Source organism: Mesorhizobium sp. WSM3873 (genome assembly GCF_001672445.1).
Classification (GTDB): Bacteria; Pseudomonadota; Alphaproteobacteria; order Rhizobiales; family Rhizobiaceae; genus Mesorhizobium.
This window is the reverse complement of record NZ_LYTM01000023.1, coordinates 284,137-338,949: the sequence shown is the minus strand read 5'-3', so window position 1 is coordinate 338,949 and position 54,813 is coordinate 284,137. Positions and strand designations below refer to the sequence as shown.

The 54,813-nt window shown below is 64.0% G+C and carries 55 protein-coding genes and 1 riboswitch (1 of these 56 only partly in view); of the genes, 35 read left to right on the top strand and 20 right to left on the bottom strand.

Annotated elements, in window-relative coordinates; genetic code table 11:
* Positions 1–30 precede the first annotated feature (30 nt).
* The 3 genes from A9K71_RS17280 to A9K71_RS17270 all read right to left on the bottom strand — a co-directional run bounded on the left by A9K71_RS17280 (position 31) and on the right by A9K71_RS17270 (position 4,809).
* A complete protein-coding gene (locus A9K71_RS17280) occupies positions 31–1,038 on the bottom strand; it encodes an ABC transporter permease (RefSeq protein WP_066998120.1) in 1,008 nt (335 codons plus the stop codon).
* 112 nt (positions 1,039–1,150) lie between these two features.
* Positions 1,151–3,235: an ABC transporter substrate-binding protein gene (locus tag A9K71_RS17275; RefSeq protein ID WP_066998117.1), complete on the bottom strand. Its 2,085-nt coding sequence runs from the start codon at positions 3,233–3,235 to the stop codon at positions 1,151–1,153.
* A 107-nt stretch (positions 3,236–3,342) separates the two neighbouring features.
* Positions 3,343–4,809: an alpha-glucosidase/alpha-galactosidase gene (locus tag A9K71_RS17270; protein ID WP_066998114.1), complete on the bottom strand. Its 1,467-nt coding sequence runs from the start codon at positions 4,807–4,809 to the stop codon at positions 3,343–3,345.
* A 250-nt stretch (positions 4,810–5,059) separates the two neighbouring features.
* Here A9K71_RS17270 and A9K71_RS17265 point away from each other — a divergent pair, with 250 nt between their 5' ends.
* On the top strand, positions 5,060–5,902 hold the full coding sequence (locus A9K71_RS17265; RefSeq protein ID WP_082980568.1) for an AraC family transcriptional regulator: 843 nt from the start codon (positions 5,060–5,062) through the stop codon (positions 5,900–5,902).
* 12 nt (positions 5,903–5,914) lie between these two features.
* On the opposite strand, the gene A9K71_RS17260 is transcribed toward A9K71_RS17265, so the two are convergent.
* Positions 5,915–7,075 carry a glycoside hydrolase family 25 protein gene (locus A9K71_RS17260; RefSeq protein WP_066998101.1) on the bottom strand — a complete coding sequence of 387 codons (1,161 nt, stop codon included), beginning with the start codon at positions 7,073–7,075 and terminating at the stop codon, positions 5,915–5,917.
* A 250-nt stretch (positions 7,076–7,325) separates the two neighbouring features.
* On the opposite strand from A9K71_RS17260, the gene A9K71_RS17255 reads away from it, so the two are divergent.
* On the top strand, positions 7,326–9,092 hold the full coding sequence (locus tag A9K71_RS17255) for an acyl-CoA dehydrogenase family protein (protein ID WP_066998098.1): 1,767 nt from the start codon (positions 7,326–7,328) through the stop codon (positions 9,090–9,092).
* Positions 9,093–9,119: 27 nt separating this feature from the next.
* Positions 9,120–9,872 carry a crotonase/enoyl-CoA hydratase family protein gene (locus A9K71_RS17250; protein ID WP_066998095.1) on the top strand — a complete coding sequence of 251 codons (753 nt, stop codon included), beginning with the start codon at positions 9,120–9,122 and terminating at the stop codon, positions 9,870–9,872.
* A 22-nt stretch (positions 9,873–9,894) separates the two neighbouring features.
* Here the strand turns inward: A9K71_RS17250 and pdxH are convergent, their stop codons facing one another.
* Positions 9,895–10,512: a pyridoxamine 5'-phosphate oxidase gene (pdxH, locus tag A9K71_RS17245; protein ID WP_066998092.1), complete on the bottom strand. Its 618-nt coding sequence runs from the start codon at positions 10,510–10,512 to the stop codon at positions 9,895–9,897.
* A 40-nt stretch (positions 10,513–10,552) separates the two neighbouring features.
* Between pdxH and A9K71_RS17240 the strand changes: the two genes are divergently transcribed.
* From A9K71_RS17240 to A9K71_RS17220, 5 genes are all read left to right on the top strand, one after another.
* The gene (locus A9K71_RS17240; protein ID WP_066998089.1) at positions 10,553–11,017 is read left to right on the top strand and encodes an RT0821/Lpp0805 family surface protein; all 465 of its coding nucleotides are present in this window, start codon (positions 10,553–10,555) and stop codon (positions 11,015–11,017) included.
* Between the two features lie 99 nt (positions 11,018–11,116).
* On the top strand, positions 11,117–12,043 hold the full coding sequence (locus A9K71_RS17235; protein WP_066998086.1) for a DnaJ C-terminal domain-containing protein: 927 nt from the start codon (positions 11,117–11,119) through the stop codon (positions 12,041–12,043).
* Positions 12,044–12,150: 107 nt separating this feature from the next.
* On the top strand, positions 12,151–12,969 hold the full coding sequence (gene fabI, locus A9K71_RS17230) for an enoyl-ACP reductase FabI (protein ID WP_059186698.1): 819 nt from the start codon (positions 12,151–12,153) through the stop codon (positions 12,967–12,969).
* 52 nt (positions 12,970–13,021) lie between these two features.
* Entirely contained in the window at positions 13,022–13,609 is a 588-nt protein-coding gene (locus tag A9K71_RS17225) for a histidine phosphatase family protein (RefSeq protein WP_066998082.1), read from the top strand.
* Positions 13,610–13,825: 216 nt separating this feature from the next.
* A complete protein-coding gene (locus tag A9K71_RS17220) occupies positions 13,826–14,398 on the top strand; it encodes a hypothetical protein (RefSeq protein WP_156752698.1) in 573 nt (190 codons plus the stop codon).
* A gap of 18 nt (positions 14,399–14,416) precedes the next feature.
* Here A9K71_RS17220 and A9K71_RS17215 read toward each other — a convergent pair whose 3' ends face one another.
* Complete coding sequence (locus A9K71_RS17215; protein WP_066998075.1) at positions 14,417–14,674, bottom strand: DUF1344 domain-containing protein; 258 nt, start codon at positions 14,672–14,674, stop codon at positions 14,417–14,419.
* A 212-nt stretch (positions 14,675–14,886) separates the two neighbouring features.
* Between A9K71_RS17215 and aroC the strand changes: the two genes are divergently transcribed.
* The 3 genes from aroC to A9K71_RS17200 all read left to right on the top strand — a co-directional run bounded on the left by aroC (position 14,887) and on the right by A9K71_RS17200 (position 17,758).
* Complete coding sequence (aroC, locus tag A9K71_RS17210; RefSeq protein ID WP_066998072.1) at positions 14,887–15,987, top strand: chorismate synthase; 1,101 nt, start codon at positions 14,887–14,889, stop codon at positions 15,985–15,987.
* A 101-nt stretch (positions 15,988–16,088) separates the two neighbouring features.
* Positions 16,089–17,189 carry a 3,4-dihydroxy-2-butanone-4-phosphate synthase gene (gene ribB, locus A9K71_RS17205; RefSeq protein WP_066998069.1) on the top strand — a complete coding sequence of 367 codons (1,101 nt, stop codon included), beginning with the start codon at positions 16,089–16,091 and terminating at the stop codon, positions 17,187–17,189.
* Positions 17,190–17,221: 32 nt separating this feature from the next.
* On the top strand, positions 17,222–17,758 hold the full coding sequence (locus A9K71_RS17200; protein WP_066998066.1) for a GNAT family N-acetyltransferase: 537 nt from the start codon (positions 17,222–17,224) through the stop codon (positions 17,756–17,758).
* Between the two features lie 25 nt (positions 17,759–17,783).
* On the opposite strand, the gene A9K71_RS17195 is transcribed toward A9K71_RS17200, so the two are convergent.
* Positions 17,784–19,007 carry an MFS transporter gene (locus A9K71_RS17195; RefSeq protein ID WP_066998063.1) on the bottom strand — a complete coding sequence of 408 codons (1,224 nt, stop codon included), beginning with the start codon at positions 19,005–19,007 and terminating at the stop codon, positions 17,784–17,786.
* A 121-nt stretch (positions 19,008–19,128) separates the two neighbouring features.
* Between A9K71_RS17195 and A9K71_RS17190 the strand changes: the two genes are divergently transcribed.
* Positions 19,129–19,719 (top strand): TetR/AcrR family transcriptional regulator, encoded by a 591-nt coding sequence (locus tag A9K71_RS17190; RefSeq protein ID WP_066998060.1) that lies wholly within the window; start codon positions 19,129–19,131, stop codon positions 19,717–19,719.
* 144 nt (positions 19,720–19,863) lie between these two features.
* Positions 19,864–20,844: a hypothetical protein gene (locus A9K71_RS17185; protein ID WP_066998059.1), complete on the top strand. Its 981-nt coding sequence runs from the start codon at positions 19,864–19,866 to the stop codon at positions 20,842–20,844.
* Between the two features lie 30 nt (positions 20,845–20,874).
* Here A9K71_RS17185 and bluB read toward each other — a convergent pair whose 3' ends face one another.
* Positions 20,875–21,612 carry a 5,6-dimethylbenzimidazole synthase gene (gene bluB / locus A9K71_RS17180; RefSeq protein WP_066998056.1) on the bottom strand — a complete coding sequence of 246 codons (738 nt, stop codon included), beginning with the start codon at positions 21,610–21,612 and terminating at the stop codon, positions 20,875–20,877.
* Positions 21,613–21,654: 42 nt separating this feature from the next.
* Positions 21,655–21,833: riboswitch (cobalamin riboswitch) on the bottom strand.
* A 114-nt stretch (positions 21,834–21,947) separates the two neighbouring features.
* Between bluB and A9K71_RS17175 the strand changes: the two genes are divergently transcribed.
* From A9K71_RS17175 to A9K71_RS17150, 6 genes are all read left to right on the top strand, one after another.
* A complete protein-coding gene (locus tag A9K71_RS17175; protein WP_066998053.1) occupies positions 21,948–22,874 on the top strand; it encodes a histone deacetylase family protein in 927 nt (308 codons plus the stop codon).
* A gap of 3 nt (positions 22,875–22,877) precedes the next feature.
* A complete protein-coding gene (locus A9K71_RS17170) occupies positions 22,878–23,129 on the top strand; it encodes an exodeoxyribonuclease VII small subunit (protein WP_066998207.1) in 252 nt (83 codons plus the stop codon).
* A 194-nt stretch (positions 23,130–23,323) separates the two neighbouring features.
* Positions 23,324–23,590: a DUF2277 domain-containing protein gene (locus A9K71_RS17165; RefSeq protein ID WP_066998050.1), complete on the top strand. Its 267-nt coding sequence runs from the start codon at positions 23,324–23,326 to the stop codon at positions 23,588–23,590.
* An 8-nt stretch (positions 23,591–23,598) separates the two neighbouring features.
* Positions 23,599–24,519, top strand: coding sequence for a pirin family protein (locus tag A9K71_RS17160; RefSeq protein WP_066998047.1), 921 nt, complete (start codon positions 23,599–23,601; stop codon positions 24,517–24,519).
* Between the two features lie 132 nt (positions 24,520–24,651).
* Positions 24,652–26,565 carry a 1-deoxy-D-xylulose-5-phosphate synthase gene (gene dxs / locus A9K71_RS17155; protein ID WP_066998205.1) on the top strand — a complete coding sequence of 638 codons (1,914 nt, stop codon included), beginning with the start codon at positions 24,652–24,654 and terminating at the stop codon, positions 26,563–26,565.
* A gap of 150 nt (positions 26,566–26,715) precedes the next feature.
* On the top strand, positions 26,716–27,000 hold the full coding sequence (locus A9K71_RS17150) for a hypothetical protein (RefSeq protein ID WP_066998044.1): 285 nt from the start codon (positions 26,716–26,718) through the stop codon (positions 26,998–27,000).
* Here A9K71_RS17150 and A9K71_RS17145 read toward each other — a convergent pair.
* Positions 26,997–27,398 (bottom strand): GFA family protein, encoded by a 402-nt coding sequence (locus A9K71_RS17145; RefSeq protein WP_066998041.1) that lies wholly within the window; start codon positions 27,396–27,398, stop codon positions 26,997–26,999. The genes A9K71_RS17150 and A9K71_RS17145 overlap by 4 nt on opposite strands.
* Positions 27,399–27,512: 114 nt before the next feature.
* Here A9K71_RS17145 and A9K71_RS17140 point away from each other — a divergent pair, with 114 nt between their 5' ends.
* From A9K71_RS17140 to A9K71_RS17130, 3 genes are all read left to right on the top strand, one after another.
* The gene (locus tag A9K71_RS17140) at positions 27,513–28,286 is read left to right on the top strand and encodes a TlyA family RNA methyltransferase (protein WP_066998038.1); all 774 of its coding nucleotides are present in this window, start codon (positions 27,513–27,515) and stop codon (positions 28,284–28,286) included.
* Positions 28,283–29,524: a class I SAM-dependent RNA methyltransferase gene (locus A9K71_RS17135; protein WP_066998036.1), complete on the top strand. Its 1,242-nt coding sequence runs from the start codon at positions 28,283–28,285 to the stop codon at positions 29,522–29,524. The genes A9K71_RS17140 and A9K71_RS17135 overlap by 4 nt, the downstream gene beginning before the upstream one ends.
* A gap of 171 nt (positions 29,525–29,695) precedes the next feature.
* Positions 29,696–32,374, top strand: coding sequence for a caspase domain-containing protein (locus A9K71_RS17130; RefSeq protein ID WP_066998034.1), 2,679 nt, complete (start codon positions 29,696–29,698; stop codon positions 32,372–32,374).
* A gap of 126 nt (positions 32,375–32,500) precedes the next feature.
* Here the strand turns inward: A9K71_RS17130 and A9K71_RS17125 are convergent, their stop codons facing one another.
* The 4 genes from A9K71_RS17125 to A9K71_RS17110 form a co-directional block, all read right to left on the bottom strand.
* Positions 32,501–33,094, bottom strand: a complete 594-nt coding sequence (locus A9K71_RS17125; protein ID WP_245299657.1) for a transglutaminase-like cysteine peptidase — start codon at positions 33,092–33,094, stop codon at positions 32,501–32,503.
* Positions 33,095–33,350: 256 nt separating this feature from the next.
* Positions 33,351–33,611: an AbrB/MazE/SpoVT family DNA-binding domain-containing protein gene (locus A9K71_RS17120; RefSeq protein ID WP_066998031.1), complete on the bottom strand. Its 261-nt coding sequence runs from the start codon at positions 33,609–33,611 to the stop codon at positions 33,351–33,353.
* Positions 33,612–33,690: 79 nt separating this feature from the next.
* Positions 33,691–35,103, bottom strand: coding sequence for a metalloprotease TldD (gene tldD / locus A9K71_RS17115; protein ID WP_066998029.1), 1,413 nt, complete (start codon positions 35,101–35,103; stop codon positions 33,691–33,693).
* Between the two features lie 131 nt (positions 35,104–35,234).
* Positions 35,235–35,768: an invasion associated locus B family protein gene (locus A9K71_RS17110; RefSeq protein ID WP_066998026.1), complete on the bottom strand. Its 534-nt coding sequence runs from the start codon at positions 35,766–35,768 to the stop codon at positions 35,235–35,237.
* A gap of 339 nt (positions 35,769–36,107) precedes the next feature.
* Between A9K71_RS17110 and coxB the strand changes: the two genes are divergently transcribed.
* The 11 genes from coxB (at position 36,108) to rnhA (ending at position 45,175) form a co-directional block, all read left to right on the top strand.
* A complete protein-coding gene (gene coxB, locus A9K71_RS17105; protein ID WP_245299655.1) occupies positions 36,108–36,980 on the top strand; it encodes a cytochrome c oxidase subunit II in 873 nt (290 codons plus the stop codon).
* A gap of 38 nt (positions 36,981–37,018) precedes the next feature.
* Positions 37,019–38,668 carry a cytochrome c oxidase subunit I gene (ctaD, locus tag A9K71_RS17100; RefSeq protein WP_066998019.1) on the top strand — a complete coding sequence of 550 codons (1,650 nt, stop codon included), beginning with the start codon at positions 37,019–37,021 and terminating at the stop codon, positions 38,666–38,668.
* Positions 38,669–38,737: 69 nt separating this feature from the next.
* Positions 38,738–39,682 carry a heme o synthase gene (locus A9K71_RS17095; protein ID WP_066998016.1) on the top strand — a complete coding sequence of 315 codons (945 nt, stop codon included), beginning with the start codon at positions 38,738–38,740 and terminating at the stop codon, positions 39,680–39,682.
* Complete coding sequence (locus tag A9K71_RS17090) at positions 39,679–39,861, top strand: hypothetical protein (RefSeq protein WP_066998013.1); 183 nt, start codon at positions 39,679–39,681, stop codon at positions 39,859–39,861. Before A9K71_RS17095 ends, A9K71_RS17090 begins: the two co-directional genes overlap by 4 nt.
* Positions 39,862–39,868: 7 nt before the next feature.
* Positions 39,869–40,495, top strand: coding sequence for a cytochrome c oxidase assembly protein (locus A9K71_RS17085; protein ID WP_066998010.1), 627 nt, complete (start codon positions 39,869–39,871; stop codon positions 40,493–40,495).
* A 1-nt stretch (position 40,496) separates the two neighbouring features.
* A complete protein-coding gene (locus A9K71_RS17080; protein ID WP_066998007.1) occupies positions 40,497–41,378 on the top strand; it encodes a cytochrome c oxidase subunit 3 in 882 nt (293 codons plus the stop codon).
* An 81-nt stretch (positions 41,379–41,459) separates the two neighbouring features.
* Positions 41,460–41,846 (top strand): DUF983 domain-containing protein, encoded by a 387-nt coding sequence (locus A9K71_RS17075; protein WP_066998004.1) that lies wholly within the window; start codon positions 41,460–41,462, stop codon positions 41,844–41,846.
* The gene (locus A9K71_RS17070) at positions 41,843–42,598 is read left to right on the top strand and encodes an SURF1 family protein (RefSeq protein ID WP_066998002.1); all 756 of its coding nucleotides are present in this window, start codon (positions 41,843–41,845) and stop codon (positions 42,596–42,598) included. Before A9K71_RS17075 ends, A9K71_RS17070 begins: the two co-directional genes overlap by 4 nt.
* Before the next feature lie 73 nt (positions 42,599–42,671).
* Positions 42,672–43,676: a 4-hydroxy-3-methylbut-2-enyl diphosphate reductase gene (gene ispH, locus A9K71_RS17065; RefSeq protein WP_066998000.1), complete on the top strand. Its 1,005-nt coding sequence runs from the start codon at positions 42,672–42,674 to the stop codon at positions 43,674–43,676.
* 6 nt (positions 43,677–43,682) lie between these two features.
* Positions 43,683–44,645 (top strand): homoserine kinase, encoded by a 963-nt coding sequence (locus A9K71_RS17060; protein WP_066997997.1) that lies wholly within the window; start codon positions 43,683–43,685, stop codon positions 44,643–44,645.
* The gene (rnhA, locus tag A9K71_RS17055; RefSeq protein WP_066997994.1) at positions 44,642–45,175 is read left to right on the top strand and encodes a ribonuclease HI; all 534 of its coding nucleotides are present in this window, start codon (positions 44,642–44,644) and stop codon (positions 45,173–45,175) included. Before A9K71_RS17060 ends, rnhA begins: the two co-directional genes overlap by 4 nt.
* Positions 45,176–45,190: 15 nt before the next feature.
* Here the strand turns inward: rnhA and A9K71_RS17050 are convergent, their stop codons facing one another.
* The 3 genes from A9K71_RS17050 to A9K71_RS17040 form a co-directional block, all read right to left on the bottom strand.
* Positions 45,191–45,667, bottom strand: coding sequence for a DUF2938 domain-containing protein (locus tag A9K71_RS17050; RefSeq protein WP_066997991.1), 477 nt, complete (start codon positions 45,665–45,667; stop codon positions 45,191–45,193).
* On the bottom strand, positions 45,667–46,149 hold the full coding sequence (locus A9K71_RS17045) for a peroxiredoxin (protein WP_066998201.1): 483 nt from the start codon (positions 46,147–46,149) through the stop codon (positions 45,667–45,669). Before A9K71_RS17045 ends, A9K71_RS17050 begins: the two co-directional genes overlap by 1 nt.
* Before the next feature lie 139 nt (positions 46,150–46,288).
* Complete coding sequence (locus A9K71_RS17040) at positions 46,289–47,095, bottom strand: protein-disulfide reductase DsbD domain-containing protein (RefSeq protein WP_066997988.1); 807 nt, start codon at positions 47,093–47,095, stop codon at positions 46,289–46,291.
* 128 nt (positions 47,096–47,223) lie between these two features.
* On the opposite strand from A9K71_RS17040, the gene A9K71_RS17035 reads away from it, so the two are divergent.
* Entirely contained in the window at positions 47,224–47,832 is a 609-nt protein-coding gene (locus tag A9K71_RS17035; RefSeq protein ID WP_066997984.1) for a YqgE/AlgH family protein, read from the top strand.
* A 138-nt stretch (positions 47,833–47,970) separates the two neighbouring features.
* Here the strand turns inward: A9K71_RS17035 and A9K71_RS17030 are convergent, their stop codons facing one another.
* Genes A9K71_RS17030 through thrC form a run of 4 tightly spaced genes read right to left on the bottom strand, consistent with a single transcriptional unit; the run spans position 47,971 to position 54,180 of the window.
* On the bottom strand, positions 47,971–50,859 hold the full coding sequence (locus A9K71_RS17030; RefSeq protein WP_066997981.1) for an EAL domain-containing protein: 2,889 nt from the start codon (positions 50,857–50,859) through the stop codon (positions 47,971–47,973).
* Between the two features lie 3 nt (positions 50,860–50,862).
* Complete coding sequence (locus A9K71_RS17025) at positions 50,863–51,459, bottom strand: GNAT family protein (RefSeq protein WP_066997979.1); 597 nt, start codon at positions 51,457–51,459, stop codon at positions 50,863–50,865.
* 16 nt (positions 51,460–51,475) lie between these two features.
* Positions 51,476–52,768: a pitrilysin family protein gene (locus A9K71_RS17020; protein ID WP_066997977.1), complete on the bottom strand. Its 1,293-nt coding sequence runs from the start codon at positions 52,766–52,768 to the stop codon at positions 51,476–51,478.
* Between the two features lie 14 nt (positions 52,769–52,782).
* Positions 52,783–54,180, bottom strand: a complete 1,398-nt coding sequence (gene thrC / locus A9K71_RS17015) for a threonine synthase (protein ID WP_066998199.1) — start codon at positions 54,178–54,180, stop codon at positions 52,783–52,785.
* 128 nt (positions 54,181–54,308) lie between these two features.
* Between thrC and A9K71_RS17010 the strand changes: the two genes are divergently transcribed.
* Positions 54,309–54,813, top strand: the 5' portion of a protein-coding gene (locus A9K71_RS17010; protein WP_066997974.1) for a hypothetical protein. The gene runs 239 nt beyond the window's last position; 505 of the gene's 744 nt are visible here — the first part of the coding sequence; the start codon lies at positions 54,309–54,311; the stop codon falls past the right edge of the window.

Below are 54,813 nucleotides of genomic sequence, written 5' to 3'. Positions count from 1 at the left end.
TGGCGGGGGTGAGGGATCGCGGGCCAGCATCTAGTGCTCCCCGAACTGGCGCACGCGGGGGTCGAGCAGGACCAGCAGCATGTCGGCGATGATGTTGCCGACGATCAGCGTCGCCGACAGAACCATCATGAAGGTTGCGGTCACATAGACATCGCCCACCGCCATCGAGCCCACGATCGCCGGCCCGACGGTCGGCAGCGCGAAGATGATCGCCGTCTCGATCTCGCCGGTCAGCATGTAGGGCAGCACCACGCCTTGATACATGACCAATGGATGCAGCGCATTGGGCACGGCATGGCGCATCACGACGGCGCCGCCAGTCAGGCCCTTGGCTTTGGCCGTCTCGACATATTGCGCGTTGAGCGTGTCGAGCAGGTTGCCGCGCATGACGCGCATATTGTAGGCGAGCCCGCCGAAGGTCGCGATCGCCACCACCGGCCAGACATGCTTGACCAGGTCGAGGAATTTTGCCCACGACCATGGCGCGCCGCCATATCGCGGCGAGAAGAAGCTGCCGATCTCCGACACGTTGAACTGGAAGACCAGCAGGTAGACGATGATCAGCGCCATCAGGAAGCGCGGCACCGTCATGCCGAGGAAGGAGATGGCCGAGAGCGTCGAGTCGATCCAGGAATACTGGCGGGTCGCCGCCCAAATGCCGAAGCTTATGCCCAGCACCGAGGCGAGCAGGTGGCAGACCAGCGCCAGGAGCAGCGTGCGCGGCAGGCGCTCGCCGACCACGTCCGCCACCGGCCTGTTGTAGTAGAGGCTGTAGCCGAAATCGCCGCGCGTGACGATGCCGCCGATCCAGTTGAGATACTGAACGGGCAGCGGCTTATCGAGGCCGTGTTCTTTCCGGTAGGCCTGGGCCTGTGCATCCGCCTCGGCATAGGAGGCGCCGCCCTGGTTGATGAGCTGCGATTTGATATAGTCGGCATAGTCGCCCGGCGGCGCCTGGATGATGGCGAAGGTGACCAGGCTCAAGATGGCGAGCACGGGAAGCGCCGACGCTATGCGCATGAGCAGGAATCGCAACATGGATGGTCGGCTTCCTTTGCTGGCCGGTCGCTCCCTGGGCGCTACCGGAGATTTGGCTTTGTCCGGCCGCGCCAGCTGGCGCGACCGGAGTTCTCTTCGTCAGGGAGGTTAACTAGTTCATCGGCCCCTTGTCTCCGGGCTTGCCGGGAAGCTCGTCGGGGAAGAGCTCATATTTCGCCTGTTTGTCGGCTGCGACGAAGACGCGTTCGCGGATGATCGAATCCTCGGCCCAGTTGAACATGAAGATCGGCGTTCCCTGCGGGATGTTGGAGAAGCGCTTGTTGACGATCAGCGCGCCGGGATATTCCGTCAGCCCGACATTGTAGACGTGCTCGGTCGAGATCTTCTGGAACTTCTTCATCAGGTCGGCGCGCTGGTCGTTGTCCTGCGTCGTGACGAACTTGTTCACGATGTCGACGAGGTCCTTCTCGAACGGCATCAGATCGACTTCGCCGCTTTCAGGCGCGCGATGGTTCCAACTGGTCTTGGGACCGACCGGAGCGAGTTGCTCCGTGTTCTGCACAACGGAGGTGAGCTCCTGGTCATTGCGCCGGATCAGCCAGTCGAAGCGGCCGGAATACTGGATCGCGTCGCGCTGCGTGCCGTTGACCCCGTTGAGCACGACCCTCAGCCCAAGCTTCTCCATCTGCGCCACGACGCCCTCGGCAAGGCTCTTGTCGGTGGTGTAGTCATTGTTGACCAGCATCACGATCTCGACGTTCTTGCCGCCGGCGGTGCCCGCCGGGAAGTTCACGAAGCCGTCGCCGTCGGTATCCTTGAGACCGGCCTTGGCGAGCTCGGCCTTGGCCCCTTGGAGATCGAACGGGTAATAAACCGTCGACTTGCGGTCATAGAAGCTGGTGCCGGAGGAGAAGCCGCCGGGATAGATGGCGGTGAACGGTCCCTTGACCAGCGAGTCGCCGAGCGCCTTGCGGTCGATCGCCATGGTTACGGCCTTGCGGAAATCCTCGTTGCGGTTCAATTCGCGGATCGCTTGGCCTCGCTCGTCCGGGTTGCCCCAGCCATTGGCGGAAAAATTCATACGCAGATTGTAGCCGATGAGCCGCGGACCGAAGGCAAGCCGTGCCGACGCGTTCTTGTCAGCCGCGCGCTTCAGCGAGGCGACGAAGTTCTCGGGCTGCTCGAGATTGGAGAAGTCGCCCGAGCCTGCGACGGCCTGGACGTCGCGATCGGCCCAGGTCGAGAGCTTGTATTGCAGCTCGTTGAGATAAGGCAGTTGGTTCCCCTTCTCGTCGACCTTCCAGTAGTAAGGATTGCGCCGCATGACGATGATGTCGTCCGGGCGGTATTCGACCGGCACCCAGGCGCCCATCACCGGCATGTTCATGTATTCCGGCGGGAAGGCGTTCTTGAACTGGTCGTAGGTGTTCTTCGAATATTTCGGATGCTGCGGCTTCAAAATGTGCGCCGGGCCGGGGCAGAAGGTGCCGTAGGCCATCGCATAGAGATATTGCCTCGGAAACGCTTCCTTGAACGTCCATTCGACGGTGTAGTCGTCGATCTTCTTGAGCGTCGTGCCGACGCCGAAGGTTTCGGGCGTCGCCCCGTTGAGCGGCGACACGTTGGGGTCGACGACCTCGTCGTCCCAGTAGAACATGACGTCGTCGGCGTTGAAGGGCACGCCGTCCGACCATTTGGCGCCTTCGACGAGATGCATGGTCAGCTTGTGGCCGTCTTTCGACCATTCCCAGCTCTTGGCGAGGTTCGGCAGCGGCTCGGTGTCCTTTGCGTCGACCTGGAACAGCGGCGCGGTGCGTGTCAGACATTCGGAAAGCGCGATGTCGATGCCGCCCCAGCCTTGCGTCTGGCCGGCACCGTAGTTCCAGCCTTCCGGCCTGCCGCCGATGACATGGCGCATCGTGTCACCATAGACGCCGATGCCGTCCGGCATGTTGGCGGTCTTGAAGACCAGCGGTTCCTTGGGCAGCCTGTCCTTGAGCGGCGGCAGCTTGCCGGTCTTGACGTATTTCTCCGTCACCCAGTCCGGCTCGTGGTATTCGGGCAGCGCCTTGAACTCCAGGATGGAGTCGCGCGCCACAGAATGGATCTTGCCTTCGGCCGGGAATGTCGCCGGCTCCGGCGGGATCGTCGGTTCCGAAGCGAAAGCGGTGAGCGCCGGAATAGAAACGCCGAGCACCAGTCCGGCGGCAATGCCAATTCTGTGTAAGTTCCTCATTGTCTCCTCCCAGATGTTTTGAACGTCTGCTGCTTGCCCGCCGCTCGATCTTTATTTTGAGGGCCGTTTCGGCGGTCTGCCTCCTGCAGGTCCGCCTGCCCGAAATCTCAGCCGGCCTGTTTCAGTGCCGCCTTTTCGGCGCGCAGTTCATCGATCGAGCGGACGTTGCGCCGCGCCGCGCCCGCCCATTCGCGGGTCTTGACCTTCGACTTCGCAAGCCGCTCCTTTGCCGCCGGCACGGCGTCGGCATATTGCGGCAGCCAGGCGGCCTGGGCGACGACCATCTCGTCCACCATCTGCCAGACCTCCTCCGGCGTCGACACCGCGCCGACCAGCGGATCGTGCAGCATGGCGAGCTTCAAGAGATCGATGTCGCCGGCGATCGCGGCATGCACCGACATGCGCTGGACGTTGATCGATGACATGCAGGTGGCGGCGCATGGCTCGGGCAGCGTGATGCCGGCGGCCATGTTGATGCCGAACCGATCGACGAAGCCGGGCGACTCGATGATGGCGTCCAGCGGCAGGTTGGTGATCACGCCGTTGTTCTTGACGTTGAAATGGCCGCGATAGACGCGGTTTGTTTCCAGCGCCTCGAGAATGTGGCTGGCATGCTCGTTGGAGCGCCTCGCAGGGTCGATCGGCTTCGACGCCGCTTCGAGGAACTGCGGATACTCGGTTTCGAACCAATTGCGGGTCTCGGTCGAGTAGCGGAGATAGCCGCCGGTCTCGCCATGGATCCAGTCCGACATGTCGATCCAGCGCGTGATCTCGTCGGGGCGCTTGCGGTACCAGGGCAGGTATTCGGACAGATGCCCATTGCTTTCGGTCGAATAGACGCCGAAGCGCTTCAGCACGTCGATGCGCAGCTTCTCCTGCTTCGAATAGACCGGATGCGCTTCGAAGGCGGCGACCAGCTCGTCCTTGCCGATCGCGCGGCCGTTCAACCTGAGCTCGATGAACCAGGTCTGGTGATTGATGCCGGAGCAGACATAGTCGAGCTCGCTGGGCGACTTCGCGCCGAGCACCTCGGCGATCTGTTCGGCGCCGTGCTGCACGCCGTGGCAGAGCCCGACCGTGTCGACCTTGCCGTATTCGATCGCGGCCCAGGTGTTCATCGCCATCGGGTTGGCGTAGTTCAGGAATTTGGCGTCTGTCTCGGCGACCTCGCGGATGTCCTTGCAGAAGTCGAGGATCACCGGGATGTTGCGCTGGCCGTAGAGGATGCCGCCGGCGCAGATCGTGTCGCCGACGCATTGGTCGATGCCGTATTTCAGCGGGATGCGGATGTCGTCGGCATAGGCTTCGAGGCCGCCGACGCGCACGCAGCTGATGATGTAGCGCGCGTCTTCCAGCGCCTTGCGGCGGTCGGTCGTCGCCGTCACTTTGGTCGGCAGCCCGTTTGCTTCCACGATCCGATCGAGGATCGCCTGGATCATCCCGAGATTGTGCTCGCTGATGTCGGTCAGCGCGAATTCGATGTCCTTGAATTCGGGCACGCAGAGAATGTCGGTGAACAGCTTCTTGGTGAAGCCGACGCTGCCGGCGCCAATAATAGCGATTTTGAAGCTCATCACCTTCACCTCGATCCAATCGAATGTTAGGCAAGGAGCAGCAAGGGAGGATATGGCCGCGCGCCGGCAGGCGCGCTCGCCATGTGGAGCCGAAATCCAGCTCTTTCTCCTCCCGCCCGCTCCTCGACCGCGGGTCTTTCCCGTTCTTGAGTGAGCCGGATTATGCGCTTATTCGCCGGCGCGGCCAGAGAAGGATTATGCTTTCGAGGGTAATTTTGTGCTGCAGGATCTGATCGCCAATGGAAAGCTGATGCGCACGATTTCGCTGCCGCGCGGGCGCCAGCGCCTGCATGCCATGCCGACCAGCACCGGCTACGAGGTGCGCGAGGACGAGACTTACGACTGGGACGGGCGAAAGCGCGGCCAGACCCCGTTCACCGTGCTCCAGCATACGATCAGCGGCACCGGGCAATTGCGCTACGAAAGCCGCAGTTACCGCCTGCAGGCGAACGATACGCTGCTGGTGCTGGTGCCGCACAACCATCGCTACTGGCTGGCCAAGGGCGACCGCTGGGAATATTTCTGGATATCGATGAACGGCGAGGAGGCGCTGCGCGTCCACAAGTCGATCCTCAGCGTCTCAGGTCCCGTGTTCCGGCTGCAGCCAGCGACCATCGATCACCTTGCCGATTGCAGCCTGCGCCTCATCAAGGGCGCCGCCTCGCCGGGCGCGGCCTCGGCAATCGCCTATGAGGCGGCGATGGCGCTTTACGACGATGTCTTCGGCTCGCACGCCTTCGCCGAGAAGCAGAGCGCCATGCAGCCGGTCATCGATCACATCAACTCCAATCTCGACAAGCCGCTGCCGGTGGCGGAGCTGGTCGAAATCAGCGGCCTCAGCCGCGCCCATTTCTCGCGCTGCTTCGCCGAGAGCGAAGGATTGCCGCCGGCCGAATTCGTCCTGCAGCAGCGGCTGCAGCGCGCCGCCAAGTTGCTGACCAAGGCCGATTTCCTGCCGGTCAAGGAAGTCGCTGTTCTGTGCGGTTTCGACGACCCCAACTATTTTTCCAAGGTGTTTCGCCGCTGCTACGGCATCACGCCCACACAGTTCCGCACCACCGGCATGTATGCCAGCCTGGGCAATCATCGTTGACGCTGCCGTTGACTACTGCCTGCGGTGGTCGAGCGTCGTCGATGCGGTGCTGACCGGATCGGCGGCCGCGAAGGCGGCGTCGAGCTGTTCGGGCGTGCGCTGTCCGGCTCGTTTCCAGGCGACATATTGCACGATGCCGAAGTTCGGGCGCTGCGGCACGGTCTTGACCACCGGCATTCGGAATCCGTCGCGGAATTTCTCCCAGCGCGCGCCGAGCACCGCGACCATTTCCTCGATGGTCGGCGGCGTCGCCACATCGGCATAGGTGATGGTGACCTTGCCGGCGAGGCCCGCTTCGCGCGGGATCGGCACCGGGATCGAGGCGAGGTAATCCGCCGGCACGTCGATCAAGCCGCCAAAGGCCCATTGCTGGCGCAACGCATCGGCTTTCATCGGCGCGACGCTGACGTCGATGTCGTTGGGCGTGCCCGGCACGCGATAGGGGCAGCTGAAGCGGCCGCAATTCGCCTTTGCCGCGAACTGCCAGAGCGCGTAACCCTGCCAGTTGCCCATCGGGAAATGCACGTCGATGTCCGGCTTGTAGCGCGCATACCAGAGCGGCAGCCGCGACAACAGCCGGTAGGTGTAACGGTTGTCGGCGATGTACTGGGCGGTCTTGCCGTTCGAGTAGAGCACCGGGAAGCGACCGAGGCGGCGATGCACCTGGCGCACGAATTCTTCCGCGTCCTCGAGCGACATCCATTGCGCGGGATCGATGCCCTCGATGTCGAGGGCAATGAGATCGTCCGGCGCCGGCTCGGCGAAATCGATGAAATTGTTGGCCTGCTCGACCGGATTGCCGGGGCGGGCGAGGTGATAGGCGCCCCATTTCAGGCCGAGCGCCTTCGCCACCACCCTGCGTGTCTGGAAAAGCTCGCGCGTCACCGCATGGCGCTTCCACAGCGCCTTGCAGAGCTTCACCTCAGTTTCGTCGCCGAAGCAGAAATAGGGCGGCGGCAGCCCGTCGGACGCCTTGTTGATGAAGCCGACGATGCGTTTGTCGGTGGCGAGCTCAGCCCAGTCGATGGAGTTATATTCGTAGGCGTCGATCACCAGCGCGCGGTCGAGATTCTTCCACGGCTCGGAGAAATCCGAGGCCTTTGCCGCCGTGCCCAGCGCAACCGCAGCCGCGAGAAGCGCCAGGCGGCGAAGAGGGCGCGCCGGCTTTTTCAATCAGGGTGTCCCCACTGACCAGAGGACGATCCTGAACCGCTATGGTTAAGGAAGTGCTGTCAAACCGCGACGTGTTCAGCGCCGGAACAGCGACTGAACCTCTCCGGCCGTGGACGACGAAGTCTACGCTTGCAAAATCCGCGTGTTTGACGTTTACGTAAAAAGAAGGACGCAGGCCAACCCCAAGTATGGATGGCCTCGCTTCGGCTACGCGACTACGGTGGGCCGCACTGGAGGAGAAGCAGGCACAATGTATCGCGCACCGGTCGAGGACATCGCCTTCACGCTGAAGCAGGTGGCCGGCCTGAAGCCGGGGCTGGATGCCGGCACCTTCGGCGATCTGGGCGAGGACCTTGTCGACGCGATCCTGGCCGAGGCCGGGCGCTTCGCCAGCGAGGAGGTTGCGCCGCTCTACAAGATCGGCGACGAGCATGGCGCGGTGTTGAAGGGCGCTTCTGTCACCACACCGCCCGGCTGGAAGGAGCTTTACCGGCGCTGGATCGAAGGCGGCTGGAACGCGCTGTCCGGGCCGGCCGAATATGGCGGCCAGGGCTTGCCGACCATGCTAGCCGTCGCCGCGCTCGAAATGTGGAACTCCGCCGCCATGGCCTTCGGCATCGGCCCGACGCTCACCATGGGCGCGGTCGAGGCGCTCGACAAGCACGCCTCCGAGGCGCTCAAGGCCAGATACCTGGCGAAGCTCGTCTCGGGCGAGTGGATGGGCACGATGAACCTGACCGAGCCGCAGGCGGGCTCGGACCTCGCCGCTTTGCGCACCCGTGCCGAGCCTGCCGGCGACGGCACCTACCGCATCTTCGGCCAGAAGATATTCATCACCTATGGCGAGCACGATTTCACCGACAACATCGTGCATCTGGTGCTGGCTAGGCTGCCCGACGCGCCCGCCGGCACGCGCGGCATCTCGCTCTTCCTGGTGCCGAAGTTCCTGGTCGATGACGATGGCTCGCTCGGCGCCCGCAACGACGTCTTCTGTTCCGGCCTCGAGCACAAGCTCGGCATCCACGCTTCGCCGACCTGCACCATGATCTATGGCGACGGTTTTGCGGGCATGACGCCCGGCGCCATCGGCTGGCTGATCGGCGAGGAGAACAAGGGGTTGGCCTGCATGTTCACGATGATGAACAACGCTCGTCTCGCGGTGGGCATGCAGGGCGTTGCAGTGGCCGAAACCGCCACGCAGAAGGCGATCGCCTATGCCAATGAGCGCCGGCAGGGCAAGGCATCTGATTATTCAGGGTCCGGCATGGCGCCGATCGTCCATCACCCGGACGTGCAGCGCAATCTTCTCACCATGCAGGCGCTGACGCAGATCGCGCGTGCTATCGCCTATACCTGTGCGCACGCCATCGACCGTGCCCGTGTCGCCGAGGGCGAGGCCGCCGCCAACTGGCGCGACCGCGCCAATCTCTTGACGCCGCTGGCAAAAGCCTTTTCGACCGATGTCGGCGTCGAGGTCGCTTCGCTGGGGATCCAGGTGCATGGCGGCATGGGCTTCATCGAGGAGACGGGCGCGGCGGCGCTCTATCGCGACGCCCGCATCGCGCCGATCTATGAAGGCACCAACGGCATCCAGGCCATCGACCTCGTCTCGCGAAAATTGCCGCTCGGCGGCGGCGAGCACGTGCATCGCTATATCGGCGAATTGAAAGCGATGGCCGATGCGGTGCGCACCTCCAACATCGAGGGTTTCGGCCGCACCGCCGACAATCTCGATCGCGCGCTTGCCGATCTCGACGAGGCGACCCGCTTCTTGCAAAGGCTGATGGCCGACGGCAAGGCCGATGCCGCGATGGCTGGCGCCACGCCCTATCTGCGCCTGATCTCGCTCGCCGCGGGCGGCGCTTATCTGGCGCAGGGCGGCCTAGCCGACCGCGGCCGAGTCGCGCTTTGCCGCTTCTTTGCCGAAAACCTCCTAGGCGAGACGCGCGCGCTCAAGGAGCGCGTCATCGACGGCGCCGAAAGCCTCGCCGCCGCCGGCAAGGCCCTGATCGCCTGAACAGCCAGTCAGCCGAAGGAACCGATCGTGACCGACCATATCCTCATCGAGCGCCGGGGCGCCGTGCAGATCATCCGTATGAACCGGCCTGAGAAGAAGAACGCGCTGACCCGTGCCATGTACGCGAAAATGTCAGCCGCCCTTTCTGAAGGCGATGCCGATCCGGCGGTTCGCGTCCATGTCTTCCTCGGCGTGCCCGGCGCCTTTTCTTCCGGCAACGACCTTGCGGACTTCCTGGTGATCGCCACCGGCGGCGAGGGCGGCAACGAGGTGTGGGATTTCCTGATGGCGCTGGCCAAGGCGGAGAAGCCGATGGTCTCCGGTGTCGACGGCATAGCGGTGGGCATCGGCACCACGCTCAATCTGCATTGCGACCTGACCTTCGCCACGCCGCGCACGCTCTTCCGCACCCCCTTCGTCGACCTCGGCCTCGTGCCGGAGGCCGGCTCCAGCCTGCTCGCGCCGCAGATCCTCGGCCGCCAGGGCGCCTTCGCGCTGCTCGGTCTCGGCGAAGGTTTTTCGGCTGAGCGCGCCAAGGCCGCCGGCCTGATCTACGATGTGGTCGCGGAAGACGCCCTGGAAGGCGCGGTGCTGGCTGCGGCGGCCGAGATCGCCGCCAAGCCGCCGCAGGCGCTTAAGATTGCCCGCGATCTGATGCGTGAGCCGCGCGAGGAACTCGTCGCCCGCATCAAGGTCGAGAGCGAGCATTTCCGCGAGCGGCTGAAGTCCGACGAGGCGCGCGCCGCGTTGACCGCCTTCATGACCCGCAAGAAAGGCTGAAAAATCTCCGCTCTCGGCGACATCAGGGGTAGAGCCGCGTCTTGCCCCAGCCGCCGGCGTCGTTTCTCGAGAACACGATGCGGTCATGCAGCCGGAACGGGCGGTCGTGCCAGAACTCGATCGTCTGCGGCAGGATGCGGAAGCCCGACCAGTGTTTCGGCCGCGGGATTTCGCCGATCGCGTAGCGCGCCGTGTACTCGGCCACCGCCTTCTCGAGCGCGAAGCGGCTTTCCAGCGGCCGCGACTGTTTCGAGGCCCAGGCGCCGATGCGGCTGCCGCGCGGCCGCGTCGCATAATAGGCGTCGGCCTCAGCGTCGCTGACGATCTCCACCGGCCCGCGCACGCGCACCTGGCGGCGCAGCGATTTCCAGTGGAAGCACATCGCCGCCTTCATGCTGCCAAGAATCTCGCGGCCCTTGGCGCTCTCGAAATTCGTGTAGAAGACAAATCCCCTTTCGTCGAACCCCTTGAGCAGCACCATCCGCACATCCGGCATGCCGTCGGCGTCGACGGTTGCCAACGCAACGCCGTTGGGGTCGTTGAGCTCGCTCTTGACGGCGTCGTCCAGCCACTCGGCAAACAGCCGGAACGGCTCCAAAGCCTCGGCGAAGTCACCGCTTGTTAACTCGCTTTCGTTCATAGTTTTCCAAATTTTTAACGTTGCGGGAGGAGTTCGCCGATTGTCGCGTATCGCGCAAGCTTTTGACAGCGGGCAATGGAGCGTTATCGCTTCGGCCAGCGCCAAGGCTGCGTTGCTGACATTGGCGCTTCCGCTCGCGGCCTGTGGCGCCGGCGGCTTCAGCCTCGAGAAGGCGGAGGTTGACCGCTCGATCATCACCTCCAGCGCGCCGTCCGCGCCCGCCGTGCCGGCAAGCAGCGACAACGACTCGGACCAGACCACGATCGGCAATGCGGTGTCTTCCGCCGACATCCAGGAGCTCGGCGGCCAGGCGGTGCCATGGGCCAATGCCGGCACCGGCTCGCGCGGCTCGATCACCGAGCTGGTGGAACTCAAGGATGGCGGCTTGACCTGCCGCCGCTTCAACGCGACGCGGGAAAGTTTCGATGGCGTCGCCGTGTACCAGGGCGAGCTCTGCATTGCCGACGCCGGAGGCTGGCGCATGCAGGAGTTCAAGGCGCTCTAATTTCACTCTCCATTGGCATCTTGCACCACTGGAATTTCTTCCTATGCGAGCGCATATAGAGGGCAACTGTGGACCCAATCTCTCTTTCAGGCAGGAAGCATGCGCGACCCCTATGAGGTGCTGGGCGTTGCCAAGAACGCCTCGGCCAAGGAAATAAAATCGGCGTACCGCAAGCTCGCCAAGCAGCATCATCCGGACCAGAATCCGAATGATCCGAAGGCGAAAGAGCGTTTTGCGGCCGCCAACCAGGCCTATGAGATCGTCGGCGACGAGAAGCGCCGCGCAGCTTACGATCGCGGCGAGATCGACGCCGACGGCAAGCCGAGATTCCAGGGCTTCGAGGGCGCGGCCGGTGGCGATCCGTTTGCCGGATTCCGCCGTCAGCAGGGCCCCGGCGGGGCGCATTTCGAATTCCGCACCGGTCGTCCGGGCGGCGATCCTTTCGACGGCAACAGCGACATCTTCAGCCAGATCTTCGGCGAGGCCTTTTCGGGTGGGCGCGGTCCAGGCCGTGGCGACCGTCGCCAGCCGGTCCAGGCGCCTGACCTCAATGTCACGCTGGACATCACCGTCGAAGAGGCGGCCACCGCGGAGAAGGTGACGGCGATGTTCCCTGACGGCCGCAAGATGGCGGTCAAGCTTCCCACCTATGTCGAGGAGGGCCAGACCATCCGCCTGAAGGGTCAAGGCGAGCAGGGGCCCGGCCAGCCGGGCGACGCGCTGGTCAAGATTCACATTCGCCGCCATCCGCGCTATCGCATCGAGGGCCGCGACCTCCATGTCGACCTGCCTATCGAACTCGCCGACGCGGTGCTCGGCGCCAAGGTGGCCGTCGAGACGCCGACCGGCAAGCTCGCGGTCAACGTTCCCGCATGGTCGAGCTCGGACAAGGTGTTGCGCCTGAAGGGCAGGGGGCTGCCGGAAAAAGTAGGTGGCCATGGCGATCTCTACGCCCATGTGCGGCTGATGCTGCCGGAGGGTGGAGACGCCGATCTCGAAGCCCTGATGCGTAAGCGGAAAGGCTGATCGAAGCAGTTTTCTCCTCAAGCCAGTCTGTTTTCGACGCTTGAAGGGGCCCTGTGCCTGTGCGATAGGGCTCCACAAAGCAGACATTCTTGCGGAGAATTGCGCACATGGCGGGTGGACAGGGCCTGATGGCCGGTAAGCGAGGCCTCATCCTTGGCGTCGCAAACAATCGGTCGATCGCTTTCGGCATCGCCAAGGCTTGCGTCGATCACGGCGCCGAAATCGCGCTGACCTATCAGGGCGAGGCGTTCAAGAAGCGCGTCGAGCCGCTGGCGGCGGAACTCAACGCGCATGTCGCCGGCCATTGCGACGTGACCGATCCGGAAAGCCTGGACGCAGTCTTTGCCGACATCGCCAAGCACTGGGGCAAGCTCGACTTCCTCGTCCATGCCATCGCCTTCTCGGACAAGGACGAGCTGACCGGCCGTTATGTCGAGACGACGCGCGATAATTTCCTGCGCACCATGGATATTTCGGTGTTTTCCTTCACCACCATCGCCAAGCGCGCCGAGCCGCTGATGAGCGAAGGCGGCTCGCTGCTGACGCTGACCTATTACGGCGCCGAGAAGGTTATGCCTCACTACAACGTCATGGGCGTCGCCAAGGCGGCGCTCGAGGCCAGCGTGCGCTATCTCGCCGTCGACCTCGGCGCCAAGAAGATCCGCGTCAACGCCATCTCGGCCGGCCCGATCAAGACCCTTGCCGCCTCCGGCATCGGCGATTTCCGCTACATCCTCAAATGGAACGAGTACAACGCGCCGCTTAAGCAGACGGTGACGCAGGAAGAGGTCGGCGATTCCGGCGTCTACTTCCTGTCGGACCTGTCGCGCGGCGTGACCGGCGAGGTCCATCACGTCGATTCCGGCTACCATGTCGTCGGCATGAAGGCGGTCGACGCGCCCGACATCTCGACCGTCAAGGACTAGTTCTCTCCGCCTGTCTATTCGTCCAGGCCCTGGCCCGACCTCCGGAGACCTGATGTATCCGCTCGTCTACATCGCGCGCCACGGCCAGACGCAGTGGAACGCCGAGGGTCGGCTGCAAGGCCAGGCGGATACCGATATCAACGAACTTGGCCGCGAGCAGGCGACGCAAAACGGCCGACGGTTGGCGGACCTTATCGGAAACGCTGCGGATTTCGACTTTGTCGCCAGCCCGATGCGGCGCACGCGCGAGACGATGGAGCTGATGCGCGCGGCGATGGGTCTCGACCCGCTCGCCTATCGCACCGATCCGCGCTTGGTGGAGCTAAGCTTCGGCGACTGGCAGGGTTTCACCTTTGCCGAACTCGAAAAGCGTGTCCCGGGTTCGACCAAAAGCCGCCGCGCTGCGAAGTGGGATTTCCAGCCGCCCGGCGAGGGCGCCGAAAGCTACGAGATGCTGCTCGAGCGGATAAAACCCTGGTTCGACGCGCTTCGCCAGCCGACCGTCTGCGTCACCCATGGCGGGATCATGCGCTGCTTCTTCCGCTTCGTCACCGGCATTTCCAAGCAGGAAGCCGCCAGCCTCGACGTACCGCAGGACCGCCTGCTACGGCTCGAGGGCCGCAGCCTGGAGTGGCTGTAAGCCTCTACACCTGGCAACGAATTGATCGTAGCAGTCGGCAATGCTTACCTGTCATGCTCAGCTTACGATTGGGCCGGTTACGACTGCATGCTCTCCAGTTTGATCGATAGATTTCGCCGACGGCCTGAGTTAGGTCGCCCAATTCGCCGCGGGCAGGCCCTAGGCGACATAGTCGCGGGAGCGCTGGCAGACACTCTGGCACCGGATTTTCAGCGAGTGGGCGATTTGTTCTGGGTGAGCGACCCAAAGGACCACATGCGCTATCTGTTGAAGTTTCAAACGATGAAAGGAATGACTTTTTCTGCTTGCTGGGGCGTGTCGGTCGACTTTGTGCCGATTTTCGGCCGTGGAAAACTCACGTGGAAAAGAACGGCAAAGTCGGCCGCCTTTGATCTCTGTATCGACCCCATTGACCTGTCAGGCTCGATTCCAGGCTGGTGTTCTTTCTACGCCAACGATCGTGACTATCATGTCGAACGGGTTGCATTGGCTGCCGTAAAAGCCGCTCGACTGGATTGGTCGAAGATCACTGCATTGGGGGACGTCGCCCACATCTTCGAGCAACGGGCAAAGATGGAGTTCAAACGTTTCTCATTGGAGAATTACGTGCAAACTGACCTGGCATGGGGCCTCATCCTAATCGCTTTGGGGCGGCTGAATGAAGGTCAGCATCGCCTCGACGCATTTTGTCAGCAGTTCGCTATAGCCCGAGGGTCGACTATCCTCGCAAAGGCGAAGGATGAAGCCACCAAGATGGCGGCCGGACGACCGGCGCCGTTGTTTGGTTGACCAGGTTGCCAGCTAATTCTAGTCGCTGTCCGGCAGCTGCATATCGGTCACGACATTCTCGCCATTGGTCACGTCGTAGGCGAGGACGATATCCATGCCGGGCTTCAGCGCGTCGAGATCGGTTTCGGCGTTGAGCTTGTAGGACTTTCCGTCGTCCAGCGTCAGCGTCAGCGTGTCCTTGTCGACCTTCTTGATCAAGCCTTCGGTCTGGCCGGCGAACGCGGCAGCGGTGGAAATGAGCAACATGGCGCAGGCGGCGCCAATCAGGGTACGCATCGTCGTCCTCTTTGGTCATTGCGCCGGCATGAGCAACGGCGGATCCTCAACGGCGGATGGAAGAGAGCAGAAACCAACCGAATGTGTCAAAACTAAATCCTCCAGATCACAGATTGATGCATCCGATCACCGTTTGACCGCTGTGGAAAACGCCAATAGAAGGCACGCTTGAACCGGCGAACCGGGTCCGCGCCGGGAAGGGCGTTTTTTCCATGTCTCACAACACCTTCGGCCATCTTTTCCGCGTCACCACCTGGGGTGAAAGCCATGGCGCCGCTCTTGGCTGCGTTGTCGACGGCTGCCCGCCCGGGATCCGCTTCAAGCGCGAGGACATCCAGGCCGAGCTCGACCGGCGCCGCCCGGGCCAGTCGCGCTTCGTCACCCAGCGCCGCGAGCCGGACGAGGTCAAGATCCTCTCCGGCTTCATCCTCGACGAGGACGGCGAGACGATGATCACCACCGGCACGCCGATCTCGATGCTGATCGAGAATGTCGATCAGCGCTCCAAGGACTACGGCGAGATCGCGCGCCAGTACCGGCCGGGCCATGCCGATTACACCTATGAGATCAAATACGGGTTGCGCGACCATCGCGGCGGCGGCCGCTCCTCGGCGCGCGAGACGGCAGCCAGAGTGGCGGCCGGCGCGCTGGCACGCAAGGTGGTGCCGGGCATGGTGGTGCGCGGCGCCCTGGTCTCGATGGGTGAAAAGTCGATCGATCGCGCCAATTGGAACTGGAATTTCATCGGCGATGCGGAAAACCCGTTTTTCACCCCTGACCCGGCCTCGGTTCCGGTCTTTGCCGCCTATCTCGACGGCATTCGCAAGGCCGGCTCGTCGGTCGGCGCGGTGATCGAGATCGTCGCCGAAGGTGTGCCGGCGGGCCTCGGCGCGCCGATCTATGCCAAGCTCGACCAGGACATCGCCTCCGGCCTGATGTCGATCAACGCCGTCAAGGGCGTCGAGATCGGCAACGGCTTCGAAGCCGCCCGCATCACCGGCGAAGAGAATGCGGACGAGATGCGGATCGGCAATGACGGCAAGCCGGTGTTTTTGTCCAACAATGCCGGCGGCATCCTCGGCGGCATCTCGACCGGCCAGGCGATCGTCGCCCGCTTCGCCGTCAAGCCGACCTCCTCGATCCTGACACCGCGGAAATCGATCGACAAGGACGGCAAGGATGTCGAGGTCATGACCAAGGGCCGCCACGATCCTTGCGTCGGCATCCGCGCCGTGCCGATCGGCGAAGCCATGGTTGCCTGCGCGATTGCGGATCATTATCTGCGCCATAGAGGACAGACGGGAAGGCAGTAAGGCAGTAGGTGAGTATGTTACGTCGCATTCGGCGACGCCAAACTTTTTCCTTTTCCCTACTCCCTTACTGCCCTATTCCCCAAGCGAGCTAGCGAGCGTCCATGCCATACGACCAGAAGAAGATCGTCGAAGCGATCCGTGCTTTCGAGCGCGGCGAGATCGTCGTCGTCATGGACGATGACGGGCGCGAGAACGAGGGCGACCTGATCGTTGCCGCCGTCCACTGCACGCCGGAAAAGATGGCCTTCATCGTCCGTAACACCTCCGGCATCGTCTGCACGCCGATGCTGCGCGAGGACGCAAGGCGGCTGAACCTTGCGCCCATGGTGGCCGACAATGATTCCGCCCACACCACGGCTTTCACCGTCAGCGTCGACTTCAAGCACGGCACCACGACGGGTATTTCGGCGGACGACCGCACGCTCACGGTGCGTAACCTCGCCAATGGCAATGTTGGTGCCTCCGACTTCGTGCGGCCCGGCCACATCTTCCCGCTGATCGCGCGCGAAGGCGGTGTCTTGATGCGCTCGGGCCATACGGAAGCCGCGGTCGACCTGTGCAAACTCGCCGGGCTGCCGCCGATCGGCGTCATCTCCGAACTGGTCAACGACGACGGCACCGTCAAGCGCGGGCCTGAGGTGCAGGCTTTCGCCGCGCAGCACGGGCTGAAGCAGGTTTCGGTCGCCGATCTCATCGCCTATCGCCAGCGCAAGGAAAGGCTGGTCGAGCGCGTCGCCTGCTCCGACATCGAGACGCCCGGCGGCAAGGCGCAGGTCTTCACCTACACGCTGCCCTGGGATTCCATGCACCATGTCGCGGTCGTCTTCGGCGACATCCGCGACGGCGAGGAGGTGCCGGTGCGGCTGCATTCGGAAGACGTCGTCACCGACGTCTTCGGCACCAGCCACCGCTTGGACCACATCATGGAGACGATGGGCGAGCGCAAGCGTGGCGTCATCGTCTACCTGCGCGAAGGCTCGGTCGGCGTCGCCCATCAGGAGCGCAAGCGGCCCCAGAGCGGCGACCGCGAGGATCACGAAGAGGCGCGCCGGCGCGAGAACGAGTGGCGCGAGATCGGGCTCGGAGCGCAGATCCTCAAGGATCTCGGCATCTCCTCGATCAACCTGATCGCCTCGCGCGAGCGCCACTATGTCGGGCTCGAAGGATTCGGCATTCACATCGCCAAGACGGAAATTCTCTGACGTTTCGGCCGACAGGGGGACGGAGAAAAACGATGGCCGGGCTATTGCCTGTCAGCCAGCAGACCGAACGACTGCTGCTGCGCCGGCCCAAACAGGCGGATCTGGAGTTTCTGGCCGATCTTTTCTCGCGCCCCGAACTGGTGGCGCATCGCCCCGACCCGACGCCGGACACGCCGCAGCAGAGTGCCGCAAGGCTCGCTCGCGACATCGATCATTGGGACAGGCACGGATTTGGTCGCTGGGCGGTCGAAGCCAACGAGAAACTGATCGGCTTCGGCGGCGTCACCTTATCGAGCGATTTCGATGGGCTAAACCTGTCCTATCATCTTCACCCCGAGACCTGGGGGCATGGCTACGCGACGGAACTGGTCCGGGGGAGCTTGCACGCGGCTTTCGGCCCCTTGCGCGCCGGTCGGGTGATCGCACTGGCGCGTCCCGCCAATTCGGCATCGCGGCGCGTGCTGGAGAAATGCGGCTTCGTCTTCGAGCGGGAGATCATGCTCCATGGCGCGCCGACGGGGCTTTACGCATTCCCGTCGGCGAAGTTCGTTCGACAGCAGGACGTATAGCCAGCCAGAGCCGGATGCAACGGTATCATCCAGCCGGAACAATCGCCGCTTCGCATTCATTCGGGTCGCAGTCCGGCGTCGCCAGCCGACACTGGCCGGCGAGCACGGTGACCAAAGCGACTGAGCCTGCCGCCACCGACACCCAGAACCCGTTCTGCGGTCCAAAAGTGTCGACCATCCAGCCGGCGGCGAAGGAGCCCAGCGCCATGCCGATGCCGATCCCGGTGGTCACCCAGGTCACGCCTTCCGTGAGCATTGCCGGCGGCACGTGGCGTTCGATCAGTCCAAAGGCGGTGATGAAGGTCGGCGAGATGGCAACGCCGCTGACGAACACGGCAAGCGCCAGCGTCGGCACCGTGTCGGCAAAAAGCAGTGGCAGAGTGGTGAGCGCGATGACGGCGACCGCTATCGCGAGTTGGCGTTGCAGCGGCGTGCGCAAACTGAGCGCGCCGACGATGATGCCGAGCACGAAGGATCCCAGTGCATAGACGCCGATGACGAGGCTGGCTGCTTCGGGCTGGCCCAGCTCTTCAGTAATGGCAACGGTGGTGACTTCCGTGGTTGCGAAGGTCGCGCCGACAAAGATCAGCGCGAAGGTGATGATCTGCACCGGCCGCAGGCGGATCGCCGAGCCGGCCGCGCCATCCTCGGCCGGGCGAATGGGCGGTTCCGTCGAACGCTGCAGCAGGAATGCCGCCGAGCCGAAGGCGAGCAGCAAGGTGCTCACCACCATCCCGGCTTCCGGGAACAGCGCGGCGCTCAAGCCCACCGACAGCGAAGCCCCAGCGACATAGACCAGCTCGTCCGCGGCCGATTCGAAGGCGAAGGCCGTATTGAGCTCGGGGCGGTCGCGAAAAATCTCGGTCCAGCGCGCCCTGACCAGCGCCGGGATGCTGGGCATTAAGGCGGCAAGCAGCGACGATAGGAACAAGGTCCACACCGGCCAGTGCTGGTTGGCCGCGACGATCAAGGTCGCGAAGGCAAGCGCCGAGACAAGTGTCGTCGGCACGGCAATCCGGCTCTGGCCGAGGCGGTCGACCAGCCGCGAGACCTGCGGCGACAGGAAGGCGTTGACCAAAGCGTATGTGGCCGAGACGGCGCCGGCCAGCCAGTACTCGCCATGCGTTTGCGACAGCATCGCCACAATGCCGATCGGCGCCATGGCGATCGGCAGCCGGGCGATGAAGGCTGCCGCGGCGAAGCTCTTCGTGCCAGGAGCCCGAAAGATTTCCGAATATGGGTTTCGCATGGTCCCATTCCTCGACAAGGGAAGGCGCCGCAATTACATACGCAGCGTATGAATGTCAGATAGTTCATACGTCGCGTATGTCAATTAGCATACGACGCGTATGTGAATAAGGCCAGGAGCCATGCATAAGCCCCGCAAGGAGATGATCGCCGAGACGCGCGCCAAGCTGATCGCGGCCGCGCGCCATGCCTTCGGCACGATCGGCTATGCCGAGGCCTCGATGGACGATTTCACCGCTTCGGCGGGTCTGACGCGCGGCGCGCTCTATCATCATTTCGGCGACAAGAAGGGGCTGCTGCAGGCGGTGATCGCCGAGATTGACGCCGAGATGGCGGCGCGGGTGAACGAGGTGGCCTCGCGGGCGCCTACTCGCTGGCAGCATTTCGTCGACGAATGCACCACCTATATCGAGATGGCGCTTGAGCCGGAAATCCAGCGCATCATGTTCAGGGACGGCCCGGCCGTGCTCGGCGATCCGGCTCAGTGGCCCAACGCCAGCGCCTGCACGGCTTCAATGACCGATCACCTGTCAAAGCTGCAGGAGGAGGGCGTCGTCGTTCCCGATCTCGATCCCGAGACCGCAGCGCGGCTCATCAACGGCGCCAGTAGCCAGGCCTCGCAGCGCATCGCCAATGCCAAGGATCCGGAAGCGACGTCGAAGAAGGTTGTGGCGGCGTTCAAGCAGCTGCTGGAAGGCCTGAAAACCAAATAGCATCCGGTCGCGGCGTTGCGGGCAATCACTCGGGTCCGCGCTGCCTCAGACAATTGTCCCCCGCTCAAAATCCCTCCGACATTGACTTTGGCAGGAGCGAGCGCATCCTCTCCCGCCAATTCTCTGAGGCGGAGGGTCGGGGCCATGTGGGACTTCAGCATCGGCCGGTCGGTGTCCATCATGATGCGGACGTGGCCGTTCATCGTCTTTCGCATCATCGTCTATTTCGGCATCACGGTGGCCTACATAACAGCGACCGGCACCGGCGCCAGCGTCGGTTACGGCGTCGGCCACATCTCGACCGATCCGGACGGGCCGATGTCCTTTGCCTTGTGGGGTGGGGTGGTCGGCTTCGGCGTGGTCTCGATCGCCGTCTACTGGATCCGCGAATACATTCTCTATGTGCTCAAGGCAGGCCATATCGCCGTCATGGTCCATCTGATCGACGGGCAGGACGTTCCCGACGGCCAGGGCCAGATCGCCTATGCGCGCGAAGTGGTGACGAAGCGCTTCGCCGAGGCCAACATCCTTTTCGTCGTCGACCAGCTGGTGAAAGGCGCCATCCGCGCCATCACAGGGCTGATCGGCGGCGTTGCTGCGTTCCTACCCATTCCAGGCTTAAGCGGTCTGGTGAGCTTCATCAATACCGTCATCCGCCTGTCGCTGACCTATGTCGACGAGATCATCCTCGGCTACAACATCCGCACCAATTCCAACTCGCCTTTCGAGACCGCCAGGCAAGGCGTCGTGCTCTACGCGCAGAACGGCAAGTTGATGGTCAAGAACGCCGTCTGGCTGGCGGTGATCATGTGGGGCGTTTCCTTCGTCATTTTCCTTTTGATGCTGGCGCCCGCCGCCGCGATCCTCTGGGCCATGCCGGGCCAGCTTGCCGGCTGGGCCTTCGTGTTGGCCATCGTCTTCGCCTGGGCCTTCAAGGCGGCTTTCATCGAGCCCTTCGCCATCGCTTCGCTGATGCAGGTCTACTTCGCCACCATCGAGGGCCAGGTCCCCAATCCGGAATGGGACCGGCGCCTGGCCGAAGCCTCGTCCAAGTTCAGGGAATTGCGCGACAAGGCGCTCAGCCCCTTCGGCGGCTCGCGCTGGGATTCGCCAAGGACCGCTTGAGCAGCAGCCCCGGCCACGAAGGCCGCCTGATCACGGCTTCGCCCCTTCACGGGAACCAAGGCGAGCGATCGCCGATTTGAGCGGCGCCTCGCCGGCGCCGCAAAAGGTCTCGCTCATCACCAGCTCGGGCAGCGGCAGGCGCTTGCCCCAGCCATGCGCTTCGAGGTCGGGCCTCGGCGCGAATTCCGAGACGCGGCCGACGCAGAGATAGGCGATCGGCGTGACGTGCTCGGGGATCGACAGCAGTCGCTTCAGTGCTTCGGGCTCGATGATGCTCACCCAGCCGACCCCGACGCCTTCCGCCCGCGCCGCGAGCCAGAAATTCTGCACCGCGCAGACGGTGCTGTAGAGGTCCATCTCCGGATTGTGCCAGCGCCCGAGCGGCGAGTTCTTCGAGCGCTGGCGGTCGCAGGTGATGCAGAGGTTGAGCGCGCTTTCGCAGATGCCCTCGAGCTTCAGCTTGCGGTAGAGCGCCCGCCGCTCCACCTCGATCGCCGGCAGTTCCTGTTCGCGCGCGGCCAAAAACAGGTCGCGCACCTGCCGCCGCCTTGTGGCGTCCCGGATGACGATGAAGTTCCAGGGCTGCATGTAGCCGACCGACGGCGCGTGGTGTGCCGCGGTGAGCAGCCGCGCCAAAACGCTGTCGTCGAGATCGTCGGCAAGGAAATGGCTGCGCACGTCGCGCCGGGTGAACATGGCTCGGTAGACGGCGTCGCGCGCCAATTGGTCAAAGTCATCGCCGCCGGCGGCGGCTGTTCGTGCCTGCATCGCTTGTCCCCTTGCGATAAGCAGTCCTCCGCCTGACCATGCGGATGACCATGTCTGCCGGGCCGGTCTTCTGGCTCGGGATCGACCCGCATCCGGCGCCTTCCCGTCTGGGACAGTGGCGTTTGCCGGCGCGGTCCCCCTCACAGCGTTGGGCACGCCACGGATTTCAACCGTGTTCCCGATTCTCCCGCGTTGCGGGCACCAGGCAGCGACGCGACCTTATCGCGAAGCCGAAGCCGGGCCAATGCCGCCAGCGACACGATTGGGCGCGATTTCCCCAATCATTCGGCGCTGAAACATGGCTATCCGTGCGACAGGTGCCTAGATTAGGCGCCATGACCACTCGTCTTTACACTCATCCGGTATTCCTGGAACACCTCACGCCGCCCGGCCACCCCGAGCGGCCCGACCGTTTGCGCGCCATCGAGCGCGTGCTCGACGACGAGGCTTTTTCGGCCCTCGACCGCGTCGAGGCGCCGGAAGGCGACGAGGCGACGATCCTTTACGCGCATCCGGAGGATTTCGTCGGCCGTGTCCGCGCTGCGATTCCCGAGACGGGGATCGTCTCGATCGATGCCGACACCAGCGCCAGCCCGAAAAGCTGGCAGGCGGCGGTGACGGCGATCGGCGCGGCCAACGCCGCAGTCGACGATGTGTTCGAGGGCCGTGCCGCCAATGTCTTCGTTGCCGCGCGTCCGCCCGGCCATCACGCCGAAAAAGCGACCGCGATGGGCTTTTGCCTGTTCAACACCGCGGCGATCGCCGCCCGTTATGCGCAGGAGAAGCATCTGGCCGAGCGCGTCGCCATCGTCGATTGGGATGTGCATCACGGCAACGGCACGCAGGACATTTTCTGGGACGATCCGTCGGTGCTCTATTGCTCGACCCACCAGATGCCGCTTTATCCGGGCACCGGTGCCAAGAGCGAGACCGGCGCCGGCAACATCGTCAACGCGCCGCTTGCGCCGAGCACCGGCAGCGACACGTTCCGCGACGCCTTCCTGTCGCGCGTGCTGCCGTCGATCGACGCCTTCCAGCCGGATCTGATCATCATTTCCGCCGGTTTCGATGCGCACCATCGCGATCCGCTGGCCGCGATCAACCTGACCGAGGATGATTTCGACTGGGCGACCGGCCAGCTGATGGAGCGCGCCGGGCGCCACAGCGGCAACCGGCTCGTCAGCCTGCTGGAGGGCGGTTACGATCTGCAAGGATTGGCATTTTCGGTCGCCGCCCATGTCGGGCGGCTGATGAAGGGATGAATGATGGCTGATGAAGCTAACCAAGACGTCAAGGCGATGAGCTTCGAACAGGCGCTCGACGCGCTGGAGAAGATCGTCGATGATCTGGAGCGCGGCGACGTTCCGCTCGACCAGTCGATCAAGATCTACGAGCGCGGCGAGGCGCTGAAGGCTCATTGCGACCGCTTGCTCAAGGCCGCCGAGGACAAGGTCGAGAAGATCAGGCTTTCGCGCGACGGCAAGCCGATTGGAACGGAGCCGCTCGACGCCGAGTGAGGTATATTGAGATTCAGGTGAGGCCGGCCTGCAAACGGCGGCTTCCTGCGGTTCCGGTGCTCAGATGCTTTCAAGTACGCTCCGCTCCGGCACTCGGAACCTGCCATTTTCCGCTCGGTCTGACCTGAATCTCAACACACCTCGGTGCACAATGTCAGACCGGTTCGGGCAGAAAGCAGGTAAGGAGTTAAAGCATGTGCCGAAACATCAAGACCCTGTTCAACTTCGATCCGCCGGCGACCGACGACGAGGTCCATGACGCGGCGCTGCAGTTCGTGCGCAAGCTGAGCGGCGCGACCAAGCCGTCCAAGCGCAACGAGCATGCCTTCAACCACGCCGTCGAGGCGATCGCCGCCGCCGCGCGCGAGCTGCTTGACAGCCTCGAAACCACCCAGCATCCGCGCAACCGCGAGGAAGAGGCCGCCAAGGCGAAGGCCCGATCCGCGCTCCGCTTCGCCTGACGCCGGTCATGAGCTTCTTTCCGGGCAACGATCCCGAGGCCGGCGACGCCTTCGCCTGCGACCAGATCGAGTTGATGGTCATTCCCAACGCCAAGGACATTGGCGGCTTCGAGGTTCGCCGCGCCTTGCCGACGGCGAAACGCAGGCTGGTCGGTCCGTTCATCTTCTTCGACCGCATGGGCCCGGCCATCCTGCGTGCCGGCCACGCGATCGACGTGCGCCCGCATCCGCATATCGGGCTGTCCACCGTCACCTATCTGTTCGACGGCAAGATCAGGCATCGCGACTCGCTCGGCACCGAAATGGTGATCGCGCCGGGCGACGTGAATTTGATGACCGCCGGCCGCGGCATCGTTCATTCCGAGCGCACGCCCGAGGAATTGCGCGGCGCGCCGATGTCGATTTCCGGCCTGCAGACCTGGCTGGCGCTGCCGGACAGCAAGGAAGAAATCGCCCCGGTGTTCGCGAACACGTCGGTCGTCCAACTGCCCGAAATCGATGCCGAGGGCGTTAGCGGCCGCGTCGTCATCGGCGAATTTTCCGGGCTGCGCTCGCCCGTCGCGCCCGCCTCGGAAACGCTCTATGCCGATCTGCGGCTGGCGGCGGGCGCCAGCGTCAAAATCCCCGGCGACGCCGAGGAACGCGCCATCTACACGCTGGAGGGCGAGGTTTCGATTGCCGGCGACCGTTTCCCGGCCCAGCGGCTTTTGGTGTTCAAACCGGGCGAGGAAATCGTCGTGTCGTCCGAGCGCGGCGCGCATTTCATGCTGTTCGGCGGAGCGTCGCTGGGCTCCAAACGTTATATCTGGTGGAATTTCGTTTCGTCCTCGAAAGAACGCATCGAGCAGGCCAAGGAAGAATGGAAGACGGGCCGCTTCGATATCGTTCCAGGCGATGAGGAAGAATTCATTCCGCTGCCGGAAGGTTAGCGCAGGATGGACATCCTGCGCCAGGCGCGTCACTGACACGCATTTACATTGGCGCGCCGTCAGCCTATCTCGCGCATAGCAAAGCGCATATTTGAAGGTTAACCCAAGGTTAAGTTGACAGGCCGTCCCAAAGTGAACCCGAAGCCTGACACGCCGCTCCTCGACAAAGTCCGCATCCCCGCGGATTTGCGGGCGCTTGATGAAAGCGAGCTGCCGCAGCTGGCGACCGAACTGCGCGCGGAGCTGATCGACGCGGTGTCGCACACCGGCGGCCATCTTGGCGCCGGTCTCGGCGTCGTCGAGCTTACGGTTGCGCTGCACTATGTCTTCAACACGCCGGAAGACCGGCTGATCTGGGACGTTGGCCACCAGGCCTATCCGCACAAGATCCTGACCGGCCGCCGCGACCGCATCCGCACGCTTCGCCAGGAAGGCGGTCTCTCCGGCTTCACCCGGCGCGCAGAGAGCGAATACGACCCCTTCGGCGCAGCGCATTCCTCGACTTCGATTTCGGCCGGCCTCGGCATGGCGATGGGCCGCGACCTTGCGGGCGGCCGCAACAATGTCATCGCCGTCATCGGCGACGGCGCCATGTCCGCCGGGATGGCCTATGAGGCGATGAACAACGCCGGCGCGCTCAATGCCCGCCTGATCGTCATCCTCAACGACAACGACATGTCGATCGCCCCGCCGACCGGCGCGATGAGCGCCTATCTGGCGAGGCTTGCCTCCGGCAAGACTTATCTCGGCCTGCGCGATTTCGGCAAGAAGCTGACCTCCTATCTCGGCAAGCGCGCCGACAGCGCCATCACCCGCGCCGTCGAGCACGCGCGCGGTTACGTCACCGGCGGCACGCTGTTCGAGGAGATGGGATTCTTCCACATCGGCCCGATCGATGGACACAATTTGGAGCACCTGATCCCGGTGCTGAAGAACGTCCGCGATAATGGCGACGGGCCCATTCTGATCCATGTCGTCACCCAGAAGGGCAAAGGCTACGGGCCGGCGGAGGCCGCCGCCGACAAGTATCACGGCGTCAACAAGTTCGACGTCATCACCGGCGCGCAGGCGAAAGCGCCGGCCAACGCGCCGAGCTACACCAAGGTCTTCGCCGAGAGCCTGATCCAGGAGGCGCGCGAGGACGAACGAATCGTGGCGATCACCGCCGCCATGCCGAGTGGCACCGGCCTCGACCTCTTCGGCGAGGTGTTCCCGGCCCGAACCTTCGATGTCGGCATTGCCGAGCAGCATGCGGTGACTTTCGCCGCTGGCCTCGCCACCGAAGGCTACAAGCCTTTCGCCGCCATCTATTCGACCTTCCTGCAGCGCGCCTACGACCAGGTGGTGCACGACGTGGCGATCCAGAAACTGCCGGTGCGCTTCCCGATCGACCGCGCCGGCTTCGTCGGCGCCGACGGCGCCACGCACTGCGGCGCCTTCGACACGACCTTCCTTGCCTCGCTGCCCGGCTTCGTCGTCATGGCCGCCGCCGATGAGGCGGAGCTTCGCCATATGGTGCGCACGGCAGCCGACTACGACGGCGGCCCGATCGCCTTCCGCTATCCGCGCGGCAACGGCGTCGGCGTCGACATGCCGGAGCGCGGCTCAGTGCTCGAGATCGGCAAAGGCCGCATTCTCAAGGAAGGCACCAAGGTGGCGCTGCTCTCGTTCGGCACGCGGCTGCAGGATTGCCTGCTGGCCGCCGAGGAACTCGGCGCCGCGGGCCTTTCGACCACCGTTGCCGACGCTCGCTTCGCCAAGCCGCTGGACGAGGATCTCATCCGCCGCCTCGCGCGCTCGCATGAGGTTCTCGTCACGGTCGAGGAGGGCGCGGTCGGCGGCTTCGCCAGCCAGGTGCTGCATTTCCTTGCCCATGAAGGCCTGTTGGAAAACGGTCTCAAGGTGCGGCCGCTGGTCTTGCCGGACGAGTTCACCGATCACGCCAAGCCTGAGAAGATGTATGCCGACGCGGGCCTCGACACGACCGGCATCGTGCGGACGGTTTTCGCCGCACTCGGCCATGGAATGCAGGCGCAGCGCGCCTGAATCGAAAACTCAGCTCTCCGATTGAGTTTGCCGGCTGCGGCTGCAACTGTTTGTTTAGGTTTTCATTTGGCCGTTCGGTTACCTTGTCTTTTGGCCGATTTTCAACGGGCGCCCTGCTAAAACCCTGGTCCTGGGCAGGGGATAAGAACAATGAAATCGTTCCTTTGCGGCATGGCCCTGCTGAGTGCCATGGCCGCGCCGGTGGCAGCCGAAACGCGTTACGACCGCAACCTCGAAAAGGCGGTGATGGACATCGTCGCCGGCAAGATGGGCAACATCCGCGGCGGCTTTTCCTACAAGCAGGCTCCCCAACTGGTGGTGCTGCCGGAAGCCGCGCCGACAGCGCCAGCTCCGGCTGAGCCGCGCGAGCAGGCCTCCAACAATGACGGCCTGATGCCGGCGGTCGAGCGCCCGGTCTCGCGGACTATTTTCTAAAACCACATATCGCGCACGCAGCGGCCGTCGCCCGGCAGGTCGTCGAACGTTTCGAGGCCGTCGAAATGCTCGATCGGCAGGTCGGCGACCGCCTCCGGCGGGGCCAGCCTGATATTGACGGCGATGCGAGTGCGGCCGCTCGAGCCGGGGCGCAACCCGCGCCAGGCGAGCACACAGGCGCATTTCGGACAGAACAGGATTTCCAGCGCGGGCTCGGCCACCTCGACCCTCCTGTAGGAGCTCGTCGGACCTGCGATGCGGATGCGCTCGTCGACATAGTCATAGGCCCAGAGCGTGCCGTAGCGGCGGCAAAGGGTGCAGTTGCAGGCGGTGATCGATCCCGGATCGCCTTCCAGCGTCCAGTGCGCGGCGCCGCAATGGCATGTTCCCTTCAGCATGGCTCTTCCTCGACCGGGTGAGCGGACTTTCGGCGCCGGCATTCTGCCGTGCCCCGCGCCATATTCAACAGGGCTGCCATTGCCTTCGCCGCCGGCTTTCGCCAATGAAGGCCGATGAGTTCCACTCTGCCCGCCAGCGCGCGTCCGCGTCTCGACGAACTGCTCGTCGCACGTGGCCTGTTCGCCAGCCGTTCCCGCGCCCGCGACGCGATCGAACGCGGCACCGTCACCGTCGACGGCGCAGCCGCCCGCAAGCCGGGTCAGCCCGTGGCGCCACACTGCGTCGTTGCCGTCGACGATCCGGCGCAGGCCTATGTGTCGCGCGCGGCGCTGAAGCTGATTGCCGGCCTCGACCATTTCGGCCTCGATCCCTCTGGGCATGAGGCGCTCGATATAGGCGCCTCGACCGGCGGCTTCACCCAGGTGCTGCTCGAGCGTGGTGCTACCCATGTCACGGCGATCGATGTCGGTCACGGCCAGATGCACCCCGAAATTGCCGCCGATCGGCGGGTCACGGTCATTGAAGGGCTGAATGCGCGGGACCTGACCGCCGCTGATCTTGGCGACCGCGTTCCGGATTTCCTGGTCTGTGATGTCAGCTTCATCTCGCTGAAGCTGGCGCTGCCGCCGGCGCTGGCCTTGGCGGGCGAGGGCGCCAGGGCGCTGGTTCTCGTCAAGCCGCAATTCGAGGCGGGGCGCGAGGCGATCGGCAAGGGCGGGCTGCTCAAGGACCCGAGCGATGCCGAGCGCATCGCCGCCGGTTTGCGCGACTGGCTTGCCGGCATGCCGGGCTGGCGCGTGCTTGGGCTGCATCCATCGCCGATCGAGGGCGGCGACGGCAACCGCGAGTTCCTTCTCGCCGCGATCAAGGACGCGGTATCGCCATGAGCGCGCGCTTCACCATCACAAGGCTCGGTTCGCAGGGCGACGGCATCGCCGGTGCCGATGGCGGCGAGGTCTTCATCCCGTTCACGCTGCCTGGCGAGACGGTCACCGCCGCGCGCCAGAAGGACCGCGCGACGCTGATGTCGGTTGTTGAGGCTTCACCGCTTAGGGTTGATCCGCCCTGCCGACACTTCACCGAATGCGGCGGCTGCGCGTTGCAGCATTTCGAGGCCGACGGCTACCGGCAGTGGAAACGCGAACGGGTGGTGCAGGCGCTCAAGATCAAGGGCATCGCTGGTCAGATCGACGCGCTGGTGCCTTGCGCACCGCACACGCGCCGGCGCGTCGTCTTTAGCGCTCGGCGCACCGAGGCCGGCATGCTGCTCGGCTTCGTGCGCGCGCTCTCCTCCGAGATCATTCCTATCGAGGAATGCCCGATCTCATTGCCGGCAATCGTTGATGCGCTCGATCCTTTGCGAAGGCTGGCAGGACTGGTCTGCGCGACGCCGAAAGCCTTCCACATGACCGTCACCGCCACGGCGTCCGGCCTCGATGTCGCCGTCCATGACGCGGGCAAGCTCGGCGAAAACCAGCGCCGCATCGCTTCCAATTTCGTGATGGCCGCGGGCTTGGCGAGGCTTTCGATAGACGGCGAGGTGATCGTGGAGCCGAAGAAGCCGGTGGTGCAGTTCGGCTCGGTCGCCGTCGCCCTGCCGCCCGGCGCCTTTCTTCAGGCGACGGAGGCCGCCGAGCAGACGATGGCCGGTCTCGTCTGCCAGCACCTGTCGCGTGCCAAGAAGGTCGCCGACCTGTTCGCCGGCTGCGGCAGCTTCGCGCTCCGGCTGGCGGCGAAGTCGGAGGTCCACGCCGTGGAGGGAGACGCCCCGGCGCTTGCCGCGCTCGACCGTGCCTCCCGCTTCGCCAGCGGCTTGAAGCGCGTGACCAGCGAGCGTCGCGACCTCTTCCGCAGGCCGCTGACCTTCAAGGAGTTGAGCGGCTTCGACGGCCTCGTCTTCGATCCACCGCGCGCCGGCGCGGAGGATCAGTCCAAGCAGATCGCCCGCTCAGACGTGCCGCTGGTCGCGGCCGTCTCCTGCAATCCGACGACGCTGGCGCGGGATCTGCGCATCCTCATCGACGGCGGCTATCAACTGAAGAGCGTGACGCCGATCGACCAGTTCCTGTGGTCGCCGCATGTCGAGGCCGTCGCGCTGCTGGAGAAGCCGAAGCGGCGCCGGTAGTCCGCGAGAGCCGGTTCGCAAGAAACTTGAAGCCTCTCTTTTCCGAAATTTGCGCCCTAAAGCCGCCTTCTTGGAGGTCTTAGTTTTGCGCTGTTAGGGAAACATTCCTGCTCTTTCGGCGTTACTGAAATAAGCGGCTGGCGGATGGCGGATAACGGACAGCGCATTGCCATGCAGACGCTTCTAAAATTCCTCAGCCTCATCGTTCTCATCGCTTTTGGCGCCGCGTCCGCGACCGGTGCGCTCGCGCAAGAGCAAAAACGTCTCGCCTTCGTCATCGGCAACGGCGCCTATCAGTCCGGCGAGCTCGCGACTGCCGCCAATGACGCCGGCCTGATCGCGCAGACCTTGCAGGCGGCAGGGTTCGACGTGGTCGGCGCGCGCGATGTCGATCAGGACTCGCTGCGCGGCGCGCTGCGCGATTTTCTCGGCAAGGTTTCCGCCGCCGGTCCCGATGCGGTCGTCTTCGTCTATCTTGCCGGCTACGGCGTGCAGTTCGAGGGGGAGAACTACTTCCTTCCAGTCGATGCCCAGATCGCCAGTCCAGCCGACGTGCCGCTTCAGGCAATGCGGCTCTCCGATGTCACCAGGTCGTTGGCCGGATTGTCGACGAAGGTAAACATCGTCGTGCTCGACGCGGCGCGGCCTGATGCCTTCCCGAAGATGAGCCAGCCCCTGGCCGGTGGTCTCGCGCTTGTCGATCCCGACCCGAACATGCTGATTGCGTTCAACGCGGCTCCGGGAACGGTCGCGCCGGAAGGCAAGGGCCCTTACGGCGCCTATGCTCAGGCGCTCGCCGAAATGATACGCGAGGGCGGGTTGTCGCTTGACGAGGTGTTCGACCGCACGCGGCTGCGCGTCAACGAGATGACGCAAGGCGCGGAAGTTCCGTGGCATGCCTCGAAGATCACCGCGCCTTTCGTCTTCTTCGACCGTGCCGCGGACGCGCCCGCGCCCAAGGTTTCGGAGGCCGAATCCCGCTCCAATCGGACCAGGGCGATCCAGGATTTCGACGCTCGTGACGCTTATATCGCGGCTCTCGACCGCGACACGATGCGCGGCTACGAGGATTTCCTCGTCGCCTATCCACACGATCCGATGGCTAAGCGCGTGCGCGGCATTGTCGCTGCGCGGCGCGAGGCGATCACCTGGCGCGAGACCTGGCTGGAGGACACGCCGGAAGCCTACTGGTCTTATCTGCGGCGCTATCCGCGTGGTCCGCATGCCTGGGACGCACGACGGCGGCTCGAACATTTCGACGCTGCCCTGGAGCCGCCGGAGGAGTTCACCGTCTATGAGTATGATTTGCCGCCGCCGCCGGAGGAGGAAATCATCTATATCGACCGTCCGGTGCTCTATTTCGACGATCCCGATTTCGACTTCGAACCGCCGCCGCCGATCACGGTGATCTTCCTGCCGCCGCCGCCGCCGGATTTCATCGTGCTTCCGCCACCTCCGCCGCCGGTCGACGTCTTCATCCTGCCGACGCCGGTATTCGTGCCGATCCCCGTATTCATCAACCCGCCGCGCCACGTCGTGCCGCCGCCGAACGCCATCATCTTCAACAACATCCACAACACGACGGTCATCAACACCATCAACACGACGATCAAAAACGAGACCATCGATCGGGCCGCGCAGCCGAGCGCCGGTGTTCAGCTTGACCGCCGTACGGCCCAGAAGACGATGGAAGGCGCCGTTGGTGGCCGCGCCGATGCGCTGGCGGCCAAGGTTCCCCTGCCGCCGCTTCTGCAGAAGAGGGCGGCCAAGCTCCGTCAGGCCACATCCGATCAGCAGCAACAGGGCGCCCTGCCGCCGAAGCCTGGTCAGAGTGTTATCCAGCGCCAGCAGCCTGACACCTCGCCGGAGACCTCGTCCAGAACCGGCAAGCTCTCAACCGATCACGCTTTGCCCGGAGCCGATGGCAAGAGGCTGCCGCTGGTCAACGGCAAGCCGGCGCTCGACGGCCAGAACTTGCCCGGCAACAAGTTGAAGAGGCAACGCGGCAGGCAAGGCGTCTCGGGCGGCAACCAAGAGGCGACGGGAAATGCCGGTCCCGACAGGACCGGGAAGCAGGACACGGATCGGAAGAGGGGTAAAAAGCTCCGCAACCTGCCCGCCGTCAACGGCATGCCGGCCGACAACGGGCAGAGCGCGCGGGAGAAGTTCAGGCAGAACAGTCCCAAGGCTTTATCCGAACGGAGCGGTGGCAAGCCGAGGAAGCTGACGCGCAAGGATTTGTCCGCAGGCCAGTCCGTGGTCGAACCGAACGATCAAGGTTCGGCCGCCGCGAGCGACAAGGGCAGGAAGGTCCGCAAGCTGCCTACCGTCAACCGGATGCCGGCCGAGAACCGGCCGAGCGTGCGCGAGCGGCTCAGAAAGAACAATCCCGACGTGTTCTCCGGTGACAACCAGGGCTCGGCCAAGAGCAAGAAGTTCCGCAGACTGCCGAGCGTTAGTGCTGGGCCAACCGACAATAGACCGGCCGTGCAGAAGCGGCTCAGGAGGAACAATCCGACCGTGTTCTCCGACGAGAATCAGGGCTCGGCCAGCGGGAACGACAGACGCAGGACGGTGCGCCGGCTGCAGAGCGAAGAAGGTTCCGCCGGCCGGGATGTCACCGTCCAGCGCAACTTCAAGGTCAACAGGCCGAACCAGAATGCGCAGCGCCAGTTCAGGCAGGAAAGGCCTAACGAGCAAGTGCTGCGGCGGCAGAGATCGGAGCCTCGCCCGGAATTGCGTTCGCAGCCGAGGCCGCGGATGCAAGAGCGGAGTGTCCCCCGAGAGAAGCCGCAGCCCAAGAAGAAGCTCTCTTGCGGACAGCAGGGCGAGCCGGCCTGCAACCAGTAGGTTGGCGCGGTCGAGGCTGCGCCTTATCTTTGCGAGCCGATTTTTCGGCCATGAACGTGCAAGGCAGAGGCGCCGGTCTGCGCGTATCGGCTGTCGAGGCCGCTCGGTTGAGCCTGGCGGCATCCGTCAGGTTTTCGGCGTGCCGCCGCGCTGATTGATCGATACCCAAATATTCGGGTTCTGCTGCGACTGGCGCTTCAGGAAATAATAGCCGGTCGCGTTCCAGGGCCGGACTTCGTCGACCAGATTGTCGAGCACGAGATCGCCCTTGTCGGTCTTCACGGTCAGGATGGTGTGGCCTTCGTTGTTCAGGTCGCGCACCACCGTCATCAGCAGCGCCTGGCGGGGAAATCCCGCTTCCATGAGAAGCTTGCGCTTGTAGAGCGCGTAGATCTTGCAGTCGCCCTTGCCGTCCACCGGATAGTCCCAGTGGTCCATCATCGTGCCCCAGTGATCAAAGTTGCTGACGGGCTTGATGGCGCGGTTCGCCTTCTGGTTTATGCGCTTGAGGGTTCGCATGTTCTGCGCGGTCAGCTTGACGTTCGCCGGCTGCAGGGCAGGCACTTTGCACTCTTTCGGCCGGCGGTGGCAGAAATCGATCCAGCCATAAGGGACGCTGGTACGTCCTCCCACTGCGGCGGAGCGCAGGTCGACCGGACTCGATGGCCGCTTGAACAATGTCGACTGCGCCGCCGCCGTGTCGACGCAAAGCGACGTCACACCGATCAATGAGCAAAGGCCAAGGAGGAATGAAGAGGTCAGGACGCCAGGGGAACGCAGCACTGCCAACACCACCGCAACGAGAAGACTGCTGATAGTTAAGTCGGAAGCGTCGGCCAAAGCAATTGAACAATTAATAATCTGCTAACACGATTGTGTTCGCGCTCCGGCGGGTAGCTAGGTGTGAGCTTTCCGGCCGGATCGAGGTGACCGTTCAGGATGGTCGTTCGTCAGGTATCTGACGACAAGGTTGGGATCAATTGCGAGCATGGCGCCGCCGCGCTTCGTTCATCTCTTCAAGCGTCTTCTGCTTGCCGCGGTGCGGCAGCAGGCCAACCACGTCTTCCGGTCGCGTCGGGGTGAAGGCCGGCACTTGCTTCAGAAGAACACCGTCTGGTGTGTCTTCGACCTGCAGACGTGTGCCGGCACCCCAGTCCCTCCGTTTCCGGATCGCGCTGGGGAGGATCACTTGTCCCTTGGTCGAGACGGTGGTTATGAGTTTTTCGGCACCAGCCATCGCAAGCTTACCCCATGTAAGACACAGGTAAGATACTCAAGCGGCGGAGTGCTATTCAAACCTGCCGGATTGAGCGTGCTCAAACCCTGGTGCCGCCCACCGTCATCTGGTTCATCCTCAGATGCGGCTGGCCGACCCCGACCGGCACGCCCTGTCCGGCCTTGCCGCACATGCCGATGCCGTTGTCGAGTTTCATGTCGTTGCCGACCATGGTGACGCGGTGCATGGCGTCGGGCCCGTTGCCGATCAGCATTGCGCCCTTGATCGGCTGCGTCACCTTGCCGTCCTCGATCATGTAGGCCTCGGTGCAGCCGAACACGAACTTGCCTGAGGTGATGTCGACCTGTCCGCCGCCGAAAGAGACGGCATAGATGCCGTTCTTGACCGTGGCGATGATCTCTTCCGGCGCGGTATCGCCCGAGGTCATGTAGGTGTTGGTCATGCGCGGCATCGGCTGGTGGGCATAGCCTTCGCGCCGGCCGTTGCCGGTCGCCTTCATGCCCATCAGCCGCGCATTCTGGCGGTCCTGCATGTAGCCGACCAGCTTGCCGTCCTCGATCAGCACATTGCGCGCCGAAGGCGTGCCTTCGTCGTCCACGGTAAGCGAGCCGCGCCGCTCGGCGATGGTGCCGTCATCGACGACGGTGACGCCCTTTGCCGCTACTTGGCTGCCCATCAGGCCGGCGAAGGCGGATGTTTTCTTGCGGTTGAAGTCGCCCTCGAGGCCATGGCCGACAGCCTCGTGCAGCATCACGCCCGGCCAGCCGCTGGAAAGCACGATGTCGAATGTGCCTGCCGGCGCCGGAACGGCCTCGAGATTGACCAGCGCCTGTCGCAGCGCCTCGCGCGCGGCGTGCTTCCAACTCTCCTCGGTGAGGAACTCGCCAAAGCTCTTGCGGCCGCCCATTCCGTAGGAGCCGCTCTCCTGGCGGTCGCCATCGCCGACCACCACCGAGACGTTCATCCTGACCAGCGGGCGGATATCGCGCACCACCTGGCCGTCGCCGCGCACGATCTCGACATGCTGCCACGAGGCGGCGAGCGAAGCCGTCACCTGGCGCACGCGCGGATCGGCGGCGCGCAGCCAGGCGTCGATCTCCTGCAACAGCTTCGCCTTGGCCTCGAAACTGGGCGAGGGGATGGGATTCTCGTCGCCGTAAAGGTGGCGATTGGTGCGCGCGGGCGCTGCGGCAAGCATTCCGGAATAGCCGCCCTTGACCGCGGAGACGGCATCGGCGGCGCGCAGCAGCGAGGCTTCCGACAGGTCGCTCGAATGGGCATAGCCGCTCGCCTCGCCGGCGACGGCGCGCAGCCCGAAACCCTGGTCGGTGTTGAAATTCGCCGTCTTCAGCCGGCCGTTGTCGAACATCAGCGCTTCGTTCTCGCTGTATTCGAGGAACAGTTCGCCGTCGTCGGCGCCTTTGATGGTATCGGCGACGATCTCTTTGACGCGGTCGTCGGAAATGTCGAATTGGCCGATCAGGCTGTTCATGGCAGGGCTGTCCGCTGGCGGTTTCGCATTCCCCCGATGTAGGGGCGAAGTGAGGTCAAGACAATCGCCGGCCTTCACACGCGATCGTCATCGCCCCGAGCCGACTGGCGGCCGCGTTGCCGCCGCTGGACTTAGGGCAGAGCCGAGAAGCCTTCGGCGAATCCCTTCAGATCGACCGGAATGCCGATGCCTTCCTCCGGCGTCTGGAACACGATGAAGGTGGCCGACGTGCCGTTCTTCAGCGTGTCGAGCAGTGGCTTCTCGAGGATCACTTCCGCGTAGCAGCCGTCCTGGAAGCAGCGCACGAAATAGGCGCGGCCGATGTCCTTGCCGTCGACATTGAGGCCGAGCCCGTTGGGCAGGAGCACGCCGAGCGGTGCCAGCACCCGCAGGATCTCCGCCTTGTTGTCGGCGGTGCGCAGCACCACGACGGAAAGCCCCATCTCCGGACGGTCCTCGGCGACGACGTTCTGCATCATCACGCATTGCTCGGAGGTCGCGCCGGCCGGCGTGTCGCAGATGATCGACCACGCGCCATGCGTCGACTTGACCGTGCCGCTGGGCGGCGCCGCGGTCTGCGGCGGCGCGGCGTTCGCCACGCTGGCGCTAAGCGAGGCGGCAAGGAAGATAACCTTCGCCAAGGGTCTCGAAAGCCAGGAAGTCATAACGGCTCCATTGCGAATCACGGCACTTTAAGCTGCGCCAAGGCCAAGTAAAGGACGAGACCGTCGCCAGCCCGCCGAGATACCGGCAATTACGCGCTTTTCCAGAGCAAATTCGCCCGAATTGCGACCACCCGGCGCGGGGGCGGCGATGGTCGGGGATGCCCTTCGGGCTGCGCGCAAAAATGCCGCACGGTTTCGCCCGCTCCTTCCTTGCGGAGGGAAATAGAGTATGGTTTGAACCACCTTAGGGACAGACCGGGATTCCCCATCCCGGCGTCGTTCGTTATTGGTGCGATCCGATTGCAGGAAGTGGGAGACGAGAGGGCGATGAGAAAATTCATGGCAAGCGCCAGACTTCTGGCAGGTGCTGCGGCCGCGGGCACGCTCCTCTCCAGCGCATCCGCCTATGCGGATCAGCCGCGGCCATGGGAAACCGCCTTCCAGGCGCCTGCGACCGACATGATGCGGCAAATCGAATGGTTCGGAAACTACACCTTCGTATTCATCGTGGTCATCACCCTGCTGGTGCTGGTCCTGCTCGCCTATGTCATCCTGCGGTTCCGCGCGAGCGCCAACCCGGTTCCTTCCCGGACCAGCCACAACACGCTGATCGAGGTGATCTGGACCGTCGGCCCGGTCATCGTGCTGCTGCTCATCGCCATCCCCTCGTTCCAACTGCTCACCGCGCAGTATACCCCGCCGGAAGAAGCCAAGCTGACCGTCAAGGCGACCGGGAACCAATGGAATTGGGACTACGAATACCAGGTCGACAAGAGCTTCTCCTTCAACTCGGCGATCCTTCAGGACGGTGACCGCGCCAAGGCCGGCAAGGAAGACCGCAACCTCTATCCGCGCCTGCTCGCCGTCGACAATGAGCTGGTGGTGCCGGTCAACACCATGACTCGCGTGCTGATCACCGCCACCGACGTCATCCACTCCTTCGCCGTGCCGTCCTTCGGCATCAAGATGGATGCCGTGCCCGGCCGCACCAACGAGACCTGGTTCAAGGCGGAGAAGGAAGGCCTCTATTACGGCCAGTGCTCGCAGCTCTGCGGCAAGGATCACGCCTTTATGCCGATCGCGGTTCGCGTCGTCTCCGACGCGCAGTTCAAGACCTGGCTGGAGACGGCCAAGACCGACGTGCCCGCCGCCAACAAGGCGCTGATGGCCGAGATCGATGGTACCAACAAGGTAGCGGCCGCCGGCAACTGACGCCGCGGGTTAGCAAGAATTAGGGAACGGAGCGGAATATGGCAGAGGCTGCAGCTCACGACCACCACGACCACAGGCCGCATGGCTGGGTCCGCTGGGTCTACTCGACCAACCACAAGGACATCGGCACGCTCTACCTGATCTTCGCGATCATGGCCGGGATTATCGGCGGCGCGCTTTCGGTCGCCATCCGCATGGAGCTGCAGGAGCCGGGCATCCAGATCTTCAGCGGTCTGGCGCAGATGGTCTACGGCATGCAGGGTGATGCCGCCATCGACGGCGGCAAGAGCATGTACAATGCCTTCGGCGCCGCGCACGGCCTGATCATGATCTTCTTCATGGTGATGCCGGCGCTCATCGGCGGCTTCGCCAACTGGATGGTGCCGATCATGATCGGCGCGCCGGACATGGCCTTCCCGCGCATGAACAACATCTCCTTCTGGCTGCTGCCGCCGGCCTTCCTCCTGCTGCTCGGCTCGATGTTCGTACCGAGCGCGCCCGGCGCCTTCGGCGTCGGCGGCGGCTGGACGATCTATCCGCCGCTCTCGACATCCGGCCAGCCGGGCCCCGCAATGGACCTTGCGATTCTGTCGCTCCACATCGCCGGCGCCTCGTCGATTCTCGGTGCGATCAATTTCATCACCACCATCTTCAACATGCGCGCGCCTGGCATGACCATGCACAAGATGCCGCTGTTCGCCTGGGCGGTGCTGATCACGGCCTTCCTGCTGCTCTTGTCGCTGCCGGTTCTGGCGGGCGCCATCACCATGCTGCTCACCGATCGCAACTTCGGCACCGCCTTCTTCGTGCCGGACCAGGGCGGCGACCCGCTGCTCTTCCAGCACCTGTTCTGGTTCTTCGGCCATCCCGAGGTGTACATCCTGATCCTGCCGGGCTTCGGCATCGTTAGCCACATCGTCTCGACCTTCTCGAAGAAGCCGGTCTTCGGCTATCTCGGCATGGCCTACGCCATGGTCGCGATCGGCGCCGTGGGCTTCATCGTCTGGGCGCACCACATGTACACGACCGGCCTGTCGCTCGACACGCAGCGCTATTTCGTGTTCGCCACCATGGTCATCGCGGTTCCGACGGGCGTGAAGATCTTCTCCTGGATCGCCACGATGTGGGGCGGCTCGATCTCCTTCAAGCCGCCGATGCTGTGGGCGCTGGGCTTCATCTTCCTGTTCACGATCGGTGGCGTCACCGGCGTTCAGCTGGCAAATGCCGGCCTCGACCGCTCGCTGCATGACACCTATTTCGTGATCGCCCACTTCCACTACGTGCTGTCGCTGGGCGCCGTGTTCGCCATCTTCGCCGGCTGGTACTACTGGTTCCCGAAGATGACCGGCTACATGTACTCGCCGGTGATCGCCAACACCCACTTCTGGGTCACCTTCGTCGGCGTCAACCTGATCTTCTTCCCGCAGCACTTCCTCGGCCTTGCTGGCATGCCGCGCCGCACTGTCGACTATCCGGATGCGTTTGCCGGCTGGAACATGATCTCGTCCTACGGCTCCTACATCGCCGCCGTCGGCGTTGCGATCTTCCTCTATGGCGTGTTCGAGGCCTTCCAGAAGAAGCGCGTCGCGGGCGCCAATCCGTGGGGCGAGGGTGCCACCACGCTCGAATGGCAGCTGCCCTCGCCGCCGCCGTTCCACCAGTGGGAACAGCTGCCGAAGATCAAGTAAGGCCGCAGATACAGGACCGCCGGCTCGCCCGGCGGTCCTGGCCAACGGAATGATGGACTTTAAGTACGCATGGCCCTTGCCGACCACAAATTGATGGAGGAAGTTGGCTTTCGCATGTCGGAAGCCACCGCGGGCGATTTCTTCGCCCTCCTCAAGCCGCGCGTGATGTCGCTGGTCGTCTTCACGGCCTTTGTCGGCATGGTCGCGGCGCCGGTCGCCATCAATCCGCTGCTGGCGGTGATCGCGATCCTGGCGATTGCCATCGGCGCCGGCGCCTCGGGCGCTCTCAACATGTGGTACGACGCCGATATCGACGCGGTGATGACCAGGACAGCGAGCCGTCCGGTGCCGGCCGGGCGCGTCACGCCGGGTGAGGCGCTGAGCTTCGGCCTCGTGCTCTCCGCGCTGTCGGTGATGACGCTGGGCGTGCTCATCAACTGGCTGTCGGCGGCGCTTCTTGCCTTCACCATCTTCTTCTACGCCGTCATCTACACGATGTGGCTGAAGCGCTGGACGCCGCAGAACATCGTCATCGGCGGCGCCGCCGGCGCCATCCCGCCGGTGATCGGCTGGGCGGCGGTGACCGGATCGGTCAGCCTCGAAAGCCTGATTCTTTTCCTGATCATTTTCCTTTGGACTCCGCCGCATTTCTGGGCGCTGGCGCTGTTCAAGTCGGACGACTACGCCCGCGCCGGCATTCCGATGATGCCGAACGTCGCCGGACACGCCTCGACCCGCCGCCAGATCTTTGCCTACGCGCTGATCCTGGCGCCGGTCGGCGTCTTGCCATGGCTGCTCGGCTACACCACCGCCGCCTATGGCGCGGTCTCCGTTCTGCTCGGCCTGGGCTTCGTCTGGTATGCCTGGAAGGTGCTGGGCATGAGCGATGCCGACCGCGCGATGAAGCCGGCCAAGGCGCTGTTCGGCTTTTCGCTGCTCTATCTCTTCGCAATCTTTGCCGCCTATCTCGTCGACAGCGTGGTCGGGCGTGCCCTCGTCATGGGGGGAGTATGATCGTGGCCGACAAGAACCTCGAACTGGTCACCTTGACCGAACGCCAGCGGAAGGCGCGGCGCAGCCGCTCCGTTGCCATCGGCGTCGCGCTGGCCGCGCTCGTCATCATCTTCTACATCGCCACCATCGTGCGCTTCGGCCACCATGCCTCCGGCCTGATACCGACGAATTTGATGTGAGGCGGCGATGAGCGGCGAGACCGGACCCATCGGGAAGAACAGCAACCGCATCGTCGTGGCGGTCTGCCTTGCTTTCTTCACTGGCATGGTCGGCATGGCCTATGCGGCGGTCCCGCTCTACAAGATGTTCTGCCAGGTCACCGGCTATGGCGGCACGACGCAGCGCGCCGAGAAGCAATATGCCGGTCGCGTGCTCGACCGCGACATCACCATCCGCTTCGACGCCAACACCAATGGCATTCCGTGGCAGTTCGAGCCCGTCGCGCGCTCGGTGACGATCAAGATCGGCGAGACCACGCAGGCGCATTACAGCGCCACCAACAAGTTCGATCGCCCCATCACCGGACGCGCCTCCTTCAATGTGCAGCCGGAAATGGCCGGCGCCTATTTCAACAAGGTGGAGTGCTTCTGCTTCACCGACACGACGCTCAAGCCCGGTGAGACGCTGGACATGCCGGTCGTGTTCTATGTCGATCCAGACATCGTCAACGTGCCGGAACTGAAGGACTTGAAGACCATCACCCTGTCCTACACCATGTTCCCGGTCGAAAAGAAGCAGCCAATCGCGTCGTCCGCGCCGGCCGCTCGCAGCAGCAACAAAGTTCCAGATTCCGAAGCAAGCCTCGGGGGTTGATATGGCAGACGCGCACGCAAAACCGAACCACGACTACCATCTCGTCAATCCCAGCCCTTGGCCTTTCCTGGGCTCGATCGGCGCATTGGTCACGGCCGTCGGCGGCGTTTGCCTTATGCAGTATCTGAAGGCCGGCAGCTTCCCAATCTTCGGCCACAACATCGCCAATCCGTGGCTGTTTTTCATCGGCCTGATCATCGTGCTCTACACGATGTTCGCCTGGTGGTCGGACACCATCAAGGAAGCGCATGAGGGCCACCACACGCGCGTCGTTTCGCTGCACCTGCGCTACGGCATGATCATGTTCATCGCCTCCGAGGTGATGTTCTTCGTCGCCTGGTTCTGGGCCTTCTTCGACGCCAGCCTATTCCCGGGCGAGGCCGCGCAATATGCCCGCACCACTTTCACGGGCGGCGTTTGGCCGCCAAAAGGTCTGGAGGTTCTCGATCCCTTCCACCTGCCGCTCTACAACACCATCATCCTGCTTCTGTCGGGCACGACGGTGACCTGGGCGCACCACTCGCTGCTGCACGGCGACCGCAAGGGCCTGATCAACGGCCTGATCCTGACCGTCGGCCTCGGCATGCTGTTCACCATGGTGCAGGCCTACGAGTACATGCACGCTCCGTTCGGCTTCAAGGACTCGATCTACGGCGCCACCTTCTTCATGGCGACCGGCTTCCACGGCTTCCACGTCATCATCGGCACCATCTTCCTGCTCGTCTGCCTGATCCGGGCGATGCGGGGCGATTTCACCCCGAAGCAGCATTTCGGCTTCGAGGCGGCCGCCTGGTACTGGCATTTCGTCGACGTGGTCTGGCTGTTCCTGTTCACCGCGATCTATGTCTGGGCCTCGAGCGGCGCGGTAATCGAAGCCCACTGAGACCGATGGATTGAGTTCACGAGGCGGCTGCGGCGACGTGGCCGCCTTATCTTTTTGACCGAACGGGTCTACGGTGCGGACATGAGCGAAGACAAGGCGATCTGGCCACCCGTCGACCCGATCTCGGCCGGGCTGCGCGGCCATTGCCCGCGCTGCGGCGAGGGCAAGCTGTTCTCCGGCTTCCTCACCGTCGGCAAGCGCTGCTACAATTGCGGCCTCGACTATTCCTTTGCCGATGCCGGCGACGGTCCGGCGGTCTTCGTCATCCTGATCATCGGCTTCATCGTCGTTGGCCTGGCGCTGTGGATGGAAGTGTCGCTAAGCCCGCCGCTCTGGCTGCATTTCATTTTGTGGATACCGCTGGCGCTGGTGCTGAGCCTGGCGGCGCTGCGCCTGATCAAGGGCGTGCTGATCACCCTGCAATATTCCAAGAAGGCCGCGGAAGGCAGGCTGGACAGCGGCCAATGAGCGATGCGACCTCCTCGACTGCCGGCGCTTCGCGGCCGCGCTCGGCGCTGCTGCTTGGGATCGGCCTTGTCCTGTTCGCCATTCTCCTCGGCCTCGGCACGTGGCAGGTCCAGCGCTTGCACTGGAAGGAAGGGCTGATCGATACCATCGACAAGCGCACCCATGCGGCACCTTTGCCACTGACCGATGTCGAGAAAGAATTCGCCGCCACACACGATGTCGACTACACGCCGGTGACGGTGACCGGCACTTTCCTGCACCAGGGCGAACGGCATTTCTTTGCCACTTGGGAAGGCGACACGGGCTTCAATGTCTACACGCCCCTGCGGCTCGACGACGGCCGCTTCGTACTCGTCAACCGCGGCTTCGTGCCTTACGATCTCAAGGATCCTGCCAAGCGGAAGCAGGGCGAGGTCGCCGGCACGATGACGGTGACCGGGCTTGCCCGCAATCCGCTGCCCGAAAAACCCTCGATGATGCTGCCCGACAACGACGTCGCCAAGAACATCTTCTACTGGAAGGACCGCGACGTCATGGCCTCGAGCGCCGGTCTGCCAGCGGGAGCCGTGCTGGTGCCCTTCTTCATCGATGCCGACAAGACCCCTAACCCCGGCGGTCTGCCGGTCGGCGGCGTCACCATCATCGATCTGCCGAACAACCACCTGCAATATGCCGTCACCTGGTATGGCCTTGCCGCCGCCCTTGCCGCGGTGCTGATCCTCAGGCTTCGCCGCCCGGCGAAGGAGGAGTGAGCGCCGCTCTTGACAGGGCAGGGGTGCACGCCTCATTTCGCCTTCAGCTTTCCGACTGAACCGGCCCGTTTTGATGATTGAAAAAAAGCCACCGCTGACGATCAGGCTTTGCCAGCCGCGCGGCTTCTGCGCCGGCGTCGACCGCGCCATTCAGATCGTCGTGCTGGCGCTGAAGAAATACGGCGCGCCGGTCTATGTCCGCCATGAGATCGTGCACAACCGCTACGTCGTCGAGGGGCTGCAGAGCCTGGGCGCGGTGTTCATCGAGGAATTGTCCGAGATCCCGCCCGAGCATCGTCAGTCGCCGGTCGTCTTTTCCGCGCATGGGGTGCCGAAATCGGTGCCGGCCGACGCCGAGGCGCGCAACCTGTTCTACCTCGATGCCACCTGTCCGCTGGTGTCGAAGGTGCACAAGCAGGCGATGCGGCACCAGCGGCTCGGCCGCCATGTGCTCCTGATCGGCCATGCCGGCCATCCGGAAGTGATCGGCACGATGGGCCAGTTGCCGGAAGGAGCCGTGACCCTGATCGAGACCGAGGCCGATGCAGCAACCTTCGTGCCGGCGGACCCGGCTGCGCTTGGCTTCGTCACCCAGACGACGCTGTCCGTCGAGGACACCGCCGGCATCATCCGCGCGCTGCAAGAGCGTTTCCCCGAGCTTCACGCCCCGGCCGCCGAATCGATCTGCTACGCCACCACCAACCGCCAGGAGGCAGTGAAGGAGACGGCCGCCGGCGCCGACCTTTTCCTCGTCGTCGGCGCGCCGAACTCGTCCAACTCGCGGCGTCTTGTCGAAGTGGCGGAGCGCGCGGGCGCCGCGATGTCGCTTCTCGTGCAGCGGGCGTCCGAAATTCCGTGGAATGAGATCGGCAGGATTTCGACGCTCGGCCTGTCAGCCGGCGCGTCGGCGCCGGAAATCATCGTCGACGAGATCATCGACGCGTTCCGGCAACGCTTCGACGTCACCATCGATCTGGCCATCACGGCCACGGAAACGGAGGATTTTCCGGTGATGCGGGTATTGCGCGATGTCGAACTGACGGCGGCCGACATGGCCTTCGTCAACGGAGCCGCGTAAGCCCAGATGGCCGTCTACACCGACGTCAACGAAAACGAGCTCAGCGCGTTTCTGAAAGCCTATCCGGTGGGCGAGCTCCTGTCCTACAAGGGCATCGCCGAGGGAACCGAGAACTCGAATTTTCTGGTCCATGCTTCCACGGGTTCCTACATATTGACGCTCTACGAGAAGCGCGTCGACAAGGCCGATCTGCCCTTTTTCCTCGGCCTGATGGGCCATCTCGCGCGAAAAGGCATTTCCTGCCCGCTTCCGGTCACCGCGCATGGCGGAACCGTCATCGGCACGCTCGCCGGCCGGCCGGCCGTCATCATCACCTTTCTCGAGGGCCTGTCGCTGAGGCGCCCGACGGCAGCGCATTGCGGCGAGGTCGGCAAGGCGTTGGCCGCGCTCCATCTCGCCGGGCGGGATTTCCCGATGAAGCGGCCGAACGCGCTTGCCATCGACGGCTGGCGCAAGCTCTGGGCGGCGTCGCGCGACCGCGCCGACGAGGTCGAGCCGGGGCTCGCGGCCGAAGTCGACGCGGACTTCCTGGATTTTGGGCGCAACTGGCCGACCCGCCTGCCACAAGGCATCATCCACGCGGATCTCTTCCCGGACAATGTCTTCTTCCTTGGCGAGAAGCTGTCGGGGCTGATCGATTTCTATTTCGCCTGCGACGACCTCTATGCCTATGATGTCGCCACTTGCCTCAACGCCTGGTGCTTCGAGAAGGACTTTTCCTTCAACCTCACCAAAGGGGCCGCGCTGCTTGCCGGCTACCAGTCGGTGAGGCCGCTTGAAGGCGAGGAAAAAGCGGCGCTGCCGATGCTGGCGCGCGGCTCGGCGCTACGCTTCATGCTGACCAGGCTCTATGATTGGCTGACCATTCCCAACGGCGGGCTGGTGATGAAGCGCGATCCGACCGAATATATCCGCCGCATGCGCTTCCACCGGGCGATCAAGTCTCCATCCGAATACGGACTGACATGAACAAGCAAATCGAGATCTTCACCGACGGCGCCTGCTCGGGCAATCCCGGGCCGGGCGGCTGGGGCGCGGTGCTGCGCTATAACGGCGTCACCAAGGAGCTGTCGGGCGGCGAGGCCGAGACCACCAACAACCGCATGGAACTGCTTGCCGCCATCAGCGCGCTCGATGCGCTGAAGGAACCCTGCACGGTCGATCTCTATACCGACAGCAAATACGTCATGGACGGCATTTCCAAATGGATCCATGGCTGGAAGAAGAACGGCTGGAAGACCGGCGAGAGGAAGCCGGTCAAGAACGGTGAGCTCTGGCAGGCGCTCGACGAGGTCAACAGGCGCCACAAGGTTATCTGGCATTGGGTGAAGGGCCATGCCGGCCACCCGGAGAACGAGCGCGCCGACGAACTGGCAAGGCAAGGCATGGCGCCGTTCAAGCCGAAGCAGGCGCGGCCGGCACTGGTTGCGGCTGCGCCGCAGAAGGCTGGTGCTCCGACCCGTAAGCCGGCGGCCAGGCGTTCGACGCAGAGCTATTGACGCGCCTGACGTTCTCTACCGGATCGCCAGCGCCGTGGAGAACAGGCCGAGGGCGAAGACCGTGTGCGAGACGAGGTTGAGCGCGCGCACCAGCATCGGGTTGGGCGTCCTCGACGCTGCCCAGCCGGCGCCCATGCCGGGCGCCAGCAGGAACCAGCCGGCGCCGACGGTGACGATGCCGAGGATGAAGGCCGGCAGGAAGGTCGGCGCCGCCAGCCAGCCCGTTCCCGCCAGCACGACCAGGATCACGCCGTAGAGAATTCCGACGAGATAGTGGAATGTCCAGCCCAGCGCCTTTTCATGCGTATAGGGCGCGGCCTGACTGATATCGTCATGGAAGACCTTCTCGGGCAAATGCCGGACCCAGCGGCCGACCATGCCCCAATTCGGCCGCGGCAGCCCGAACGCCTTGTTGAGGATAATCGCCCAGACGTCCATGAAGACCGTGGCGCCGATGCCGATCGCGATGGCGCGCCAGACGATGTCGAGCATCAGAGCTGCTCGAGGATCTTGGCCGCCCCACTCTCGTCGACACCCGGCTTGGCTTCGACATTGAGCGCCACGACCTTGCTGTCATCGACGATCATCGAAAAGCGCTTCGAGCGCAGCCCCATGCCGTTCGCGGAAAGGTCGTTGTCGAGTCCGACCGACTTGGCGAAATCTCCGCTGCCGTCGGCGAGATAGAGGATCTTGCCTTCGCCACCGGTGAAGCGTGCCCAGGCGCCCATGACATGGACGTCGTTGACCGAGACGACCGCGATAGTGTCGACGCCGCGCGCCACGATGGCGTCGTGGTTCTCGAGATAGCCCGGCAGATGGTTGTTGCTGCAGGTCGGCGTGAAGGCGCCGGGAACGCCGAACAGCACCACCTTCTTGCCGGCGAAAATCTCGGCGCTGGTCATCGGCTTGGCGCCATCGGCGGTCATCACCTTGAAAGTCGCCTCGGGCAGTTTTTCGCCAACCGAAATGGTCATGGTTTCCTCGTTCGGGAGATTGGGAAGGATCTGTGCCTGCGATATCGAACCGGGGCGCATTCCGCAACCGTTCAGAGCAATGCCAGGAAAAGTGCCCAGCGGTTTTCCATTCGGAATTGCGGCTCCACGACGAATTGGCTCAAGGGAAAGGCAGCATCCCGTCCACCGCACCTTCGGCGCTTGTCAGCGTGTAGTAGAGCCCGCCGTCCGTGGGCGTCGCCGACGGCCGGTCGAGGATCGGCACGGTGAAAACAAGCTTGCCGTCCTTCTCGCTGCGCACCGGCGCGCCGAACATATAGTCGCGCTCCCCCGCGATGAAAAAGTCGACGGAATCGGCATCGCCGGGCGAATGCGCCTCGACGATGAGCGTCTCGTGGTCGCCGGGCAGCACGCGGATGCCGAAATCAGGTCGCGCCGGGCCAGGGAGCGTTGCAAGCGCCGTCTTCACCAGCGCCGCGTCGGTGGCGTTGTCCGGATCGGAAGCAGGATCGAGGCTGAGCCTCGTCTGCACCGGAATGCAGATCGTCTCGCAAATGCCGAGAAAGACGTTGGCATCGATCGTCGCCGGCTGGTCGGGCGCCGACAGCGTGAAGGTCACCGGCAGCGATACGGGACGGTCGTAGCCGGCCCATTTGCCGTAACCGTCGTCGTGGCGCTGCGGCGGCGGAAACGACAGCTTTGCATCGGCGATGTTGGTGCTGGCCGAGATGTCGATCTGCGGCGGCACACCGGCGTCACCGGGATCGCGCCAATAGGTTTTCCAGCCTGGCTTAAGCGCGATGTCGAGCACGCCGTGGATCTTGCCCGCCTCGTCCGGCTTGCCGCTGGTCACCAGCCGCACCTTGCCGCCTTCGCTGTTGTACCAGGCCGAGGATGATGCCTCGGCCGGCTGGCCCGCTGCCAGGCCGACGACGGCGCCGAGCGCCACAATTTTCAGGTATCGCATGACCGGTGATTTGATCGCCCGTTCTTGGCCGCGCAATGATTTCATGTTCCTGCAGGTATCATATTTGCGTGACATCGGGCAGCCTGACCATCTTTTCGGCGCCGCGGAAACGGGTTACCCTCAGCTCCATGGACTTGTTGCGTCACAAAAAGAAGACGGCCGGACGCGGCTTTCTCGACGATCAGTTCCTGATTGCCATGCCTGGCATGAAGGACGACCGCTTCACGCGCTCCGTCATCTATATCTGCGCCCACAGCGACGAGGGCGCTATGGGCCTGATCATCAATCAGACGCAGCAGATGCTGTTCCCGGACCTTCTGGTGCAGCTTGGCATCGTGAACGAGCAGGAAGCAATCCGCTTGCCGGCGCATGCCCGCGATTTCGTCGTGCGCAATGGCGGGCCTGTCGACCGCAGCCGCGGCTTCGTGCTGCATTCCGGCGACTATCGCGTGGAATCCTCGCTCAACGTCTCCGACGACATCTGCCTGACCGCTACGGTCGACATCCTGCGCGCCATCTCGACGGGTCGCGGGCCGCGTCATGCGCTGATGGCGCTCGGCTATTCCGGCTGGGGCGCAGGCCAGCTCGAAAGCGAGATCGCCGAGAATGGCTGGCTGACCTGCCCGGCGACGCCTGAGCTGCTGTTCGACGCCGACATCGAGCGCAAATACGATCGCATCCTTGCCTCGATCGGCATCGATCTCGCCCATTTGAGCGCCGCCGCGGGGCACGCTTAAACGCCTTTGCCGACCTGCGGGATCAGTCGAACCCGCCTTGGCTTCGTCATCAGCTCTGAGGAATGGCGGCGCTCTGAGCGTTTAGGGTGATGACGAGTTGGAGGTCACCGCAGTTCGTAAGCGCCGAAGCAACGCCCTCTAAGCCTGCGTGAGCGGGTACTGCTCCCTCAATGTCTTCAGCACCAGTTCGCCGGGCATCGGCGCGCCGAACATGAAGCTCTGGACATATTCGCAGCCCATCTGGCGCAGCTCCAGCGCGTCGCTTTCGTCGGAGATTCCTTCGGCGACGACCGACAGGCCAAGCTCATGGGCCATGTTGACCATGGACTTGAGCAGCACCGCACGTTTCGGCGTTGCGTCGTCGACGAAGCTCTTGTCGATCTTGATCGTGTCGAAGGGGAAGCGCGTCAGGTAGGAGAGCGATGAATAGCCGGTGCCGAAATCGTCGAGCGACAGTCCGATGCCGAGCTGCTTGAGCTTGGTCAGCACATGCGCGGTCTGCTCGGGATTGTCCATCACCAGCGATTCGGTGAGTTCGAGCCGGAAGCAGCGCGGCTTCAAGTTGGCCCGCGCAATGACGGAGCGCACGTCGCTGACCAGGTCGCGGCGGATGAGCTGCCGGCTGGAGAGGTTGACCGAAACCGACAGCGGCGCGTCGCCGATCTGCTTCTGCCAGGCCGCCAGATCCTCGGCCGCCTGCTGCATGGCGAACAGGCCGAGCTGCACGATCAGGCCGCAATTCTCAGCCACCGGGATGAAGTCTCCCGGCGGGATCATGCCGCGCCGCGGATGATCCCATCTGAGCAGCGCCTCGAAGCCGGCGACGCTGCCATCCTCCAGCCGCACGATCGGCTGGTAGGCAAGCGTGAATTCGCGCCGCTCGATGGCGCGGCGAAGGTCCGATTCGAACTGCAGCCGGTCGGTGCCGACGGTGCGGAAGGCCGGCCGGAACGGCTCGATCCTGTCTCCGCCGAAACGCTTGGCCTGATGCATGGCAAGCTCGGCGTCCTTGACCATGTCCTCCGACGAGGTTTGCGCCGTCGTCCAGGTGATCAGGCCGATCGAGGCGGTGAGCACGATCTCGCGCTTGGCAAAGGTGATCGGATTGTTGATCGCATGCTTGATGGCATCGGCCATGGCGGCGATGCGGGCCGGATCCTGTTCCGACAGCAGCATCAGCGCGAACTGGTCGCCGGCAAAGCGCGACAGCGAATCCTTGGGCTTCAAAAGCCGGTGCAGCCGGCGCGCGATGGTCAGCAGGATGGTGTCGCCGGCCGAAATGCCGAGCCCGTCATTGACCTGTTTGAAACGGTCGATGTCGATGACGAAGACGGTCGGGCGCACCTTGTCCTCGGTGCGGGCGATCGAGATGATCGCCTCCAGCCGGTTCATGAACAGCTCGCGGTTAGGCAGGCCGGTCAGGTTGTCGTGCACGGCGTCGTGCAGCAGCCTTTCCTCGGACTTCTTCTGCTCGGTCACGTCGACCATGGTGCCGACGCAGCGGATCACCTCGCCATCCGACCCGATCACGGGACGGGCGCGCAGCGAGAACCAATGATAATGCCCGTCGGCGCCGCGCAGGCGGAAATTCTGGGCCACGCGGCCGCGGCGGTGCTCCAGCACCACGTCCAGCGTGGTGCGGAAGGTGTCGCGGTCGTCGGCATGCAGCACCGGCAGCCAGTTGCGGGCCGCGCCCGAAAGGCTGTTGGGGGCAAGGCCGAGCTGCAGGCTGATGTCGGGCTTGGTCACCACGCGGTCGCGCAGTACGTCCCAGTCCCACACGATGTCGCCCGAGCCGGCGACTGCAAGCGCCTGGCGCTCGAGGTCGGAAAACAGGCCCTGGTGCAGCGCGCCGCCGGCAAAAGCGTGCTGCATCACGGTGAAGCCGATCAACAGGATGATCAGGATCAGGCCGCCGCCGAGCGCCGGCTGGGCGATGTCGTTGTCCAGCATGCCGGTGATCGCCATCCACGAGCCGCATAGCCAGAGCAGCACCATCACCCAGCTCGGCACCAGCATGATCGCGCGGTCATAGCCGCGAATTCCGAGGAAGATGATGAGGCCGAGGCCGGTGAGCGCCGTCGCGGCAAACGAGATGCGGGCGATGCCGGCGGCGACCGCGGGATCGACGATGGCCACGCCGGCAATCAGCAGCAGCCCGAGGATCCAGACCAGCGCGCCATAGCTGAAATGGCCGTGCCATCGGTTGAGGTTGAGATAGGCGAACAGGAACACCACGAAGGTACCCGCCAGCGCCACCTCGGTGCCGGCCCGCCACATCTGCTCGTTGCCGGGCGAGATTTCGATGACCTTGTTGAGGAAGCCGAAATCGACGCAGATATAGGCAAGCACCGCCCAGGCAAGGGCGGCGGTGGCCGGGAACATCGAGGTTCCCTTGACGACGAACAGGATGGTCAGGAACAGCGCCAAGAGGCCGGCGATGCCGATGACGATGCCGCGGAACAGCGTGTAGGAATTGACCGAGTCCTTGTAGGATTCCGGATCCCACAGATAGACCTGCGGCAGCTTGGGCGAGGCGAGTTCGGCAATGAAGGTCACGACCGTTCCGGGGTTGAGCGTCACTCGGAACACATCGGCGTCGGGGCTGGTCTGGCGGTCGAGCGCGAAGCCTTCGCTGGGCGTGATCGCCGCGATGCGCGTCGCGCCGAGATCGGGCCAGAAGATGCCGGAATTCACCAGGCGGAAATGCGGCGCGACGATCAGCCTGTCGAGCTGCTGGTCGGTGGTGTTGGCGAGCGCGAACACCGCCCAGTCGCCGGTCGAGCGCGCGTCATTGGCCTCAACCTCGATGCGCCGCACGATGCCGTCGGGGCCGGGCGCGGTCGAGACCTGGAAATTCTCGCCCTGGTTCCGGTAGATCTCGACTGCGCCCGAAAGGTCGAGCGCCTTGTCGTCGCGGGCAATCTTGATCGGCTCGACGGCCAATGCCGGCGCAACCGCTGAAAGCGTGACGAAGAGCGCCAGGATGAGGGCGAACAGCGACGCGATTCGCGAAAAAGTCGTCACATATCAGCCCTTCGTTCCATCACCCGGCGGATCGTCCGCGATCCGGGCGTAGAGGTAGTGATCCTGCCAGATGCCGTTGATCCGGAGATAGGATCTGAGAAGTCCTTCGCGCCGGAATCCGGCTTTTTCAAGCACGCGGATCGACCGTGCGTTGTCGGGAATACAGGCAGCCTCGATCCGGTGCAACCGCAGCGTATCGAAGGCAAAACGCGACACCACCTTGACCGCGTCGGTCATCAGTCCACGGCCGCCGAAGCGCTCGCCGATCCAGTAGCCGATGTGGCCGCTTTGCGCGACACCGTGGCGGATGTTGCCGAGCGTGATGCCGCCGGCGAGCTTACCGCTCGACTTCTCGAAGATGAAGAAGGCAATGGCCGTGCCTTGCGCATAGTCCTCGCGGTAGCGGCCGATGCGCAGCCGCCAGGCGGTGCGGTCGAGCTCGTCAGGCTGCCAACGCGGCTCCCATGGCTCCAGAAAGGCGCGGCTTTCGCCGCGCAGCGTCGACCATTCGCGGTAGTCGTTGGTCAAAGGCACGCGCAACGTGACCTTTTCGCCCTTCAGTGCCGGCAGGTCGCGGCGAAAGAAAGGAAGCGCGAACACGACTTTGGAACGAAGGTTAGACGGCGAGCCTGCGAGCCGTCGTCTGCGGGCCCGCAAGCGATTCGAGGATCGCCTCGTAGGGCGCCAGCGTGCCCACGGGGCCGACCGCCGTCAGCGTCGGCTTGGTCGAGAACAGCCGCGAGGAGAGATCGGTCAGCCGCTCGACGGTCAGCGCCGCCAGCCGCTCCATCAACTCCTCCTTGGCGATCGGCCGCCCGAACAGCAGCAACTGCCTGGCGATCTGCGAGGCGCGGCTTGCCGGGCTTTCGGCCGACATGATGAGGCCGGCCCGATATTGCGCGCGTGCGCGGTCGAGCTCATCCTGCTGGATGCTTTCCCCGGCCTTCTGCAATTCGTCGATGATGACCGGCACCAGCTTGGCGATATCACTCTGTCCGGTCGCCGCATGCACACCGAAAATGCCGGTGTCGGAAAAGCCCCAGTGGAAGGCATAGACCGAATAGCACAGGCCGCGCTTCTCGCGCACTTCCTGGAACAGCCTCGACGACATGCCGCCGCCGAGGATCATCGACAGCACCTGCGAGGCGTAGAAGTCGCGCACATGGTAGGCGCGGCCCTCGAAGCCGAGCACGATCTGCGCATCCATCAGGTCGCGGTCCTCGCGGAAGTCGCCGCCGACATACTGCGCATATTGCGGGATGTTGCTGGTGGCCTTGGCGCGGAAGCCGCCAAGCTGTCTTTCCACCTCGCGCACGAAATTGTCGTGCTTGATGTCGCCGGCGGCCACGATCACCATGCGCTCGGCGCCATATTGCCGTTCGATGAAATCGTGCAGCTGCCTGGAGGTGAAGGATTTGACCGTCTCCGGCGTGCCGAGGATCGAGCGGCCGATGGTCTGGTGGCGGAAGGCGGTTTCGGTGAAACGGTCGAAGACGATGTCGTCGGGTGTGTCGTGCGCGGCGCCGATCTCCTGCAGGATCACATGCTGCTCGCGCTCCAGTTCCTCCGGATCGAACTCCGATTCCTGCAGGATGTCGGCCAGGATGTCGACCGCGAGCGGCACGTCGGCGGAAAGCACCCTGGCGTAGTAGGACGTCGTCTCGACGCTGGTGGCGGCGTTGATCTCGCCGCCGACATTCTCGATTTCCGAGGCGATCTCGAAGGCGCTGCGCCGTTTCGTTCCCTTGAAAGCCATGTGCTCGAGCAGATGGGCCATGCCGTGCTCTTCGTCGCGTTCATTGCGTGCGCCCGACTTGACCCAGGCGCCAAGGGCAACGGATTCGAGGCTTGGAAGGGTTTCGGTGGCGACCGTCAGGCCGTTCGACAGACGGCTTACCTCAACACCCATATGGCAACTACTCCCTAACGGGCCGCCCGCGTGTGGCGGCTCACGTATTCTTCCACCATTTTCAGCTCGGATGGAAGTATGGTGTACTTTTCGTCGGCTGTCATCAAGCCGGCGAGCCAAGCGGGCAGCGCTGGCGTAACGCCGCTGGCGGCCTCGACCGCCGCCGGGAATTTGGCCGGATGCGCGGTGCCGAGAACCACCATGGGCACGGCGCCCGACATATGGCGGGCCGCAACGTGCATAGCGGCGGCCGTGTGCGGATCGAGCAGATAGCTGCTCGCTTCAAGCGTCTGGCGGATGGTTGCCGCGACCTCGTCGACGCTGGCGCGGCCGGCGTCGAACTCCGCACGGATCCTCGCCATTTCGCCCGCTTCGACGGTAAAGGCGCCGGACTGCTTCAGCCCGTTCATGTAGCGCCTGACCGTCGCGGCATCCCGGCCCGCCGCCTCGAACAGCAGGCGCTCGAAGTTCGAGGACACCTGGATGTCCATCGACGGCGAGGTGGTGGCGAACACGCCCTTGGTGCGGTATTCGCCGCTTGCAAGCGTGCGGGCCAATATGTCGTTGTCGTTGGTGGCGATGATCAGCCGCTCGACCGGCAGCCCCATTCGCTTGGCGGCATAACCGGCGAAAATATCGCCGAAATTGCCGGTCGGCACGGTGAATGACACCGGCCGGTCGGGCGCGCCCAGCGACAGCGCCGAGGAGAAGTAATAGACGATCTGGGCCATGATGCGGGCCCAGTTGATCGAATTGACGCCCGACAGCGACACCCTGTCGCGGAAGCCGTGGTCGTTGAACATGTCCTTCACCAGGCCCTGGCAATCGTCGAAATTGCCTTCGATCGACAGCGCATGGACGTTCGCCGCGCTCGACGTCGTCATCTGCCGCTGCTGCACCGGCGAGACCTTGCCGTTGGGGAAAAGGATGAAGATATCGGTGCGGTCGCGGCCGGCAAAGGCGTCTATTGCCGCGCCCCCGGTGTCGCCGGAGGTGGCGCCGACGATGGTCGCGCGGTTGCCCCGTTCGACCAGCACATGGTCCATCAGCCGCGCGAGCAGCTGCATCGCCACGTCCTTGAAAGCCAGCGTCGGGCCGTGGAAGAGCTCGAGGATGAAGGTGTTTTTGCCCGTCTGCACCAGCGGGCAGACCGCATCGTGCCGGAAAGTCGCGTAGGCTTCACGCACCAGCCGTTCGAAGACGGGTGCGGCGATCTCGCCGCCGAGGAAGGGTGTCAAGACGCGGATGGCAAGGTCGGGATAGGCGAGGCCGCGCATGGCGCGAATATTGGCGGACGAGAACTGCGGCCATTCGCGCGGCAGGTAAAGCCCGCCGTCGCGCGCCAGTCCGGCCAGCACCGCGTCCGAAAATCCAAGCACGGGCGCATCCCCGCGGGTACTCACATATTGCATCGTCAAGAACCCATTGCTGCCGGCCGCGTCATCCACGGCAAATTGGTTAATTTTCCGAGCCGGCTCAGTCGCATTTTCGCCGCGGCGTTGATATACGTCACCGGCTTTGTGAGAGGGAAGTGCAGTTCATGAGGTTTTATTCGGTCAACCGCCGTGTTGTCGCGGGTCTGGCGCTCACCGGCTTTATGCTTGCCGCCGCAGGCTGCCAATCGAGCGACAATGGCATTTTGAACTTCGGCTTCAGCAAGAAGGACCCGACCGCGCCGCCACCGCCGCAGGACCCCAAGGTGCTTGCCAGCCAGTTGCGCGCCTACTGCCCGAAAGTGACGCTGCGCGACGGCACCGCCTTCTTCAATACCTATGCCAAGGGCGCCGCCGCCAAGACGAAGAAAAAGAAAGTCGATGCCGCGGCGGACGCTGAAGCCGAGGCAGCCGCAGCCGCACAGACCGGACCGAACGGTCAACCCGTCGACCCCAATCGCGATCCCGCCAAGATCATTTACCAGGCCTCGATCACCGACGTGACGCGCGACTGCACTCACGAAAACGGCCAGCTGACGATGAAGATCGCGGTGGCCGGCAAGGTCGTGCCGGGACCGCTGTTCACGCCCGGTACCGTGACGATGCCGATCC

Excerpts from the sequence above, each read along its gene's own strand:
- A9K71_RS17280 (WP_066998120.1), bottom strand. The coding sequence starts at position 1,038 with ATGTTGCGATTCCTGCTCATGCGCATAGCGTCGGCGCTTCCCGTGCTC.
- A9K71_RS17275 (WP_066998117.1), bottom strand. The coding sequence starts at position 3,235 with ATGAGGAACTTACACAGAATTGGCATTGCCGCCGGACTGGTGCTCGGC.
- A9K71_RS17270 (WP_066998114.1), bottom strand. The coding sequence starts at position 4,809 with ATGAGCTTCAAAATCGCTATTATTGGCGCCGGCAGCGTCGGCTTCACC.
- A9K71_RS17265 (WP_082980568.1), top strand. The coding sequence starts at position 5,060 with ATGCGCACGATTTCGCTGCCGCGCGGGCGCCAGCGCCTGCATGCCATG.
- A9K71_RS17255 (WP_066998098.1), top strand. The coding sequence starts at position 7,326 with ATGTATCGCGCACCGGTCGAGGACATCGCCTTCACGCTGAAGCAGGTG.
- pdxH (WP_066998092.1), bottom strand. The coding sequence starts at position 10,512 with ATGAACGAAAGCGAGTTAACAAGCGGTGACTTCGCCGAGGCTTTGGAG.
- A9K71_RS17235 (WP_066998086.1), top strand. The coding sequence starts at position 11,117 with ATGCGCGACCCCTATGAGGTGCTGGGCGTTGCCAAGAACGCCTCGGCC.
- fabI (WP_059186698.1), top strand. The coding sequence starts at position 12,151 with ATGGCGGGTGGACAGGGCCTGATGGCCGGTAAGCGAGGCCTCATCCTT.
- A9K71_RS17225 (WP_066998082.1), top strand. The coding sequence starts at position 13,022 with ATGTATCCGCTCGTCTACATCGCGCGCCACGGCCAGACGCAGTGGAAC.
- A9K71_RS17215 (WP_066998075.1), bottom strand. The coding sequence starts at position 14,674 with ATGCGTACCCTGATTGGCGCCGCCTGCGCCATGTTGCTCATTTCCACC.
- aroC (WP_066998072.1), top strand. The coding sequence starts at position 14,887 with ATGTCTCACAACACCTTCGGCCATCTTTTCCGCGTCACCACCTGGGGT.
- ribB (WP_066998069.1), top strand. The coding sequence starts at position 16,089 with ATGCCATACGACCAGAAGAAGATCGTCGAAGCGATCCGTGCTTTCGAG.
- A9K71_RS17200 (WP_066998066.1), top strand. The coding sequence starts at position 17,222 with ATGGCCGGGCTATTGCCTGTCAGCCAGCAGACCGAACGACTGCTGCTG.
- A9K71_RS17195 (WP_066998063.1), bottom strand. The coding sequence starts at position 19,007 with ATGCGAAACCCATATTCGGAAATCTTTCGGGCTCCTGGCACGAAGAGC.
- A9K71_RS17190 (WP_066998060.1), top strand. The coding sequence starts at position 19,129 with ATGCATAAGCCCCGCAAGGAGATGATCGCCGAGACGCGCGCCAAGCTG.
- A9K71_RS17185 (WP_066998059.1), top strand. The coding sequence starts at position 19,864 with ATGTGGGACTTCAGCATCGGCCGGTCGGTGTCCATCATGATGCGGACG.
- bluB (WP_066998056.1), bottom strand. The coding sequence starts at position 21,612 with ATGCAGGCACGAACAGCCGCCGCCGGCGGCGATGACTTTGACCAATTG.
- A9K71_RS17175 (WP_066998053.1), top strand. The coding sequence starts at position 21,948 with ATGACCACTCGTCTTTACACTCATCCGGTATTCCTGGAACACCTCACG.
- A9K71_RS17170 (WP_066998207.1), top strand. The coding sequence starts at position 22,878 with ATGGCTGATGAAGCTAACCAAGACGTCAAGGCGATGAGCTTCGAACAG.
- A9K71_RS17165 (WP_066998050.1), top strand. The coding sequence starts at position 23,324 with ATGTGCCGAAACATCAAGACCCTGTTCAACTTCGATCCGCCGGCGACC.
- A9K71_RS17160 (WP_066998047.1), top strand. The coding sequence starts at position 23,599 with ATGAGCTTCTTTCCGGGCAACGATCCCGAGGCCGGCGACGCCTTCGCC.
- A9K71_RS17150 (WP_066998044.1), top strand. The coding sequence starts at position 26,716 with ATGAAATCGTTCCTTTGCGGCATGGCCCTGCTGAGTGCCATGGCCGCG.
- A9K71_RS17145 (WP_066998041.1), bottom strand. The coding sequence starts at position 27,398 with ATGCTGAAGGGAACATGCCATTGCGGCGCCGCGCACTGGACGCTGGAA.
- A9K71_RS17140 (WP_066998038.1), top strand. The coding sequence starts at position 27,513 with ATGAGTTCCACTCTGCCCGCCAGCGCGCGTCCGCGTCTCGACGAACTG.
- A9K71_RS17135 (WP_066998036.1), top strand. The coding sequence starts at position 28,283 with ATGAGCGCGCGCTTCACCATCACAAGGCTCGGTTCGCAGGGCGACGGC.
- A9K71_RS17130 (WP_066998034.1), top strand. The coding sequence starts at position 29,696 with ATGCAGACGCTTCTAAAATTCCTCAGCCTCATCGTTCTCATCGCTTTT.
- A9K71_RS17120 (WP_066998031.1), bottom strand. The coding sequence starts at position 33,611 with ATGGCTGGTGCCGAAAAACTCATAACCACCGTCTCGACCAAGGGACAA.
- tldD (WP_066998029.1), bottom strand. The coding sequence starts at position 35,103 with ATGAACAGCCTGATCGGCCAATTCGACATTTCCGACGACCGCGTCAAA.
- A9K71_RS17110 (WP_066998026.1), bottom strand. The coding sequence starts at position 35,768 with ATGACTTCCTGGCTTTCGAGACCCTTGGCGAAGGTTATCTTCCTTGCC.
- coxB (WP_245299655.1), top strand. The coding sequence starts at position 36,108 with ATGGCAAGCGCCAGACTTCTGGCAGGTGCTGCGGCCGCGGGCACGCTC.
- ctaD (WP_066998019.1), top strand. The coding sequence starts at position 37,019 with ATGGCAGAGGCTGCAGCTCACGACCACCACGACCACAGGCCGCATGGC.
- A9K71_RS17095 (WP_066998016.1), top strand. The coding sequence starts at position 38,738 with ATGGCCCTTGCCGACCACAAATTGATGGAGGAAGTTGGCTTTCGCATG.
- A9K71_RS17090 (WP_066998013.1), top strand. The coding sequence starts at position 39,679 with ATGATCGTGGCCGACAAGAACCTCGAACTGGTCACCTTGACCGAACGC.
- A9K71_RS17085 (WP_066998010.1), top strand. The coding sequence starts at position 39,869 with ATGAGCGGCGAGACCGGACCCATCGGGAAGAACAGCAACCGCATCGTC.
- A9K71_RS17080 (WP_066998007.1), top strand. The coding sequence starts at position 40,497 with ATGGCAGACGCGCACGCAAAACCGAACCACGACTACCATCTCGTCAAT.
- A9K71_RS17075 (WP_066998004.1), top strand. The coding sequence starts at position 41,460 with ATGAGCGAAGACAAGGCGATCTGGCCACCCGTCGACCCGATCTCGGCC.
- A9K71_RS17070 (WP_066998002.1), top strand. The coding sequence starts at position 41,843 with ATGAGCGATGCGACCTCCTCGACTGCCGGCGCTTCGCGGCCGCGCTCG.
- ispH (WP_066998000.1), top strand. The coding sequence starts at position 42,672 with ATGATTGAAAAAAAGCCACCGCTGACGATCAGGCTTTGCCAGCCGCGC.
- A9K71_RS17060 (WP_066997997.1), top strand. The coding sequence starts at position 43,683 with ATGGCCGTCTACACCGACGTCAACGAAAACGAGCTCAGCGCGTTTCTG.
- rnhA (WP_066997994.1), top strand. The coding sequence starts at position 44,642 with ATGAACAAGCAAATCGAGATCTTCACCGACGGCGCCTGCTCGGGCAAT.
- A9K71_RS17050 (WP_066997991.1), bottom strand. The coding sequence starts at position 45,667 with ATGCTCGACATCGTCTGGCGCGCCATCGCGATCGGCATCGGCGCCACG.
- A9K71_RS17045 (WP_066998201.1), bottom strand. The coding sequence starts at position 46,149 with ATGACCATTTCGGTTGGCGAAAAACTGCCCGAGGCGACTTTCAAGGTG.
- A9K71_RS17040 (WP_066997988.1), bottom strand. The coding sequence starts at position 47,095 with ATGCGATACCTGAAAATTGTGGCGCTCGGCGCCGTCGTCGGCCTGGCA.
- A9K71_RS17035 (WP_066997984.1), top strand. The coding sequence starts at position 47,224 with ATGGACTTGTTGCGTCACAAAAAGAAGACGGCCGGACGCGGCTTTCTC.
- A9K71_RS17020 (WP_066997977.1), bottom strand. The coding sequence starts at position 52,768 with ATGGGTGTTGAGGTAAGCCGTCTGTCGAACGGCCTGACGGTCGCCACC.
- thrC (WP_066998199.1), bottom strand. The coding sequence starts at position 54,180 with ATGCAATATGTGAGTACCCGCGGGGATGCGCCCGTGCTTGGATTTTCG.